The sequence below is a fragment of the Paraburkholderia sp. ZP32-5 genome, assembly GCF_021390495.1.
In the GTDB taxonomy this organism is placed as follows: domain Bacteria; phylum Pseudomonadota; class Gammaproteobacteria; order Burkholderiales; family Burkholderiaceae; genus Paraburkholderia.
The window spans coordinates 2,990,207-3,047,877 of the sequence record NZ_JAJEJP010000002.1; the positions used below are offsets into that span (position 1 = coordinate 2,990,207).

Below are 57,671 nucleotides of genomic sequence, written 5' to 3' on the forward strand. Positions count from 1 at the left end.
CACAGGAACTCCAGTGGTCGAAGATTACGCGGATAAGATGCCTTTCAGGTTCACGGGCGAACTCAAGCGATTCGTCGTGGTCCTGCAGCCGCAGAAGCTAAGCGAAGAGGAGCAACAACGCCTGCGCGACGGTCTGGCGAAAGCGATGATGTCGGTCCAGTAGCGATCGTTTCGGGACTGTTCCGGTGGGGCACATTGCCATGAGTTCACAGAGACAAGTTTCCAGGCGAGCCCAAGCTTCACGGCGAGATCCGTTCGCCGACATGGTTTTGGTCCCAGGCGGCGAATTCCGCATGGGTTCGGATCGTCACTACCCGGAGGAAGCGCCCGCGCACCGGGTCAGAGTCGACGGGTTCTGGATCGACCGTACGCCGGTAACGAACCGCCAGTTTCGCAAGTTCGTCGACGCGACGAATTATGTGACCTTCGCCGAGATCGCGCCGAGGGCCGAGGACTATCCGGGCGCGCTCCCACACATGCTGCAGGCCGGGTCGCTTGTCTTCTCATCCCCGAAGGGCCCCGTCGACCTCCACGATTGGACGCAATGGTGGCAGTTCAAATTCGGTGCCGATTGGAGAAGGCCCTACGGCCCGCGCAGTTCGATAAGTGGAAAGGACGACGATCCCGTGGTGCATGTCGCCTATTGCGACGCCGAGGCATATGCACGGTGGGCAGGCAAGGAATTGCCGACCGAGGCCGAGTGGGAATTTGCGGCGCGTGGCGGTCTCGATAGCGCGGAATACGCGTGGGGCGACGAGTTCACGCCCGCTGGAAAGCAGATGGCCAATACCTGGCAAGGCGCGTTTCCATATCAGAACCTGAAGCAGGACGGCTTCGAGCGTACTTCACCGGTGAGGTCCTTTCCGCCAAACGGTTATGGCATCTATGACATGATCGGCAATGTGTGGGAATGGACCGCGGATTTCTGGTCGACCCGCCACACAGCCGACGCGCCCAAGGCGTGCTGCATCCCCCGGAACCCACGCGGCGGCGCAGAGGGGGAAAGCTACGACCCTTGTCAGCCCGAGATTCCTATTCCCCGCAGAGTGCTGAAAGGCGGTTCGCACCTTTGCGCACCGAACTATTGCCGTCGCTACCGCCCGGCAGCACGCCATGCCGAATCGATCGACACGTCTACGAGCCATATCGGATTTCGCTGCGTAGTGCGTGTTGAGAGAGGTTGAGTTTCAGCGAGCGAGATGACGGCCAGGAGCGGCCATTTACACTAACGCAGCAAACGTCCGAAAGCCGAACGGAAACGGCCGCATATTCCAGATCCGAAGCTGCGTTCGGCGTTTCGGCGTCACGCTGAACGCTTCGCGATCCTTGAGGTCAATTCGTCCACCCGCGACAGAAACAGGCTGACAATCGGCGCCATATTGCGCGGACTGTAACCCACAGCCAGCTCTATGATCGGGACATCCCCTTCCAGCGGCCGGCTCACGACGGACCATGGCATCAGGTTCTGCACATAGGCCGGTATCAGCGTGACGGCGCGCATCGAAGCAATCAGCGACATCACCATCGCCGGATTGTCGACGCTTTGCACGATGTCCACTTCGACACCCGACCTGGCCAGATAAGCGTCGATCACCTGTCTCAGCACCTTGGCTTTGTCCGCCATCGCGATGAACGGCTCGTGCCGGAGATCCTCCGGGCGCACCGTTTTGCGCGCACTCAATGGATGGTCGCTCGGCATCAGCACGACGAGCGGCTCCCTGGTGACGACCTTGTACTCGAGACCGTATCCAGGCTCGGCTCGCATAAACGCCACGTCGAGCTTGCCGTGCGCCAGTGCGGCGGCCAGTTCCGTCGAATAGTCGCTGGAGACGGTAATTTCGATATTCGGTAGCTCCTCACGCAACAGGTGCATCGCGTCGGTCAACCATGTCATTTCCTGACCGGTCAGAAAGCCCAGCGCGAAGCGCGGTTTCGCAGGCTGCGCTGCGCGCCGTGCGGCCTCAATGGCGGCGTCCGCCTGAGCTATCGCGAGCCGCGCATGATCGATGAAGGCCTTGCCCGCGTCGGTCAGTTCGACGCCGCGCGCGCTGCGTACCAGCAGTTCCGCGCCAACCTGATCCTCCAGATCGCGAATTTGCCGGCTTAACGACGGTTGCGATGTATGCAGCCGCTTTTCAGCCGCCTCCGTCAGGCTGCCGGTCTCGGCTACCGCAATGAAATACCGCAAATGACGCAGTTCCATGGTTTCTCGCCCCATGCCTGTCAGGCATGCACCCAAGCTTTCAAAGTCTTTTTAATCGACCTAGGGAGTGCGTAGATTAACTCTTGTCATCACTTCCCTCGCAGCGAACGCCAATAAGTCATGCGTCACAGCGATACCCAACAGGAGTTTCTCATGAACAGCCCCGTCGTCCTCGTCACCGGCGCGCTGACCGGAATCGGTCGCGCCACCGCCATTGCTTTCGCCCGCTCCGGAGCGCGGCTCGTCGTCTCCGGCCGTCGCCCCGCAGAGGGAGCAGCCCTCGAGGCCGAGTTGCGCGGACTGGGCTCTGAAGCCTTCTTCGTTCAGGCCGACGTCCGCCGTGACGAAGAGGTCCGCAGTCTCGTCGATCAGGCCGTTTCCCGGTTCGGCAGGTTGGACATCGCGGTCAACAATGCCGGTACGGAAGGCACGCCTGGGCCGATAACCGACGTGTCCGCTGAAAGCTATGCCGCGACCTTCGACACCAACGTGTTAGGCGTGCTGTTGAGCCTCAAACACGAACTGCGCGTCATGACGGCACAACGATCCGGCAGCGTGATCAACATCTCGTCGACCTACGGCCACGAAGGTGCGGCCTATGCGTCCATTTACGCCGGCAGCAAGCACGCCGTCGAAGGGATCACCAAATCGACGGCGCTGGAAGTGGCCAGTACAGGCGTGCGCGTCAATGCGGTCGCGCCAGGACCGACCGACACCGGCATGCTCGACCGCTTTACCGGCACACCGGAACGGAAGGCAACGCTGGCGGGAAGTGTGCCGCTCGCGCGCATCGGCAAGCCGGCGGACATCGCCGCAGCGGTGCTCTATCTGGCGTCCGAAGGCGCGGCCTTCGTAACGGGGCAGATCGTCACGGTCGACGGCGGCAAGACCGCGGGCTGATCCACGCTTTCTTCCTTCCCATACCTTCGGATGTCAGGAGTATCGAACCATGAACACGCTATCGGGCAAGACCGCGCTGGTAACCGGCGCATCACGCGGCATCGGCCGCGCCAGTGCGCTTGCGCTGGCGAAGGCAGGTGCCCAGGTGCTGGTGCACTACGGCCGCGGCGCACAGGAGGCGGACGCCGTCGTCGCGGAGATAAGACAGGCGGGCGGCACATCCGAGAAGATTGCCGCTGACCTGCGCGCCGCCGATGGTCCACACCTGCTCGCCCAGCGGACGCGCGCGATCGTCGGCGGACGCCTCGACATCCTGGTTGCCAATGCCGGCATCGCCGGCGCGGCGACGATTGAAGAAACGACTGTCGAACATTTCGACAATCTGTTCGCGGTAAATGTGCGCGCACCGTTTTTCCTGGTTCAGCAACTGCTGCCCGTGATGCACAAGGGCAGCAGCATCGTGCTGCTTTCGTCGCTGGTCGCGCACGCGGCGCTCGGCACGCTGGCGGCGTATGCGGCCACCAAGGGCGCCATCGACACACTCGTCAAGCATTTTGGCGCTGAGCTTGGCGAGCGGGGCATCCGGGTCAATGCTGTTGCACCGGGTGTGGTGCCAACCGATATGTCCAGTTTCGCGAAGACCGACGCAGGACGAAACTTCGCGATGGGCATTCAGGCGCTCAAGCGCATGGCGCAACCAGACGACATCGGCGCGGCGGTGGCCTTCCTCGCATCCGACGAAGCGCGCTGGATCACCGGCGATACCTTGCATGTGGACGGCGGATCGAAGCTCTGATCGCAGCGTCGTATCCCAATCCAGAATGGAGAAAAAATCATGAAGCTTTATCACGCCAGCGGGTCACCCAATTCGCGCCGCGTTCGCATCCTGCTCGCAGAAAAGAAGCTCGACGTCCCGCTCATTCCTGTCGATCTCGGGACCAGGGAGCAGTTTTCGGATGCTTACCGATCCGTCAATGCGCGTGTCGTCGTACCGACTCTCGTGCTCGACGACGGCACGGCTATCGGCGAAACGCCGGTCATCATGCGCTACCTCGACGATGCATTTGCGCAGACACCTTTGTATGGAACCACAGCGCAGGAAAAGGCGATCGTCGCCATGTGGGAGCGACGCGCGGAAACGGAAGGATTTGCGGCGGTGATGGAAGGCGTGCGCAACGCCGCGGTGGGGCTAAAAGGTCGTGCCGTTTCCGGGCCGCATGCGTACGAACAGATTCCCGAACTGGTCGAACGCAGCAAGCGTCGCGTGGCAAATTTCTACGACGATCTCGAGGCGAGACTGTCTATTGTCCCGTTCGTTGCGGGCGAGCTCTATACCGCTGCCGACATCACGGCGCTGGTTGCGGTGGATTTTGCCATCCGCGCTTTTGCGATGTCGATTCCCGAGCAACATGTCGCTGTCAGCAGATGGTACGAACAGGTTTCTGCGCGCCCCAGCGCGGCAGCTTGATGAGTTCGTTGCTTCACTGTCTCAAGCGCGAGTAACGCGGACCTGAGGCGATCGCCGGCGCATCAGGCTCGTTCACAGTCGATTCGAATCACCGCAAAACGAAACCACGTTAAACCTTAAGAACGCCTTATAGAAAACGCTTCGTCAAATAAAAACCGCAGGTCACGTAACTGACTTCTTTTCGCCCCACATTGATCAGGCACGACCCGTAAGTTTCCCTGACGAACATAGGACGAAATATGAAGACGAACAGGAGATGGACGCGCAAGCAAAGCGCGCTGTGTGCAGCCGCCGTGCTGCTCGCTGGACTGCACGCGGTAGCGGCAAGCGCCGACGACGGCCACAATCACGATGGCGATCGCAACGGCGATCGCCATCGCGCATCGGTCAAGCACGTGCTGTTGATCAGCTTCGACGGTCTGCACGAGCAGGACGTCGCGCGTTGCATCGGTGCGAACACCTGCCCGAACCTTGCATTACTCGCCAAGTCCGGCACGACGTATTCCAACGCTCACACGCCGGGCCTGTCCGATTCGTTCCCTGGCCTTGCCGCACTCGTGACAGGCGGCTCACCGAAGTCCGCCGGTCTTTTCTACGACGTGTCCTACGATCGCACGCTCTATGCGCCGTCGGATAGCCACTGCACTGGAAAGACGGGCTGGAACGTCGTGTTCGATGAAACGACCGGTATCGACGCCGAAAACGGCGGCGCACTCACGCATCTCGACGGCGGCGGCGCGTTCAACCCGCAAGCGATTCCCCATGCGCTGGTCAACGGAGTCTGCACGCCCGTCTATCCGCACAACTACCTGAAGACCAATACGGTATTCGAAGTAATCAAGGCCAACGTCGAGGGCGCGCGCACCGCGTGGGCCGACAAACATGCGTGGGGCTACGACTGGCTCAACGGACCATCCGGAGCGGGTGTCGACGACCTGTCGCGTACCGAGATCAATTCGATCGATCCGGCGACCGGCACAAACTATCTCGACAGCTACACGCACACCGAAAAGTTCGACGACTATCATGTGCAATCGTTGATCGATGAGATCGACGGCAAAGATTCGACCGGCAAGTCGAGCGCCGCCGTTCCGACAGTGTTCGGCGCCAATTTCCAGACGCTGAGCGTTGCGCAGAAAGCCACTGTCGCGACCGGCGGCGGCTACGCCGACACGAGCTTCACGCCCGGTCCGCAAGTCGCCGGCGCCATCGCGTATCTCGACGCCTCATTGGGGCGCATCGTGTCGGAACTCAAGCAACGCGACCTGTATGGTTCGACGGCGATCATCGTCACTGCCAAGCATGGCCAGTCACCGACCGATCACTCGAAACTCGTGAAGAACGGCGACACGCTCACCAAACTGCTCGAGGCTAACAACTATCTCGACCCGAACGGTAAGTTCGGACAGGACAGCACGACAAGCGGCAATCTCAACGACGGTAGCGGGCTCGTCGGCACGGGGTTCGTGCAGACCGACGACGTCGGTCTGATCTGGCTGCGCGACCAGAGCCAGTTTTCCTCGGTCGTGAAGACCCTGAAAGCCAACCTGAGCTGCAGCGCGCCCGGCATCTGCGCGGATGGCCCGCAAGCTTATATCCTCCATGGCGCGCGACTCGCCAGCGAGTTCGGCGATCCGGCGCTCGGCCGCACGCCGGACATCATCGTGCAGCCGAACCCGGGCGTGATCTATACGTCGAGCACGTCCAAGGACGAAGAGCACGGCGGCAATGCGCCGGACGACAGCCATCTCGGCCTCGTGATGTATGTGCCGGATGCTCGCCACGCGGGACAGATCAACGACGAGCATGTGCTGACCACGCAAGTGGCCCCGACCATTCTGCGTCTGCTCGATCTCGAACCGCAGTTGCTGCAATCGGTATCGGCGGAAGGGACCCGTCCGCTGCCGGAATTCGACCGCGGGCAGTGAAGCGCTATGTGACCGCGACGTAAGAGTCGTGGCGCGCCGTGGCGAATCTGGGCCAGCCACGGTGCGCCTGCTCGACAGCGGGTCAACGCCGCCTCTGTATGAGTGCACTGTGCAAGAGTAAGAGCCGACTGTTTCATCAATCGAATGGCCGTGACTATGCTGCCGAGGAGCGCGCGACGCGAGCGGCTAGCAGCCGAAGTATGGCGATTTCTTGCAGACACGAGATGAGTGAATTCCGTCGATTCTTCATTCAACGACCGCTGTTGAATTGAAAGCTGTCGCCTCCAGCCGTTGCACCGAGCGGTTGAATCCGCCGTCGATTCGGTGTGTTCGCCGTCGCCCCCGAATGGACGGAGACAGCCGCTCAATTGCCTCGCGAGAACCACTTTCCGTAGATCTGTTCGTAGGTTCCGTCCTCATACATGCTGAGCAGCGCCTCATTGATGGGCTTGCGCAACGCGCTGCCATTGGCAACGGCGATGCCATACTTTTCCGGTCGAAAGATCGGGCCCACGACGGCCAGCGCGCCGTTGCCGCGTCGAGCTGCCCAGTACTGAAGGGTTGGCGCGTCGAACACGATCGCCTGCACGTCGCCTTGTATGAGCATACGGATACCCTCGTCGGCGCCGGTCACGCTGGCGAACGACAAGCCCCGTTGGGCCAGGTACTCCGCGGCTACGGTGCCTGGTACCGAGCCGATCGCTTTACCTGGTAGATCATCCGGGCCGCGGATGTTCGACTCGAGGCGGGCCACGGTCTGTGAGGACGTGACGGTCGCGGTGAGTTGTGCAATCAGGACGACGCCAATGAGCCACATCAGAGGTACCAGCACACGCTTCCATACACTCGCTGCTTCGCGCTCGCCGTGCTCACCCGTCGCGATGATGAGCATCGTGACCCAAAGGCCTTCGCCGATAGCCCGCCAGTAAGGTTTCCGGAAAGCTTCGTCGCGTCTGCGTTCGAGCAGCCACACCAGGTTGGCGAGCAAAAAAACGATGACGATGGTTATCGCTAGCAACTGGCCGATGGCGAGCCATGGAATCGCCCGAAGCGATGTCATGAACGTGTTTTCATTCGTCGCGCGCACCATGATTTGCAGCCCCGAATCGAAATAGGGCAATGTGAAGTCGACGATATTCTCGCCTTTGGGTGTCATCGTGATCGCCGCGATCGCGACGTCGGCATCGCCACGTTTGACTGCATCCAGCAACTCGGTCTGGGTCCTCAGTTTCGTCCACGATGACTGCACGCCGATGCGGCGCGCAATTTCGTTCCAGAGGTCAATGCTGAAACCTTCGGGCAATGCGGTTTGAGGCAGCACGAAAGGAGCGACCGGCGCGGTCGCGATTCGCAAGGTGGTGGCGGGAGGGATATCCGCTGGAGTCTGTGCCGCGGTTGTCGCCGTTAGCGCAAGGCAAGTCAGCGCGACGACCCACCGTGCCAGGACATTCATCGCGTGGCTCCTGGGTGCGTGAATAGCCTGGTCAGATACGAAAATCCGCCGCCATGTCCTCGTCGCTTCGCGCTTCCAGCTTGCCGGACCGGCACGCGCGCATAAACGCGTCATAGTCCTTGTGGTTCTGTTCGGCGTAGGCGAACGCGTAGTCGGTCAGCGCGTCGGCCATCCGGTCGCCACTGCCCAGATATGACGCGATTTCGATGGCTTTGCCGCTCGCCTTGGCGTGAGCGCGAGCGAGCGCCCAACTGCAGATGCGCGCGTAGCCCCGAAAGATCGTGCTGTTCATGCGCTCCACCTCGGCCGAGACCTTCATGTCGCGCAACTGGCGGAAATAGAAGTGCCGGCCTGCGGGGCCCGTTGTCCAGCCGAGGAAAGAGTCGCTCGCGGCCTGCAGCAGGCGCTGGCCGGCGACGACCCGTTCGCCCTGGTGCGCGGGCCCATCGGCATCGAAGAAGCGCGCAATCACTGACTGGCGTGCTTCCTTGACCTGCAGGAACAGCGGTTTGCCGTGACTATCGACGAACAGCATCACAAGACAGGAGGTGCCGACGCTGCCGACGCCCACCACCTTGAACGCGATATCGTGCAATTCGAACTGACCAATCAACTGACGGCGGTCGGATGAAACCGTCTGCAGATACGCGTCGAACGCGGTGGCAAGCTTGCCTTTCCATTCGTCCGTGTCCGACCACTTCTGGTCCTTGCCGAGCAGGGAGTTGGGGCCGCCAGGGTGGAACAGGGCGGGCGGCGCATCCTGTATGCGCCAGCGGCCTTCCTGCAGCACCGCCATCTTGCGGAGCATGCTTTCGTGCGTGCGGCCTGCTGCCTTTTCAAGCGTCTTGCTGATCAGTTGTCGACCTTCGGCCGTGGCGGCCGCTTCCATCATCCGCTCAAAGGTGACGATCTCGTGCCAGAGTTCGAGCGCGCTGCAATCGGCGTACTGGTGCATCCTGTCGCGGTACTCGTGCACCGCTGTCGAAACGACGTCCTTGATCGCCCCGCGCTCGATGCCCATGTGCTCGCCTGCTATCGCGAAGCTGGCCATCAACCGTTTGATGTCCCATTCCCAGGGGCCGGGCGCGACTTCGTCGAAATCGTTGAGGTCGAACACAAGTTGGCGCTCCGGCGTGGCGAAGCCGCCGAAGTTCATCAGATGCGCGTCGCCGCAGATTGGAAACGTGATTCCAGAGTGGCTCGTTTTGGCCAGATCGTGCGCCTGAAGAATCGCGCTGCCGCGAAAGAAGGTGAAAGGCGACACGGACATACGCCCGTAGCGCAGCGGCACGAGTGCTTCCACGCGCCCGGCGCTGTTTTCCTGCAGCAGTTTGACGGGATCGCGGTCGACGTTCCCAGGGGTTGCGTTTGCAGAGCGAGGCGCATGCTGACGGGCGAAACGTCCTGCGGCCTCGCGGTCAGCCCGCGTCAGCGTCTCCGGCATTTTGCGCACCTCTCTTTGTTTGTCGCGTGAGCGCGGGTCCGTGCTCGCAGGACTTGTGCGTCCTACTAGTCCGGAGTCCGGCCGTTGGCCATAGTCCAGTGTAGGTAGCTGCCGATTTCCGGGGTATTGGACCAAGGTCCTATACCCAACTAAATGGAAGCGACGCGCAGCAATTTTCAATCCCTGCCGTTATCTCGCGGCGTAGGACCAAAGGCCAATACCATTCCAGACATATGCCAAATAAGCTGACGGGCGAGTGACTCTGCTTTAAGAAAACCAATAACTCATCGAGTCATTCACACATTGCTGCGTCCCGAACCGGATCTTTCCGAAGTAGTCGTCGAGATAGTCCCCTGGCGATCGGTTCGAAGGCAAAGAGACGTAGCAAGCCTGCTCGCGCAACATGAATGGAGGTAGCCATGTCCGACCCGAAAGATCCGGCGGAAAGCGGAACCCGCAGAGCCTTCCTGAAAAACGTTGCCGTGGCTGGCGTGGCAACGGGGCTATCGGGCGTGGTCGGCGAGACATTGGCGCAAACAGGTGCGATGGCCAAATCAACCAGTCCGGCGTCGAAGCCCGCAACGCCCGCCACCATCGCGCTGAACAAACAGTACGCAGAGTTCCTTTCGTTCGCGGATGCCCAGGATTTCGAAGACGCCAAACGCGGACTGATCGCCACGCTTCCCGAACCGGTGATCATCAAGGGACAAGGCGATATTCCCGCGTGGAATCTGCAGCAGTTCGAGTTCGTCAGTAGTGGTCCGGAAAACAATGCGCCACCGACGGTCAATCCGAGTCTTTGGCGCAATGCCAAGCTCAACATGAATCACGGGTTGTTCAAGGTGGTGGATGGCATCTGGCAGGTTCGCGGCTACGACCTGTCCGTGATGAGCATCATTCGGGGCGACCAGGGTTATATCGTCGTGGACCCGTTCATCACGACCGAGGTGGCCTCGACGGTCTGGAAGCAGCTCGTTGTCCCGCACCTCGGCGATAAGCCCATCACTCACGTGATCTATACGCACAGTCACGTGGACCACTATGGCGGCGTGCGCGGACTCGCCAGTGACGACGACCTGAAATCCGGCAAGGTGAAAATCGTGGCGCCAACCGGCTTTACGGAAGCCGCCGTCGGCGAAAACGTCATTGCCGGCAATGCGATGGGGCGCCGCGCCAGCTACATGTACGGTTCGCTGCTGCCTCGCAGTCCCGAAGGGATTGTCGACGGCGGTTTGGGCAAGACCACTTCAGTGGGCACCATCACGCATGCCGTACCGTCCATTTTTGCCGAAAAGACCGGGCAGAAAATGACACTCGACGGCGTCGAGATGGTGGTGCTGATGGCGCCGGAATCGGAGGCACCGTCGGAGTACATGTTCTACCTGCCGAAGTTCAAGGCGTTCTGCGCCGCGGAAGACGCTACCCACACGCTTCACAATCTGTACACGCTGCGAGGCGCCAAGGTCCGCGACGCGCTGCTCTGGTCGAAATACCTGCAGTCGTCGCTCGAGATGTTCGGCGACGACGTGCAGGTCGTGTTCGCCTCGCACTATTGGCCGACGTGGGGCAACGATCGCGTCGTCGCGTTCCTTGGTGCGCAACGCGACATGTATCGCTACATGCATGATCAGGTTCTGCGCATGGCCAACAAGGGCATGACGCCACTTGAAATCGGCGAAGCGATCCGTCTGCCCGATAGCCTGGCGAAGCATTGGTTCTGCCGAAGCTACTACGGCACCGTCTACCACGACGCCGTTGCGCAATACAACCTGCGCCTCGGGTTTTTCGACGGCGTTCCCGCGAACCTGCACCGCTTGCAGCCAACCGATGCAGGCAAGCGATACGTCGAGTTCATGGGCGGCTCGGCCGCGGTTCTCAGCAAGGCGCATGCGTACTACAGCAAAGGCGAGTACCGATGGGTGGCTGAAGTCGTGAATCACGTCGTCTTTGCCGAGCCACAAAACATGGCGGCCAAGCAGTTGCTGGCGGACACCTATGAGCAGTTGGGTTATCAGTCGGAATCGGCGTCGTGGCGAAATTTCTATCTGACCGGTGCAATGGAATTGCGCAATGGCATCCGGCAGCTACCTGCGCCTCAGCGAGGGCAAGATTCTTACAGGCGTAGGATGTACAGGTTTTATTACGGTTCAACTGGCTTTCGAGGAGTAACTGTTCGAAGACCGCGGCCATTTCCGGCCGTCTCATTCGAGTTACCTGTTTCGATCAAACCATCTTGATAGCAAGCCATGATTCGATGCACTGTGACTGACCGCTTTGGAGAGATGCGAAAGACCGCAACGGGTCGCGAGTACACACCGCCGCCTGACCGCTTCCAGGAAGCAGAATTCCACTAGCCGCTTTTCGGCAATCAACTTGAAGAGCGGTCAGGCGTAGCCAACCCATTAACTATTTGACTGCTGCCAAGGCCAAGTCCACCTTGACAAAACCTGCCTCTTTGAGATCCGTACGCAACCTGGGGAGCAACCTGAGGATGCTGGCAGTCGCTTCCTGAGCTCTGACTTTGTCGTTATGCGCCTCCTTTTCGATCTCCTGCCACACCGAACCCCGTACCCGGGCCAACATGGCCTCTTCAAATGCATCGAATATGGTGAGATTAGGCACGCGGGACGCAGAACTCAACACCCGGCTGAAACGGTTCATCTGCACCGCCGCCGCTCGCGACTGCTCGATCAATTGGATAGTAGTTTTCAGGGTGGCGACGATTGCATCTGCTTCTGCGCCAGTCCCGCACTCATCGATTTCAATATTTATCACGCGCGGATCACTATCACTTCCATCGAGAACGGCCCGGTACGGCTCCCCAAGATGCTTAATGCAGCGGGTCCAAATGAAGATCGCTTTAGTTTTGGTCGGGTTGCTTCGGTATTCACGCAGCAGATAGAGGAACAGCATGTGCGTGAAGCCATTGTGCCCAAACTTGGCTGCAAGAGAAAGATTGATCCCCTGATCTGCTATTGTTGCAGCGGCCGCATATTCGCGGCGCGTTTTTTTCGCGAATGGCATATGAGAACCTGCTATTAGGTTTGAAAAATTGGCCCATGCATTTACGCCATCAATGGTTTGCATCCGTAGCGATCAAACCCATTGCTTTCCAAGGTCGCCGTATTGCATCCAAACACTTTTCAATGATGTGATTTCCGGACATCGATCCGACGAAACGGTTTGACCAATAACTTCGCCGAGGGCGTAAGCGTGGACGTGGAGCACTGCGTGGAACGATGCGATTCTATGAATAGGCGGCACGCCGGTCTGTAGCGCAAATGCGCTACAGACCGGCGAAAGTGGCGACTTGTCAGTTGGGTCGTCTTTGAACGATTCTGCAGATGGCCGTCAAAACCGGCGGATCGTTTTCTGGTCGAAGCCTGGGATTGGTGGCCCTGCCTACGCCATCGCCCCCTGCCTATCAAACGCCGCCTTCAACACCTCAGCCGAAAACGGCACGCGCCGGAAGCGAATACCAGTAGCGTCGAACAATGCATTCGACAGCGCCGCTGCCATCGGCCTGCTGGCAGGCTCACCCGCGCCTGAAGAAGGATGGTCCGGATGGTTGTTGACCATCACGATTTCCACCGCATCGGGCACATCCGCGATCTCGGCGATCGGGTACGTGAGCCAGTCCACGCTAGTGACCCGATGGCTGTCGAAGCGCACGCTCTCATACTTGGCGCGGCTCATGCCCATCATCAGGTTCGCTTCGATCGTGCCGGTCAGATTGCGCGGGTTGATCACATAGCCGCAGTCGTGTGCCACCACGAAGCGAGTGACATGGAACTGTCCGGTATCGCGATACACCTCTATTTCGGCAACCAGTGCCACCGTGGTCTTGCCGCGCGGCGCATAGGCAATGCCCCGCCCCATCACCACATTGCCGGACTGCGCGGGCCTCGGAGACGGACGCGACTGCCAGCCGGCTTTTTCAGCGGCAGCGCGAATCACGCCTTTGTCGCGTTCGTCCGTGAGGTAGCGCAGGCGAAATTCCACCGGGTCGGCTTTCGCAGCCGCGGCAAGTTCGTCGATAAAGCATTCGCTGGCAAAGCAGGTTGCCATGCCGTCCGGATCGCGCAGGTGAGCCGTGCGCAGCCCTGTGCTAAGCGAGCGTTCCCAATCGAGCAGGTCGCTGCGCCGGCGTTTGTTGTCGAACTGATAATGCTCGTCGGCTAACTGAAACGCCTGCGCACCCGTGTTGCGAAAGCCGCCGATCAACTGCGCGGACAAGGTGTCGCCGGCCACTTCGGTACCGGCGGGACGAATCAGGCTCGAATACCCGCGCGCCAGATATGAAAACGCGACGACCTTTCCGTCGCGGTCGAGCGCACCCTGCATACGGAAACTGGTTGGGGAACTCTTCGGGTCCCAGCCTACCGCATCGGCGCGCATATATTGCACGCGCACGGGTTGGCCCACGGCCTTCGAGAGCAGCATCGCGTCCATCGCCGCGTCATCGGCATCGTTCATTCCATAGGAGCCGGGGCCGGGCATCCATGTGACGCGTACCTTCTCCAGCGGCATATTCGCCATTTGCGCCAGCGCGTGGCGCAGCGGGTAGGGCTTCTGACCCGCAGCCCAGATCACGGCTCGCTCGGCGTTGACGTCGGCAACCGCGCATCCCGGTCCCATGCTCGCATGCGAATGAAACGGAAAGTCGTAATCGGCGGCAAGCTTCGTGTGCGCGCCAGCCATTGCCGCATCGACGTCCCCCACGTTCTGCGCGGTTTTGGACACCACGGCAGCTTCGTTGCGCAAGCGCGCATACAACGCGTCGTAGTCGGAATCGAATGCAGCGGCGGGCTCGGTCCACTTGATCTGCAAATCGCGGGAAACGCTGATGGCCTGCTCTTCGCGTTCACATACCACGCCCACGAAGTTGCCCTGTGTCACGATCGCGACGAGGCCCGGAAAGGATTGGCCACGTGGCACCTCAACCAGTTGTGCGCCGGCTTGCGGCGGCCGGATCACACGCCCGTGCAGCATGCCGGGTAGCTTCAGGTCGACCAGGTAGTGATATTCGCCGCGTGCCTTGGCCGGAATATCCATGCGCGGCACCGGTTGCCCGACGACGCTGTAGGTTGTGGGATCCTTGAGCGGCACATGTTCGTCGACCGTCACATGAAACTGTTCACCGCCGACCAGCTCGCCATAGCTGATATGTCTGGCCGCGTCGGACTTCGACTGTACGACGCCGTCGCGCACCGTCAATTGCGCTTCGTCCGTCTGCAGATGTTGCGCAGCCATGCGCACCAGCGCTTGCCGCGCCCGTGCGCCTGCGCGACGCAAGGCCTTGCCGCCATCTTCGATACCGTTGCTGCCGCCGGTGCCGCGCTGATCGACCGTGGTGGCGGTATCGCCCATATTCACGGTGACGCGCGACAGCGGTACATCCAGCTCCTCAGCGACGATTTGCGCGAACGCGGTGCTGATGCCCATGCCCGCCTCGATCTTGCCGACGCTGGCAATCACGTCGCCATCCTGTGTGACGGCGATCCACGAGTCGAGCTGGTTGGGCGGCAGAGTGGCAGGCCAGGGAGCGCTCTGCGGTTCGAGCACCGCATCGGGCGGCACCCCATGTGCGACGACATTCGCTCGCTCCGGCGCCGTCGTTGCGCCGGCGAGCGTTGGCCACGCGAACGACACGATCAACGCGCCGCCCGTGCCGAGGAACTGTCGCCGCGAAACCTTCAATGCAATCTTGGGCATGTCGATCTCCAGGTCCAGGTGGGCATTACGCCATGGCCTTGGCCGCACGTTTGACGGCACGCAAGATCGCGATATGGGTTCCGCAACGGCATTTGAGTCCGGTTAGGCCCGCGCGAATTTCGGCATCGGACGCATGCGGATTCTGCTTGAGGAACGCCGCGCTGTTCATGATCCAGCTATTCATGCAGTACCCGCACTGCGCCGCCTGTTCTTCGATGAACGCGTGCTGTACCGGGTGCAAGCCATCGACACGCTGTTCCGCGGGAATGGTTTGTGCAAGGCCTTGCAACGTGGTGATCTGATGGCCTGCCGCCGCGACGACTGGCACCACGCATGAGCGCACAGCCGCTCCGTCCAGATGCACGGTGCATGCGCCGCATTGCGCGAGGCCGCAGCCGAATCGCGGCCCGGTGAGATTCAATTCATTGCGCAATACATAGAGCAGCGGCGTATCCGGCGTGGCTTGTACAACGTGTGCTTTACCATCCACCGCGATCGTCAGAGCGGATGCGGCACCGGTCGATCCGGCAGCAGTAGCGGAAGATACAGTGTTCGATGAATGCGAGTAATGCGGCGAGGGTGCGCTTTGCGGCGAATGCGCTGGCATATGCAGCTCCTTGAATCGTTCTATTTATGACAAGGTACTTTCGCTTTGCTAACAGCGGGCTGAACATGGGCAGCGAACGAGGTGTCTCGAACCCTCGTAAGCCCCTTGAACGACATTTGCTGAGCCGCAAGTATGCGCTCAAGCCTGTCGACAGTGTCAACACGCGTTACGTGTGAAGCTCAGGCAATCGCGAAGCGGCAGGTGAGACACCGGGACGGATTGTCTTTGTCGCTGAACCGGAAGAACTTTCATCCTGTCCTGTCGGGTTTCACCCCTCAAGACTTCCGGCGCGTTGCCGATATCAAAAGTCGACGCGGCGGTTTGGGCAACACCGATCACTACCTGAGTCGGTGCCGCATCAACGTGTCGCAAGGTAAGGCTATGTCGGATTTGAGTAACAGATCACAGGAATACGCGGACGGCGCGGTGGTCAGCTTCGCTGTCGTCGGGCGCGATGCTCACGGCGAGTTCGTCATCAGTGCCTGCAACGACCCGTTCATCCAGATGGCGGGTGGGATGGCTGCCGATTGGAACACGTTCCCCATCCCGTTCGACGCTCTGATTCCGAAACAGGTGGGACTCGAGTTGCGCGAAAAGCTACGGGCATGCTTCACGTCAGGAGCGGCGCAGGAACTGCAACAGTCTTTCGCCCTTCATGACGGTGTACACACGTGGCGCCTCTCGCTTAAACCTCTCAGACATACGAGCAGTGGAACGGCCGTGCACGAAGTCATCGTGACAGGTTTCGATACCGCCTCGGCAATGCGGCTGATACATGAACTTGAAGTGAGCGCTTCCCGTTTTCGGGCGGTGGTCGACTCGGCTTACGACGCGATCGTCACGATCAACGAACAGCACAACATCACGTTCTTCAATCGCGCGGCGGAGAACCTGTTCGGCTACAAGTCGGCCGAGGTGCTGGGACAGCGGATCGAAATTCTGTTGCCGGAAAGGTTTCGCGCGAATCATTCCCGGAACGTCAAGCAGTTCGCAGACTCCGTACAGATGAGCCTGCGGTCGACCACACCGCCCCGCATGGACGAAAGCAACAGCGTGTACGGACTGCATCGGGACGGCACGGTCATCCCTGTCGAAATCGCAATTTCAAAAATAAAAGTGAACGGCGTCATCGAATTCACGGCAGTTGTTCGCGATATCCGCGAGCGCGCCGAGCTCATCGAACTGCTGAAAAAGCAGGCCGTGACCGATGCTCTGACCGGCCTGGCGAATCGCCGCGAGTTTCTGGATTTTGTCGAAAAGGTGCTCGGCACCGACGACCTCCTGTCTGTGTTTATCCTGGACATCGACTACTTCAAGAAGATCAACGACACCTACGGCCACGATATCGGCGACGAAGTGCTGCGGGTGCTGGCGAAGGTCGGTGTGTCGATTCCGCACGAGTCCGGGTTGTTCGCGCGCTGGGGAGGGGAGGAATTCGTCGCGGCATTGCCGGGCGCGGACGCCGCGGTCGTGTGCCGGATCGCGGAGACGCTGCGACGCCGCTTCGAGGAACAGGATTTCGAGCACGCGTGGCGCGTGAAGCCGATCTCATTTACCGTCAGTATCGGTGTGGTCACGCGGGAAGCGGGAGAGCGTGATGTCCACGCGTTGATGCGGCGCGCAGACCGGGCGCTCTATGTGGCGAAAGAGTCGGGCCGTAACCGCGTCGAGGTCGGGTAGGCGTTGCGTTGTGCCTGCACACGAAAGGCGAGACCGTTTCCCATGGCAGTCGGCTTCCTGCCCTGAGTAAGCGGACTACCGTGAACAGGGGATGCGAGGATCGGGCATTCGTTCTAGGCTCTGCCTTTATCGATTTTCGTTGGGGTTGCCCGCATGCCTGCCGATATCAACTTCCGTGACAAGTTGAACCGCCTTCATGCTTTTTCAAGGATGAAGCTGGGCATCGGAATCCCCACCGAGCTGAAAGGCCGGGGCTACCGTTGGATCGATATCGAATCGGCGTACCAGGACTTCGTCGCCAACCAGCGGGAATTCCGTGTGGCGGACTACGCTGCATTCCGGGCTATCCTCGATTTGTGGAGTCCGCAGCGCGTCGCGTGGCAGGGTAGTCAGGGCGTGGCACGTCCGACGGCCGCGACGACGCCGGGCTTCGGGCGAAGCGCCAGCATCTCGTCCCATCGAGCGGCGTCGGGAAGGGCGCCGCTTGGAACCTGGCAAGGCGGCCATCCAAGCGAAGCGCTGCAGCCGACGGCGATGAATGTGCCGGAGACGAGGAACACGCGGCCCGTAGTTGCCCACGAATGGACGACCCATCTGGCTGCCGGTACGCAGATCGATCTTCAGGTAAGGAATATGTTCGTCGAAAGACCCGAGGTGGAGGCGATGTTCATTCGCCGCGCCAGCGACCTGCCGCACCTTGAACGTATCGAAGTGGGATCGGGCAGGCTTTGGACGGTGGTCTGGTCGAGTACTTAGGGCGACGGCGGCCATCCTTCGCGCGCTGCACAGTCTGGATGTGCGATTCGCAAAAGGCGCCGATCGGGCCAGGAGAGAAATTTGACCGCGAGGAGCTTAATTCCTGGCGAAGTAGTGTTCATTAACATCGGTCGGCGTATTTGCGCCACCGTCGTCCCACTGGACCACGAACACCCCCTTCGGGTAAGCGTCACTCGGTCCCATCAAGAAGGCTGTCCCCGTGTAGATTTGGCCTGCATAGGGGCACGCGATCGAGTTGGGATTCAGTGTGGATGTCGCCGTTGCGAACTGGATGTTCGTGACATCCACAGTATTCATTTGCGGCGTCAGGTTGCCACTCCAGGTGCAGTAGAGGCCGTAGGTGCCACTAAACGACGTACCGGCAATCACGATCTGTTCTGACCGCGCGGCGCCATAGGTTCCAGCTAGCGATGCAACTGTCGGCGCGATCAGAATGCTGTTGAGCGTAAGTGTCGAATCCGACGCGGTCGCGCTCGGTGCCTGGACCTGTAGCGAGTAGGTCTTGCCGTCGCTATTCAGGCTCAGAGCCGCGTTGCCTTTTACAAACGTGCCGGACGACGGTACCCAGCCGTTGCCCGTGGCGCTGTTGGCATTACCGGTCAACGGCACGGTTCCGAGGCCGAACGTCAATGGCTGATCGGTGCCATTTCCAAAGGCACGCAGATAGCCGGCGTGATTGACCGTTACGACCACGGCGTTAGCCGCCGTTTCCGATGACATAAGAACGTTATCTATGATCGCGGGACCCGGCGTGGTGCTGCTTTGGCTTCCACCACCGCCGTCGCTTCCACCTCCCGCTCCGCAGCTCGCGAGAATCACACATGATGTGGCGGCAACCATGCGGAGATAATGTTTGTGGTTCATTTCTGCTTGGTCTGGAGTCGTGGCGTTGGTCAAACGCGCGTTATCGTCGGCTGGATCCTGGTCCGCCCTGCACTATCTATTTATAAATGCGACTGCAAATTCCGCAGATCGGCACGGACAACTCGCGAGGGCCGTTCCTCAGCGCGCGAATTTAGCTTGTGCGGATGACACTCCAGTGACTGACGCCTTCAAACAGGTGCAAGGGTATGACGTGCGTCCGCTTTCGTAGGCTCCGACCGGCGGCTTGGGGTAGATTTGTTTCGTTCGCCGTTGGCCTGAGTACGGCCAGCAGGAGTCATTCGTCGCGACGATGAATCAGTTACTCGAACGCCGCCTCTGCGGTCGTCAACCGGGATACGCTCCATGACCGGCCTCAACACCCTCGCAGATCACGTCCAGAAACTCGTCGTAGAACATGAAGCGGTAGTGGCTGCAGTTTCCAAGGTGCCGAGAGCTGAATCGCAGAAGCCAGGCGGACTTGCCAAAATCGACTGCTGCGAACCTCGTTTCCCCCTCCCACGGATTGAACTCGCGCGTATAGGGCTCAACCTCTTCTGGCGTGAACATGAATACCTGCGGCTTCAAAAACCGCAGATGCCGAAAGTTTTCCGGTGTGTATGGGTCTTCGGGCAAAAAATAGTCTACGGCGACGATAGCTCGACCGCTGGCTCCGCGGTAGTGGACCTTCATGAGTTCTGGCCCACGACCTTCATGATGGAAATCGCTCAATAGTATCGGGTTCATCGTTCGTAATTACTCTTTGCCGAAAGGGTAGATTTTGCCAGCAACTCGAATGGCTAAAAAATGCCTTGCGCATGAAATGTGCGCCCGACGCGATCGCTAAGACGTTCGGTGAGATATGGCCATTGTCGGTCGTTGGACTAACCCATGAAGATTGGCGACAATCGGGCGAACTCCTGACCCGTTTTCTGCGCTCTGCGATGCACGAGAAACAATCAACCAGAAGACTACGTATCCTCTGCAAAGTGGCAGGCATGTGCCTCGCGCTATACGCAGATATTGCATCCGCAAACGGCCTTCAATCCGCCTGCTATGCGGACAGTAGTTGTCTTGTAAGCGAGTCCGTGCGAAACGCCAGCTCAATCAAGCAGGACGATTCGCTGAATTTCATCAATAACCTGGTACGCACTGGCCAATTCGATTACGCCCGTGCGATGACAGCCAAACTGGACCGGACCAGGGCGCAGGGATTTCAATGGGAGCAGGCCAACATTGACATCGTAATCGGTGAGATCGCGGCTCAATCATGGGCGGCACCAAACGAGGTCGCGGATCTGGCGCCTTTGGAGAAACTGGTAGCGGCAGATCCGGCAGGTGGCCGCAGGCTGACCGACTACCTGTCCCTCACGGCGGATCGGATCATCTATCGTTCACCGAAGACAGCAGTGGAAGTCGGACTCGCTGATCTGTTCGAGCGAAGGATACTGATCAGGGGAAGTAACGCTACGCTGACTGAGATTCTGAATTCGCGATTGCCGCGTGCAATCGAACAGTTGCCCGAGAATAAGCAAGGGGACGGTTGGAACGATCTTGCCCGGATCTGGCTGGCACTGGGAGACAAGGACGCCGCAAGGAAGGCACTCGAACGGGCTGAGCGGACCGGCATGGTCGATTACCAGGGCGTGCAGCTGATAGGTGACATGACTACTCGAACCTGGCTTGCGCTGGGCGAACCCTCCCGAGCCCTGCAGGAGGCTGAACGTGCGAGCTCCAGGTCGACGGCCGCTACCTTCAAGCTCGCTATCGCCCGCGCATACTTGCGCGCGGGGCATATCCGCGACGCGCTTGACATCACCACTTCCGCGCTAGCCGATGTACGCAAGCAGCCGGACTGGCCTTGGGCTTCGAACCTGTTGCGAGATGCCGTCGACCTCAGGGTGGAGGCGGGTGATGTGCAGGGCGCGCGTGCCGTTGCGGAGGAAATCGAGGCAGGCAAGCGAGATATCATTCGGGCCAGCCATTTCCTGGATGCCGCCCAGGCCTTCAACGACGTCGGAGATTACGCTCGAGCCACTGCTTTGTTGAAGCCTGCACTTGCTTCGGTTCCCGCCTCCAATCAGATCGTCGCAGTCGGGGCAACCTTGGGGCCAATCACCGGGGCGAGCCTTGGGTTAGGTGAAAGCTTGCGGTCGGCTATCGCCATCGAGCTTTATCGCAGCGGAAATACCAGCGATTTCGAAAACGTACTGACCCAACTCGGCCCTTGGTACAAGCGACATACCTGGATCGAAGTGTGTGAGGCGCCGAGACCGGGGGGCAAACCTCCACCGGACGACGAAACCTGCATTAAGAATACCGACGGCGCTACGCTTCCTGGTATGGCGGTCAATGCGATCAACCAGCAACGAACCACAGATGCAGCCCGCTACCTATCACGCATAGTCGCAATCGTCGGCGATGGGAATTCTTTCGAAGCGGTGAGGCTGGCTCTCGATGCCGCGCGCCTCGCAGTCGTCCTTGAGCGAAAAGAGATTGTCAACGCAGCGCTCGTCGCGGCAGCGCATGCAGCTGATCGCCTGACCGATCCTGGCGATCGAGCACGTGAATTGCTGGGAGTCGCGGCGCTACGGCACGAGTTGGGCTGCTGCCAGTAAGCTTTGTGTGAGTGCAAGGAGATCGCAGCGGGGGCGCGGAGGGCACCTCTCGTCGAGATAGCAAGGAGACTCAGGACCCGAGTCGTCCGGGCAGTGGGGCACTCGTAGCGTGCGATGGGATGTCCGCTTCTGGCCGAAGTGAGCGTCACTTCATGGTCGAACTGGGCCGGACATATCGGACCGGGTTCGGCCAAGACGGAACATTCGCCTGAACCCTGGCCGGGGCATTCAGATGTCGCTTCCATGCCTGAATTGGCCACTCAGTTCGTGACTGGAACGCCGTTCGAACGAACGCTCGTATCATAACGAAAGCGGCAAAGAATTGATCTCGCAAAGAATGCCCAAGGGAATGCATGAGAAAAACCTATAGAGCGATAAATCGGGTTGTTCTCGCAAATCGGAAGAATCTTGCGATGGACGGTCGGCATCAGATGCGAGTAACGTTGTTTCGGCCTTCCGGCATTTATCCGAAAGTGAGGATAAGTACGCGCCACAGCGCGTTCTGGGCCGACGAAAATCTGACGTTCATGGTAGCTCGCTGTACAGAGTGGCCGGATCATTTGCCGTACAGTGATGTCATGTGGCTCGATCCAGAAGAGATTCGCCTGCTTGGATCACTGATGATGACGGAACGTTTCGACGGCGGGCAACGGTGTACATTTCGCCTTCTTCCTCGCTGTCATGCATATATTGATGGCGGCATTGACCTGGAGAAGGCTGGCACCCTCGTCCAGATCAAGAAATCACTGTTTGAAACGCGGGGCCATGTGGATTGGCGAGGGCTACAAGATGCCTGGGCTGCGATCGGAGAGACCAAATTTCAGTGTTTTCCAAGCGATTGGCTGCAAATGGAGCTTCAGCCTCCCTTCTGGAACAGAATTTCCCTCCGCAATTTGGTGCTTCTTCGCGGAATTTATGCGCTTATCAAGGCAGATATGCTCGCACTCGAATACGAGTTTCGAGAGGAAGCTACGATCAACACTTTCATAGCATTGGACGCATCCTTCGAACTTGTACTGCGGCATTTGAAACAATCTGGAGTTCCTTCGCCGAGTTCTCGTGATGCGGGTACTTGGCTTTATCGAACTTTCGATGAACCATTAGGTTTAAGCTACGGCGAAAATGCGCGCTACTTCGAGGAATTCTACAACCAACGGATTCAGACGCTGCACCCGGGTAGTCGTTTGGGCGACATGCCATTTGCGCCGCTCGCGTGGGACGACTACAGCCATTTGCGAAGTGTGCTGCCTGGCATACTCGGCTTTCTCTTAACAGGTCAGCATACCCCCGAGTTTTTGGAGCTTTTCCAAGAAGCTAACAGGCGCGCAGGACAATCCTCAGTCCGATAGCCATCCCGGCGGTACAACTAGACTTTCCAATGGATGTTTTGACGCCAGAAGTGGCCTTTAAAGTGTTGCGGGCTATTTGACAGTTATTCGATGCGTCGCCAATAGATTGAGACGGCCGCTCCGTTTCGCAAGCGGTCCTTCGATCACCGCAAGCCGGCGTCGCATCCCTGCTCACAGTCCGGGGTAGCGGTGTGTGCCGGGTGACGCCAAGGCCCCGCCATTTTCGATGAATGTGTCGAGGGCCGCTGACGACGACAGAAGATTACGAGTCAATCTCTGAGGCACTACGGGAAATGGACGCGTTTGGTGACTTGCTCGGTCGAAAACGAGTTGCGTATACTCACAAGCGCTGCGGAAAATGGGACCTGTTCAATATTCAACATGCATATCGATCCGAAAGCACACAAAAAAGGCATTGTCATTGCGTCAGCGCTGATGGCGATCAATGGAGTTGTCCGTTATTGGCCGCAACATCAATCGTTATTCAATTTCGTACTTTCGACGTGCGTCATGGCGATTCTTGGCGGTCTGCTCTGGGGAAGCGTCGGAGCATGGATTTATACCAAATTCTGGCTGCCGCCAAGAAAATGAAGTGGATGTTTAAGATATGAGCGCGTGTCCTCCTCAAATCATCGATAGACCCGGTAAGCTTTATCCCCTGACACCGAATACAGCGTAGGCGTAATGCTGCGGAAGGCAAAAGTGCGGCGCGTCACATTAGCGGGTTTGGCAATATTGTGTGCATGTCGAGCGGGACGCGTGTGTCGCAATACCTGATCTAATCGCACACGAGGAATGTCATGTTTAAGAAGCTACGGGAGTCGTTCACGACTCCGCCGGTGACCCTGCATCCTCACGCGTTCGTTGAGGCATCAATTGCCATCGATCGTTTTTGGACAAGTAATCGTGATATCACAAAGGACTTCAATCAAAACTATATCGATCACTATAGAAATGAGTGGGCCGTGGTCATCTTGCAAATTTTGCAGCAGAAAAGTGCATTGGAAATGATCAGAAATAGATTGATTCCACTGATGTTCGAATTTGGGCGGTTACAGGTACTGGTGATGGATGCACCACCGCTTAACGATCAGAGTGGCTTCAGAGGTTGGCTGGGCATTACTGGCGAACTGAAGCAAAACCTAGCGCTTTTGGCCGAGAGTGAGGAGGGCCTTAGGCAATGGCTTTGCAGTGTCCGACCACACATGACGTTGACCGAAAAGTGGAATTGTGTACTGTTTCGATATAGAACACTGTGGGCCGAGATAGAAATCCTAAATGCTGTGCGCAAGCCACTTGGTGACGTTCACCCGGATATTGGTGCTGACTGGTATTGGCCGCTACTTTGTGTGAATTGCGCATATCACGAGCTGAATTTCCGCGCAAACGGTGGATTACCGATGTCATTGAATCCTGATGCGAATGCGGCGCTTGAGACAATGCGCATCTTCCTTGAATTGAAAGACTTCGTCGTGTCAGGCTCAAAGTTCCCTGACTTGGAATGGGAGCGGAAACACAATGTGAAGCTTCCGCGCAGAATGACTAGTTGAACTTAAACGCTGGTTTTGGGCACAGTGGATTGCCGCACGCGTTTGTGCTCGCCCAATCGATGCGGACACCGCGACGGAAAGGCCATTGCACCTTTGAAAGCCGCCGTCGGGCCGTGCGGTACAGGACGGCCGAGTTGAGTCGTGTCGGGACGACGGCATCAGGCAGAGATCGGCAGAAGAGTCTCTCGTTGCTTCGATCAATTGGACATTCGAGCGACCACTTCGCATCCGTCAACGGCCGTTTGAGGCCTGTGATCCACGTTGAATCGTCGGCCAATCCGTCATTGAGGTGACGACTCGATGAGGCTGATACGTTAAGCTGTCGCGCCGATCGCGGAACATCACCGTGCTCTGCACTAAGCGTTGTTCAAGGAGGATATTTGGACCTAACCTTGTTTAAAGCACTTGTTGATTCATGCCCCACCCCGTCGGCACCGGATCTGGCGAAGCTGAAAGCTAACGAATCTCTTGCAGAAATACGGGGCTGTTTTCGAGTCGAAGACAGCGACAAAGCGCGCATGGATGTCCGTGGATTCATTGCTGACCTCGGATTTCGCTTCATGTGCGACCAATCCTCTCCGGATCCCTACCGCGATGTCGCACTTGCGCTCCAGGACGCGCTCAAAGAGCGTGGGAACTCGGTAGAGCCGACGAGCAATTGGACCTACGCGGTCCAACTCGCCTTCACGCACGCAGCTAGATTCCGCACGGGCCTATCCGCCGACCAACAGTGGATTGCGGATACACGGATAACTTCCCTCTCCAAGGCGATTCGCGGTTTGAGGGGGCTTGGTTATCAGATCGACCTGCCGGCCAGCGGTGGCGTAAATGTCCCGGATTCGGAGGTGCAACGATTGGCGGACGAGATAGCCGGTTTGTCCGCCTCTTTGGGGCGCGCGTTGGCATTCAGTGCAGCCGGCGCAATGGGACCCCACTACAGTAAGATGACGGGTCGATTCAGACTCGGGCGCGCCGGGAAGACAACACAGATCGATGCACCACCGGAAAGGCCGCTTGCCTATCTTTACCAATTGGGCCTTCGCTATTTCGCGCATCAGCCGACTGCCTCCAAACCAAAAGAAACACTTGCCCGACTCGTCGACCTCGTGACATGGGCAACGGCATTGCTTGACTTGTCCGTAAGTAGCTTCGAGTTGATATTCGCACGACCGTCGGACATCGTAGGCATCATGCAGAAGTCGGCGGTCTACGATTCCGTCTTTCTGGTGGCTCAAGCGAAGCCGTCGCATGCCCGCGAATACATTCAATGGATTATGTCTCAGGAGCCGCTCGCCAAGCTGGAAGACAAGCGTGGGAGAACGGCTGATCAGATTCTTGCGGTCGCCCAGAGAATGTTACGTGCTTGTGAGCGAGTTGCGCCGCATGACTTCTCCATATTTGCCGTGCAAGATGCAGCGTTCGCTTCGAATCTCGATCTCAAACCGGCAGCAGAATTGCTATGCGAGGTATTCTGTCACCCACAAGATGTCAACCGAAAACTCGCATATCCACCGAGTGATAACGACATAGACGCGGCTTTCCGGCCTCTCGTCGCCGACGGCCAAGCTTTCGTGATGCAGCCACCACCCATGGCGTCGAGAGCCATTGCGAACGCAGCACTCGACTGGTGCAAGAACAACTGGCCGAACAAGCGGTTTGACGACGAAGCGATGGGACCACTGTTCGAGCGATTTGTGCGTGCCAAGATGGAAGAGCGCGGCGTCACCGTGCTGCACGGCGAGTACAAAGCCGGGCAGTCGAGTGGCGAATGCGATGCAGTTGTGGAAACGACGACGCTAATTTGCTTCTTCGAATTGAAGAGCAAGATGTTTACTAGGGCAGCACGCGCGGGCAATGATGTCACCGCTTTAGGAGACCTTGCTCAGGCTCTGGTCCGGCCACAAGCTCAGGCCATGGAGAGGCACGCTGTTCTTCAAGAACACGGTGCGATATCGCTGGAAGGCGATTCATCGAAATCAACGATTGAGCTGAACGGTCGAGAAGTTCTCAAAGTTTCGATAACGCGCGGCGAGCTTGGAAGTCTGCACGATCGACCGTTCCTGCAGCACTTCTTGCGAGCAGGATGCGTTGCAACATTTAATACTTTGGATCCAAAGCAGCAGAGCAAGCTAAATGACTTACATGTGTGGTTCGAAAAATTGAGAAGAGCCGCGACGCGGGCAGGTGACGGTGATTTCTATGAGAAAACGCCTTTTTCCAAATCGTGGAGCATCTCAATCTATCAGCTACTCCTTCTGCTTGAACGCACAGCGAGCAACGAAACCTTCGGTCAGGAGTTCTTGCGGACGAGGCTGATGATTACGCCGACGCGGGACTTCTACACCGAATATGAGTACAAACTCCAACTGGACCAGTTGAAGGAAGCGAATCAGTGACCGTCACTGTAGTGAAGAGGCGCCCCCCCTCGCGACGATCAGGCAACTAAATGTCCCAGTGGTGGGCAAGATAGTGACCGCGTATGTGACATTGATGCGCTGCACAGATCTGATATCTCGACCGACCGAAAAGGGTGACGGATTCAACCGGTCGATGCAACACCTAGAATCTGCGTGAGCAGCGGAGGAGTTGCAAATGAAACAGCGACCGAGAATTTATTACTCCGAGACCCAGAAAGCGCTGATGTGGGACCGATGGCGCAAGGGCGATACGATTCATCAGATTGCCAAACTGTTTGATCGGGGCCATTCTTCGATTCAGCGAATACTATCGGAGAACGGTGGCATCCAGCCGCCGCAAAGGCACCGTGCGCCACAGGCATTGACGCTCGCGGAGCGCGAGGAGATTTCCCGTTCACTGGTGTCCGGATTGTCGATCCGGTCAATAGCAGCCAGGCTGGGACGCGCCCCTTCCACTATAAGTCGTGAGTTGCAGCGCAACGGGGGCAGCCAGGGCTATCGGGCAAGCCAGGCGGATGCGATCGCGTGGCAGCGGGCACGACGGCCGAAGGTTTGCAAACTTATGCGAAACCAGACGCTGGCGCGAGTTGTCGCTGCAAAGCTGAAGTTGCAGTGGTCCCCTGAGCAGATTGCCGGTTGGCTCAGGCATGCTTATGCGGTCAACAAGGACTATCTGGTGTCGCACGAGACAATCTACCGGAGCCTCTATATTCAAGCTCGTGGTGCCCTGAAAAAAGAACTGCTTGAGCACTTGCGACGCTTTCGAACCATGCGCCGATCCCGTCATCACACACTGAAAACTGAGGGTCGCACGAACATTCGCGACGCCGTGTCGATCAGTGAACGCCCCGCGACGGCGGAGGATCGCGCAATACCTGGGCACTGGGAAGGTGACTTGCTGTATGGCAACGCGACGAGCCAGATTGCAACTCTCGTCGAACGTCAAAGTCGATTCGTGATGCTGGTAAAAGTGCCCAGCAAGGATTCTGCGGCTGTGGTCGACGCGCTGATACGACACGCCAGCAAACTCCCGAGAGAACTCTATAGATCGCTGACGTGGGACAGGGGATCGGAAATGGCGGAGCACCACCGCTTTAGCGTTGCAACCGACATTGAGGTCTATTTCTGCGACCCACATCATCCCTGGCAACGCGGTTCGAACGAAAATACGAATGGGCTTCTGAGGCAATACTTCCCCAAGGGTACTGATCTGTCTGCTTACTCACAGGCCGGACTGGATGCCGTCGCCAGGCGGCTCAACGAACGTCCCCGAAAAACACTAGACTTCGATACGCCGGCTGAGCGATTTAACCAAATCGTTGCATCGACCGGTTGAATCCGCCGTTGACTCCAGTCTTCCGACTTCCCTGCGAGCGGCCACCTATCAGCCCGTTATCGGCTAGAGCACCAACGATTGCGACAACGGCGACTCACCCACCTACCAACTTGCGCATCAATTCAGCCCAGTGTCCGAGGTGCTCTTCGCCCACCGCACCCTTATCCAATCGGCCAAAATCTCAACATTTGGCCCAATAAGTCAAATGTGAGATAACCGCTGCCGTATAATTACTAAGTCGTCGGGAGACACCCAGCGACTAGGTTTGACAGCCTAATTGTTACGTCCGCACACCCGCCAAGGCGGGAGTGCGTTTACCTCTGCACGTCTATATTCAATGGGCGGGCCTTGGTAGGGGAGCCGCAAGGCTCGCCGGCTTGACGTAACACCGGTCTGTCAACCCTACTTCGTGCCCGCTCACCCCTTTCCCCAAAAGCGAGTGACCAGGCGATCCAGGAAGCAACAGGGAGAAGATCGCACCATGACCAGGTCCGTCAAAAATCAACCGGCTTCGCGTCCCGCCGTCGACGCACTCCAGTACGAAAAGCTTGCCCTTTCCGCATTCGACTTATGCGACCGACAGGTAAGCCAACTGGAGACTTTGATCACCCTCGCATCGTCGATATGTAATAACCGTGCGATAACACGCGACGAAAGACGCCAGCGTCAGACGTTGCTCGAATTACTTCTAGACACCGCAGAGCAATATCAACAGGAACTCGAATGCGAGCGCGAGCTTTTTCAGGTGATCGCTCTCGACGCAAAGGGCGTCCCACACAGCCGCATCACCGCGCGCCATGCAGCGAAGCTGCTTGCCGAGGCATCGCAACGCGCGAGAGCACAGCAAACGGAAGTGCCTGTCTCCAGCGCAAAAGCCACTGACACGGTGACCTCGAACACCGTGCAGTAACCGCTCGACGCGTCTTAGTCGGCGATCAAAACAGTCAAGCATAACCACTTCCGGAGCCATGGTCGGCCTAGCCGGCCATCCCGGTATCGACGGTCAACGCCTCGACGGCAGCCCGTCAACCCAACGCATCTTTGCCGCATGCGAATGACCGTCCAGTCATCGTCGCAACTCTATCTCGGCTTTTACTCATAGAGCGTGTGCGGTTGATCGATAAAGGCAATCTGACATGGCAACTGAAGCGGCCACAACACTGCTTCTCCCCTTCAGCTTCTTCGAATGCTGCAATCTATTCTCCGTCACAGCAATTATTAGGACATCCGGGCGATAGCTCAATCTCGACACGTCTGATCGTTTCAGGCAATTCGACATAGTGAACTAAGGGACGATAGATTGCGCCGTGAATATCGTACTCAACCTGAGTAAGGCCAAATTGCATCAACATGGCCTTCGCTTTGTCAGCGCGTTGCAGCGCCAATTTTCCGGGTTCTCTTTCGTTTGCTTCAGCCAATCCTCTGACCGACAACACCTCTTGAATAGGATACTTCAGGCGCATATCGATAGCCCAGTTAGCCATCTTCAGAGTTTGATCGCTAGATATCTGGGTCGAATTCTTCTCGAAATACAGATCGATATTTTGACCAGGAAGGTTCCGAGCCGTGTCGCATGCTTGCGCGCTGACGGATAGAGATAGCACCCCGATCGTTAGGGCGATCAATTTAATACCCATAGACGAACATCACTTAACCGCCTTGCTGTTAGGCATCACGCGCGGGTCACTACAAAGCCGCTCGCATCCGCCGTCACATATCGGGACAAGCGTTACCGCAATCTGATCGAGTGTTTCAACACCCTTGTCATCGATATCTGGTTCCTTGATGATTCTCGTATCAAGCCAAATATTCCCCTCCTTCACACCAAGTTGGACCAGGTAGCTCTTGAGGATGGCTGCGCGAGCTACCGCTATAGCCTTCGCATCTCGCTCTTTTATATAACCTCCCGCGTAGACGATGCCTCTAATTTCGACATCCGGCCATTGCTTCGCAGCAAGCATCATATCGGCGATCTTCAGGCGATCAGAATTTTGAGTTTCCGTTGAGTTGAGAGGCAAGCTACTCGTCATATCCTCGGAGACAGTACAGGCGCTGGCGTTGCCCACGCTCGCAACAAAGCAAAGCGCCATGAGATGGCGTGCCGTTCGGCGGCGGAAATTTTTAATAGGTCACCCGGCAAAGCAGACATTCTTCCTTACCCGTCATAAACGCCTCCCTGTATTTGTGAGTTGGCAGCGGTCACTCGTCTACGAGCGACAACGTATTGCGCGCACTGCCCGTCGCAACAAAGCAGAACCCGCACTAACCCATCAACCTACCGCCCAACAAGACCCAGTGAAATAGGCAATGGCTGAAAGTACTCAACCGCGCCCCAGAAAAAGCGTCGATGAACGAAAAAAAAGCCGCTCCCACAAAAAACGGGAACGGCCTTTTCCTACTGCAACACTGCTTACAAAACTCGGCGCCCGACTAACTCAGTCCAAAGCGCCCGGCAGGAATATCACTCCGCCGCATAAGTCCTCTGCGTCTGCTCCCCCAACCCTTCAATCCCAAGACGCACCGTCTGCCCCGGCTTCAGATACACCGCATTAGGCTTAACACCCATCCCAACCCCAGGCGGCGTACCAGTCGAGATCACATCACCCGGTTGCAGGCTCATGCACTGCGACACATACGACACCAGCTTCGCGACGCCGAACACCATCGTCTTCGTGCTGCCGTTCTGATAGCGATGCCCATCCACCTCAAGCCACATGCTCAGGTTCTGCGGATCGGCAACCTCATCACGCGTAACGACCCAAGGGCCGATCGGGCCGAACGTATCGAAGCCCTTGCCCTTGTCCCACGTGCCGCCGCGCTCGATCTGCCACTCACGCTCCGACACGTCGTTGATCACGCAATAGCCAGCCACATAGTCGAGCGCATTAGCTTCGTCGACATACTTCGCCGCTTTGCCGATCACCACGCCGAGTTCGACTTCCCAGTCGGTCTTCTTCGAGCCGCGCGGAATTTCGATGTCGTCGTTCGGGCCTGAAATCGCGCTCGTCCACTTGTTGAAGATCACCGGTTCGGCCGGCACCGGCAGGTTCGATTCCGCCGCGTGATCCGCGTAGTTCAGCCCGATGCAGATGAACTTGCCGATCCTGGCCACACACGGTCCGATACGCGGATTGCCCTCGACGACCGGCAGCGACGCCGGATCGAGTGCACGCAGTTTCGCGAGGCTTTCATCGCTCAGCACGGCGCCATCGATATCACCCACCACCTTCGACAGATCGCGAATCTTGCCTTGCGCGTCGAGCAGGCCCGGCTTTTCCTGGCCTTTCGGCCCATAACGAAGCAGTTTCATCGTTGCTCTTTCCTTGAGTTCAGTTGTGTTCGGTTTGTCGATCGGATCGGTCAGGATCAGATCAGTTCGACCAGCCGCCGTCGATCACATGCGCCTGGCCCGTCGTGAACGACGACTCGTCGGACGCCAGATACAGCGCGAGCGCGGCGATCTCGTCCGGCTTGCCGATGCGGCCCATCGGTTGACGCGCGACGAACGCGGCCTGCACCGCGTCGAGCGTCGCGCCTTGCGCCTGAGCCTGCGCGGCGATTCGCTGTTCGAGCGACGGAGACGACACCGTGCCCGGGCAAATCGCGTTACAGCGTACACCACGCGTGACGAAATCCGCGGCAACGGCCTTGGTCAGTCCGATGACCGCGGCTTTCGACGTGCCGTACGCAAAGCGGTTCGGCACGCCCTTCACGCTCGACGCCGCCGACGACATATTGATGATCGAACCGCCGCCCTTCTCCAGCATGCCCGGCAGGAACGCGCGGATCATCCGGTACATCGCCTTCGCGTTCAGGTCGAACGCGAAATCCCAGTCTTCCTCGCTGCATTCGAGGATGTTGCCCGCGTGCACGAAGCCCGCGCAGTTGAACAGCACGTCGACGGTGCCGACTTCGGCGGCCAGCGCCTTGATCGCCGCACCGTCCAGCACGTCCAGCTTGCGCGCCTCGACCGGCTTGCCGGCCAGTCCGTCGATGCGGATGTCAGTGGCAATCACGCGCGCGCCTTCGCGCGCGAACAGTTCGGCGGTGGCGAGACCGATGCCTTGTCCCGCCGCGGTGATCAAGGCCGTTTTGCCGGCCAGTCTTTGTGTCATCTACGACTCCAGTTGAATGGGCTGCTAACGTTGCAGAGTTATTGCAGAGTTGCCAATTGGCCAGAAACAAATCAAAGCCGGTAAAACGCGGCGGCGTTATCGCCGAATACCGCATCGCGCTCGGCGTCGTTCAACGAGCCGAGCAGCGTGCTCGCCACCGAATGCCACAGCAGATAGTCGCCGTTCAGTTCGAGCACGGGCCAGTCGCTGCCCCACATCAGCCGCGCGGGACCGAACGCATTCAATAGATGCTCGACGTACGGCCGCAGCGTGTCTTCGGTCCAGCCAGGCGCCGCCTCGGTCGCGAGGCCCGACAGCTTGCAATGCACCTGCGGCAGCGCGGCGAGCCGCCTGATCGCATCGGCCCACACCTGATAGCCCGCGTGGCCGTAACGGATCTGCGGCTTCGCGCCATGATCGACGACGATGCGCAGCACCGGAAAGCGCCGCGCGAAGATTTCGACGTACTCGACGTGGCGCGCGTAGATCAGCGCATCGAACGCGAGGTCGTGGGCGATCAACGCGTCGATTGCCGGCGCAAGTTCGGGGTTGGCGATCCAGCCGTCATCGGGGATGTCCTGCAGCATCGGTCGCACGCCCTTGAATTTCGGCTCGCGCGCGAGCGTCTCGATCAACTCGGGCGCGGTCGGCAGCAGTAGCGGCACCCAGCCGACCACGCCCGCAATCGATGGCTCGTGCCGCGCGATGTCGAGCAGATAGCGGGTTTCGTCGAGCGTCGGCGCCGCCTGCACGACCACGGTCCGCTCGATGCCCGCCTGCTCGCGCAGCGGCTGCAGATCGGCGGGGCCGAACGGCCGGTAGAGGATGGTCAGCTCGGGCGTCAGCCACTCGTAATCGCCTCGCGCGGGGTCCCAATAGTGCTGGTGAGCGTCGATCGCCATGGTCGGATCAATCCTCGGGAGCGGGCGCGCGAACGTCGAGCAGGCCGGCTTCGCGCAACGCGGACCACAGCGCGGCGGGAATCGGCAACTCGAACGACGCGACGTTCTCGCGCAATTCGTCGGCACTGCGCGCGCCGGTCAGCACGGTGGCGACCGCCGGATGCGCATACGGAAACTGCAACGCGGCGGCGGCGAGCGGCACGCCATGTTCGCGGCATACCGACTCCAGACGCGCAACGCGCTCGATCACCTCGGCCGGCGCCGCGCCGTAGTTGAACTTCAGATCGCCCGCGACACCACGCGCCAGAATGCCCGAATTGAACGCGCCGCCTAACAGGATGCTGACGCCGCGCGCCTCGCAGGCGGGCAGCAGGTCGTCGAGGGTGCTCTGCTCGAGCAGCGTATAACGGCCGGCGAGTAACGCGCAATCGATATCGAACTCGGCCAGCGCGTCGAGAATGACCGCGCCTTCATTGACGCCGAGACCGACCGCCTTGATCGCGCCGCTCGAACGCAACCGTTCCAGCGCGCGAAAGCCGCCGCCTTCGGTCAGTTGCCGCCAGTAGTGCGGATGCTGGTCGCCATGCGTAACACGGCCGATGTCATGCACGAGCAGGATGTCGATATCGACGATGCCGAGGCGCTGCTGGCTGTCCTCGAACGAACGCAGAATGCCGTCGTGCGTGTAGTCGTAGATCGCTTCGAACGGCAGCGGATTCTGCCAGCCTTCGCGGTCGTCGAACGGCGACGTGCGCGGCACGAAGCGGCGGCCGACCTTGGTGGACAGCACGTAGTCGCCGCGCGGATAGTGGCGCAGCGCGGCACCGAGCCGATGCTCGGCTTTCGTGCAGCCGTAGTGTGGCGCGGTGTCGAAGTAGCGCACGCCCGCGTCCCATGCGGCGGCGATCGTCGCGTGGGCCTCCTCGTCGGACAGGTCGCGGTACAGGCCGCCGAGCGGCGCGGTGCCGAGACTCAATCCGCTCACCTCCAGCGCGCCGCGGCCGATGCGGCGCCGCTGCCCGATCTTCGATCCGGTCGATGCCGTCATTGAGGGCGTCTCCATGTTTTCTCGTGTTTTTACCATGCGCGGGCGGGATTTGCTTTCGGCATGGCTCGTGGGATGGTCTGGTGCGCGCTGCGGCCGTGCGATTAAGTCACGCGCACGGCCCCGCGTTGCTCACTGCTGCGCGAGCGTCGCAACCCTCTGCCCCGCGGCTACGTTCGACGGCAAGCACGCAGGTCCGACGGGCTCGAAGGTTTTGTAAGTCAGGATGAACTCCTGATGCCCGAGCGATTCCGACTTCGACGCCGCGCCCAACGACACGGCAACGGTCCGCTCGAACACCTCGCGGCCCACTTCATCGAGCGTGCCGCGCCCTTCGAGAATGCGCCCCGCGTCGACATCCATATCGCCCGACAGGTTGCGGTAAGTCGCCGGATTCGCGCACACCTTGATGACCGGCGAAATCGCCGAGCCGACCACTGAGCCGCGCCCCGTCGTGAACAGCACCACATGCGCGCCGCACGCGATCAGCTCGCCGATCTCCGCGTTATCGCTGATATTCGGAAAGCCGAAACGCGGTTCGCCGTCGGGCACCACGTCGAGCAGATAGAGGCCGCCGGTCGGCGGAATATCGCCCGGCTTGATGATGCCGACGATCGGCGACGCGCCGCTTTTCGCATATGCGCCGAGCGACTTTTCCTCCTGCGTCGTCAGGCCGCCATCCGCATTGCCGACCGCGAAACTGCCGTGGCCGAGAATCGAGTAATAGCGCGCTGCCTTCGCGACGCACGCGACGATTTCATCGCCGAGTTCCGGCCGCGCCGCGCGCGACTTCATATGGAACTCGCAGCCCACCAGTTCGCCGGTTTCCTCGAAGATGCACGCCGCGCCCGCGTCGATCAGATGATCGAACGCGCGGCCCACGGCCGGGTTTGCGGTGATGCCGCTGGTGCCGTCCGAACCGCCGCAGATCGTCGCGACCACCAGTTCGCTCAGCGCCATCGGCACCTTGCGTTGCGCGGCGAGTTGTTCACGCGCGCCGCGCACCCAGTCGACGCCGTATTGAATCGTGCTGCGCGTGCCGCCCTTTTCCTGGATCGTCAGCACCTCGACCGGGCGGCCGCTCGCGCGCACCACGTCCACCAGATAGTGCTTGTTCATGCTTTCGCAGCCGAGCGATACGAACAGCACCGCGCCGACATTCGGATGCGTGGTCAGACGCTCCAGCATCTTCTCCGCGTACTCGTTCGGATAGCAGCCGGGAAAGCCGATCAGATGCACCGGCGGTTCGCGCTCGGCGGTGGGGTCGTCGAATGCATCGAGCGGTTCGCGAAACTGCGTGACGATTTCGCGCGCCACGTGATGCGCGCATTCGACCAGATAGGCGACCGCGACCACGTTGCGGATGCCCCTGCGGCCGTCGCTGCGCAGATAGCCTTGCAGCATCGGCTGCTGCATCGCGCTGGCGATGGCGCTTGTTGCGGAGATGTCAGTCATGATCGTGTCGGTGATGAACGAACTCGTGGCCCGCGTCGTGCGTGTAAGTGGGCAGGTAGTCGCTCGCGAGGTTGTGCGTATGCAGATGCTCGCCGCGTGCCACCGCTGCGGTGACGTGGCCGATCGACGCGCCGTAGCGCAGCACCTTGTCGTCCCGCGCCAAGTCCCGGCGCGCCACCTTGTGACCGAGTTCGATGGTCTTCGCGAGCGTCACGCGCTCGCCTTCGATGTCGACCTGCATGCCCGCCGCGAGCCGCGCCGCCGCGATCAGGCAGTTATCGGCGGGGCTCAGCAGGATCAGGCGCGGGTCGGTCGGCAATGAATGCAAGGGATGCATTGAATGGCTCGTCAAAGAAGTTCTCCGTCGTGCGTGCGCAGCATCAGTTCTGGCCTTCGCCGCTGGCAAGCCGCGCCACCATCAGCGAGCCGAGAATGATTGCGCCGTAAATCGCCTGAATCCAGAACGACGGCACCTGGGCGAGCGTCAGCAGGTTCTGCACGACGCCGAGCAGCAGCACGCCGGACAGCGCGCCGAGCATCGTGCCCTTGCCGCCATCGAGCGAAATGCCGCCGATCACCGCCGCCGCGAACACCGTGAAGATCATGCCGTTGCCCTGGTTCGCGTTGATCGCGCCGACATAGCCGGTCACGATCAGGCCGCCAAGCGAAGCGAGCATGCTACCGAGCACGAACACGCCCCACGTGATGCGCTCGACGCGAATGCCCGCCGCGCGCGCCGCTTCCGGATTGCCGCCGATCGCATACAGCGCGCGGCCCAGGCGGTGATAACGCAGCATGAACGCGGCGATTGCGAAGGCCACGGCGGCGAGCCATACCGACAACGGCAAGCCGAACACGATCGTCGTCGCGAGCGTGAAGAACGACGGCGGCATATCGAACAGCGTGCCGCCTTTGGTCGCGCCGACCAGCATGCCGCGCAGCACGATCAGCATCGCCAGCGTGACGATGAATGCATTCAGCCGCAAACGTACGACCAGAAAGCCGTTGATCAGGCCGATCACCGCGCCGACCACGACGATCGCGAGCAGCCCCGCCGCCGCCGGCCATTGCGTGCCGAAGCCCGCGGACGCGGCCGGCATCACCAGCATCGCACCCACGGCCGGCGCGATACCAACCGTCGATTCGAGCGACAGGTCGAACTTGCCAGTCAGCACGATCAACGATTCCGCGAGCACGACGAGCGCGAGCGCCGCCGACGCACCAAGCACGCTGATCAGATTCGCGCGCGTCAGAAAGCTCGGGCTCACGAATGCGCCGATCACGATCAGCAACGCGAGCGCGGGGACGAGTGCGAGGTCGCGAAGCCGCGCGAGTTCGAAGCGAGCACGTTTGCCACGCGTCGCCGTCGCGGCAACGTTCGACGCGCCCTGTTGCGACTGGGCCACCGCCGCGCCGAACGCGGGGGTGGGCACACTATTCTTCATGGAGACTGACTCCTTCAACGGATGCGATCAGATCGTGGTCCTGCCAACCGGCGGGAAATTCGGCCGCGACGCGGCCACGGAACATCACGAGCACGCGGTCGCAGGTGCGCAGATCGTCGAGCTCGCCGGACACGACCAGCACGGCCTTGCCCTCTTCGCGCACGCGATCCACGACGGACAGCAATGCTTCTTTGGATTTCACGTCGACGCCGGCAGTGGGGTCGATCAGCACCAGCACGTTGGGATCGGTGGCAAGCGCACGCGCCATCACCACCTTCTGCTGATTGCCGCCCGATAGCCCCGACACCACATGCTCGGGGCCCTGCGCAACGATGCCGAGCGCGTCGATCATCCGGCGGCCGAATGCGTTCTTCTTCGCGGGCGGCGCGATGCCGAACTTGCCGAGCAGGCGCGCGATCGTCATCGACGCGTTTTCCGCGACCGATTGCGTCAGCACGAGCCCTTCGTGATGCCGGTCCTTCGGCACGCAACCGATGCCGTGCGCAAGCGCGGCGGGCACGTCCCCCGGCGGCAGCGTCTTGCCGTCGACGCGGATCGCGCCGCGCTTCGCCGCGCGCAAACCGGCGATCGCCTCGGCGACGCTGGTGCGGCCGCTGCTCGTCGCGCCGGTCAGGCCAACTACCTCGCCGCGCCTGACGGTGAACGACACGTCTTCGTAATCGGCGCCGGCCAGCGCGTCGACTTGCAGCGCGACCGGCGTGTCAGAGGGCAATGCAGCGCGCGACGCCGCATCGTTCACCGCAAGGCCGCCGCGTTCTCCGGTCATCGCTTCGATCAACTGCTCGCGCGGCAACGCCGATACCGGCGCGCTGACGATATGCCGCGCGTCGCGCAGCACCGTGACGGCCTGGCAGATCTCGTACACCTCCTGCAGATGGTGCGAGATAAACAGGAACGTCACGCCTTCACGCTGCAATTCACGGATGCGCGTGAATAGCCGCTTGATTTCATCGCCGTCGAGTTGCGCGGTCGGCTCGTCGAGGATGATGAAACGCGCGCCATACGACAGCGCCCGCGCGATCTCCACCAGTTGACGCGCTTCGACCGTCAGATCGCCGGCGCGCGCATCCTCGCGCACGTCGATCTTCCAGTGATCGAGCAACGCACGCGCGTCGCGGCGCATCGCGTGCCAATCGATGATGCCGCCGCGCATCGGCTGCCGGTTGATGAACAGGTTCTCGGCGACGCTCAGCTCGCGGATGATCGTCGAGTGTTGATACACGCACGCGACGCGCTCGCGCCATGCATCGCGATCCGCGATCGGCGGCGCGGCTTCGCCGCCGAAACGCACCTCGCCGGTATCGGGCTTGCGCAGGCCGGTGAGAATCGACACCAGCGTCGATTTCCCCGCGCCGTTGCGCCCGACCAGCGCATGCGACTCGCCGGGCATCACGCGCAGGCTCACGTCCATGAGCGCCGCGTGCGAGCCGTAACGCTTGCCGACGTCGAGCGCTTCGACGACCGGCGCGAGCGCCTGCGAACCGGCCGCAGGGAGTCCCCGCGGGGCCGCCGCGGGGGTCCCTGCCGCAGGGAGTCCCCGCGGGGCCGCCGCGGGGGTCCCTTGCGGGGAGATGGGAGCAGAAGACATCTGGCTCATTGAAGCGCTCACTTGACCGTGTTGCCCCACAGCGCCTTGTCGTCGACGTTTGCCTTCGTCACGAGCGGCGCGGGCAACTGGTCTTCGAGCAGGCCCGGTGCGAGCTGGATGATGTTGCTGCCGTGGTCGGTCGGGCCCGGCTTGAAGGTCTGTCCGGCGAGCGCGGCCTTGATGTAGAACAGCCCGTATTTCGCGTACGAATCGGCGGGCTGCGACACGGTTGCGTCGATCTCGCCACGACGGATCGCGTCGAATTCCTGCGGAATTCCGTCGTTGCTGACGATCACGACGTGCTTCGCGTCGCCGGCCGGAAACAGCATCTGCTTGCGGCGCAGCGTTTGCAGCGTCGGCGACAGATAGACGCCGCCTGCCTGCATGTAGATCGCCTTCACGTCCGGGTTCGCGGTCAGCAGGCTGTCGAGCGCGGTGGCCGCGACATCGCCCTTCCACGCCGCCGGGATTTCGAGCAGCGACAGATTCGGATAGCCCTTCAGGCAGGCGCGAAACGCTTCCGAGCGATCACGCCCGTTCACCGATGCGAGGTCGCCCATGATCTGCACGACCTTGCCCGACTTCACGTGCTCGCCGATGTATTGGCACGCCTTCTCGCCGTACGCGCGATTGTCGGCGCGCACCACCATCGCGACCTTGCCCTGGGTCGGCGCGACGTCCACCGCGACGACCGGCACGTTCTTCGCGGCCGCGGCGTCGAGCGCGCGGCTGATCGCGGCCGAATCGAGCGGGCCGACCACGATGCCCTTCGAGCCGAGGTTCAGCAGGTTGTTCATGTCGGTGATCTGCTGCGCGGGGTCTCCATTCGAATTGACCGGCGCGAGGATGTCGAGGCTCATGTCCTTCGCGTACTTCGGCAGGTAGTTGTTGTACGACTGCCAGAACGGCGACGTGAGCAGCGGCAGATCGAGGCCGATCTTGCCGGCCTCGGCGGCCTGCGCGGCGCCGCTGACGGCGACGCCAGCAACGCCCGCGACACAAGCGGCGGCGGCCAGCACGGAAAGTGAGCGACGGAACAGACGGCGGCCCGCGCGGGGCTGTTGAGCGAACGACATGGGTTTGTCTCCTGCCAGGTGTTGTGATGGAACTGCGTGAGCCGGTCGTCGCCGGCGCTTCGTCTTGCGCTTTCTCTATCTCGATATTGGCGTAGCGTTCATTCACCAATGAACATATTATTCATATACGAACTTATCGAAGTCAAGGAAAGGACGCGGCCGACGGCGTCCGGATTTTCCCTGGACGGGTCGGGTCTCCCGCCGGAATCGCTACGCACTTACACTCGCGCGCCAGATAATGAGAAATGCTCACGGAACCTCGCTAACGATCACGATGGACACAGAAGACAAAGACGACGACCGTTACCGCGCGCCCGCGCTCGACAAAGGCCTCGACATCCTCGAACTGCTGGCCGAGCAGAAGGAAGGTCTGACGCGCGCCGAAATCACCAAACTGCTCGGCCGCAACGCGAGCGAGATGTACCGGATGCTCGAACGCCTCGTCGCGCGGCAGTACGTGGTGCGCTCGGCGGCCGGCGACCGCTACTCGCTGAGCCTGAAGCTGTATGCGCTCGCGCATCGTCATCCGCCGATGAACCGGCTGATCGCCGAGGCATTGCCGCTGATGCAGCGTTTCGCCGACCTCGCCGAGCAGTCGTGCCATCTGGTCGTCTACGATCGCGGCAATCTGCTGGTGATCGCGCAGGTCGACGGGCCGGGCACGTGGGGGATGTCGGTGCGGCTCGGCTCGCGGGTCGGTCTGATCGACACCGGTTCGGGGCGCGTGATGCTCGCGTTCCAGAGCGCCGAGCAGCGTCAGCAGATGCTCGCGGAACACACCAAGGTGAAGGGCGAAGTAACGATCGATCGCGACGCGCTCGATCAGGCTTTCGAGCGGATTCGCGCGGCCGGCTTCTCGCAGAAGGACAGCCAGCAGACCTTCGGCGTGACCGACGTGACGTTCCCGATTCTCGGGCCTGCCGGCCAGGCGATCGCGGTGCTTACGTGCCCGTATCTGCGGCGGATCGACGAATACGTCGCGCCGACGCTCGAAGCGGCCACCGGCTTGCTGCGCGATACGGTGCAGGCGCTGTCGATGTTTCGGGAGCAGGCGGCGTAGCGCGTGTGCGGTCTCTCTCGTGTGCTCGCAAAACGCTGGATACGGGCAGTGGTTTGGCGCGTTATAGCGCGCCCGCTCACATGGTTTAGAATGGCGGCCCTTTCAAACTGACGCCGCACGAATCGCTCGTGCGCGCGCATCGATTGAGCAATGGCCAAACTTCTGACCGATTCCGAATTCCTGCGTTTTTCCGAACTCCAGCAGAAGCAGTCGAGCTTCACGATCACCTCCGCAGAGGCCGACGAACTGCGCGACATCGTCGCTCACGCGCAGAAGCGCCGCGACGATCGCGCGGCGGCGATGCAAAGCATCGAAACCTTCATCCAGCAATTCGACATCACGCCAGACGAGCTGTTTTCGCCCGAGCAGATCGGCGAAGCGGCGCGCACCTATGGCCTGATTCCGGCCGCGCGCAAGGAACGCGTATTGCCGCCGTCGCTGACGTTCAACGGCAAGCCGTATCAATGGACCACGCGTGCGTTGCCCGATGAAATCCGCGTACCGCTGTTCGACGCGTTCAAGGGCGGCGAATCGGTGAAGTCGTTTATCGCGACGCAGAAGGATGCCGCTCGTTGCGCGGCGACGATCGCGCGTCTCGAACGCGAGACTGGCGCGGTGTATGCCGACGCGTGGCTCGATGAACTCGCGGTGACGCGCGCGCAGGTGGATGAGGCGGCGGGGAAGCTGGCTGCTTGAGCTAGTGGCCAAGCTTGATGTCGGCTGCCATCAGAAATAAAAAAGTCCGACTACTCATCGAAAAGATAGGCCCGGCATGACCGGGCACTTTCCACCATCGCGGCCAGGCGCGCGACGTCCGTCTTTTGGACCACCCCAGACGAATTTGCTACGCAGCGTGCGCGATCGCACACACGTTGCGTTCGAATCGGGCATTCTCGACTCTCGGCATCGCCGTGTCGTTCGCCGTGCGCATCACCGGAATGGAACACAGCCGTGTGCAATTCTTTTCACCACTGCGCCGGCCCATTAGCACCGCTCTCTCCGCAATAGAACTCGCCAGATCACGCGCACGAATCAACAGCCGCTCCAAGCCACGTGCCCAACGTCAGGGAAAACAATGAACGACGCGAGTACGGCATACGAAATCGTCACAGAAGAAGCGAGCTTTCGCGCGCTTCAGCCCGAATGGGATGATTTGTGGGCGCGCTCGCGCGGATGGTATTACCAGTCGTTCGGTTATTGCTGGCTCGCCTGGGAACACATCGCGAGACCGCTTGGCAGAAAGCTGCATATCATCGTGCAACGCGAAGCGGGCAGCGTCGTGCTGATCTTTCCGCTGATCACTCACAGACGGGCCCTTTGGACTTATCTGATGCCGTTGTCGTCCGAATCCGCGGATCTGACGAGCATTCTGGTCGAAGACGATGCACGCACCGCGGCGCTTGTCGAGGGCGCGTGGGACGCGGCACGCCAGCGTTGCGGCGCGGATTTCATCCAGATGCCCTATGTTCCCGACTCGACGGACCTGCACCGGCTCGCGCTGAAGCAACGTCACTTCGTGGTGCGTGAACATACGCCGCGCTATTTCGCGAAGATGAGCGAAGAATCGCAACGTTACGACTGGAAGGCGTTTTGCGATTCGCTCGGCACCTTCTATAGGAAAAAGCCGGGCAAACTCGAACAGCGCCTTGCGACAGCGGGAAGGGTTGCCATCGATGTGCTCGACTGGACCGATCGAGCACGAATTGCAACGGCAGTCGACACGATGCTCGCGTGGAAGCGCGACTGGGCAGTGCGCGCGGGCAAACAGGGGCCATGGCTCGATTCGGAGCACTACCGCAATTTTCTCGTTGCGTGGTTGAGCACGGAAGGCAACGCGGTCAGAAGCCGTGCAACCGTTATCGCCGTCGATGACGTGCCCGTCGCCGTCGTGGTGGTCTGCTCCGACGCTCGCGCGGTGACAGGGACCATGTCGAGCTTCGATACTGCGTTCGGAAAATGGTCGCTCGGTTTGCTGACCGTCGAACTCACCGCGAAGTGGGCATTCGAGCTTCGCCTCGATTTTGAATGCGGACCAGGCGCCGAGGAATTCAAGTCCTACTGGTCACGCGGCAACCAAAGCTATTGCTGTACGACGCTGGCGATCAATTCATCGTGGGGTCTCGCGGCCTTTCATGTGCGCCGCTTGCTGCGCAATGTCGTGAAGCGCGCAAGCGCGTCGGGCAAAGATGTCGAATCGCCGCAGGTTGATCCCACTGGACTGCCGGAGAACAGTCCAGGCCGATAGCGGCTCCGCGTAGAAAGGTCTCGGGCCTTCAATCGCGTAGAGCAGAGTCAAGCCTCCTTACTCGCAAGCGCGCCATTTGCATTGACTGTCCGATATGTCAGCGCAATCCCCAGAACGGTCAACACCGCGGCCGCCAGTGAAAAGGCCTGCACGGATTCCTGAACCGGCAATCCTGCCATCCTCGTCAGATACAACGTCGCCCAAAGTCCCACGCAGGACGTGAATTGAAACAGGAAATGCGTGCGCTGCACTCTGGCGGCAAGGAAAATCTGCGCAAGCGGCAGGAAGATGATTTGCAGGGTGAACCACGGCAAGAGACGGAAGAAGAGCTCGATAGTCTCATGCCAACTCGACCCGAAGGTCAGTCTCACCAGCGGTGCGAACAGCAAACCGCCGCCCAACGCGTAAAGTGCGCCAAGCGCTGTCAATGTACGTGCATAGGTGGCATAGACCCGTCGCAACTCCATCCCCGTGCCATCTTCCGATATCGCGGCAAGCGCGTCCCGCCTGAAAACGCCTCCCAGGCTTTGGCCGATCAATGAGACGGGGAAAAATCCCAGACGATAAGCCACCGCGAAATAACCGGCACTTTCTACGCCATACCATTTCGGAATGACGACCGCCAGCGCGCAGCCAACGAGCGATTCACACACTGTCGACGGAAGAATGTAGATGGCAAAGCGCCGGTTTTCGACGAAGAAGCGCCTCGAAATCCGGAAAGGAAATCCCTCTTTTCTCGCACTTCTGACGATGCTGATCGCCATCACCAGGGCGACGCTCGCACTGATCCCCGTGTACCAGACGAAAGGTTCCGAGCCGTCGGGCTGTGCGCGAAAATGATCGAAAACCAGATAGCCAATGAACATCAGGTTGATCGCCGTTCGGGGGATCGCGAGTTTTCCGTAGCTGCGCAAGCTGTTGTAGTACAGCGACGCCGCTATCTGAATGAACGATGCCAGCGAGAACAGCGCAATGACGTAGTAGTCCGGATCGCCGAGCAGATAAATGACCGGCAGCGCGGCCAGAATGACCACGACCGCCATCACGCTTGAGTGGATAAACGCACTGAAGGAAGCCGATGGCTGGTCGTCGGCGCAGGCGAGCTCGAAGCGAAAAGCGAGAATCGAACTGGTAAAGGAGCCTATCGCAAGCCAATAGTTGAACCGTCCGAGCGCACCCTGCCCGTGCCAATGGCCGAGCAGGTACACGCAGACAAACATCGCAAGCTGAGCCGTCACGACTCCGCATAGCGAGACCACGGAATCTCGTGGATTGATCACGGTTGCCGACTTTTGGCGAAACATTCGAAATGGCCTCTAGAATCTGCACCAGCAGCGCACATAAACACCTATCCGATCTTTCAGGAACGCGAGCACCCACATGCCGGTCCGTCGATGCACGGATATGAGCCGACAGTGCCTGTCATTGTGTGCGCGCGCCGAAAACACTCCTTACCTGCTGCAGATATTCGAAACCCCACTTCTCCGTCGGCTCGATGTAAGAACCTTCTCCAAACTCGTTCCAGCAGCAAATGACCACGGTACGACGTGTTGCGCCTGGATAGCGATCGAGTAGCGATCTCGCACTCTCCAGATGTTCCTTGAATTCGCGCGGCGTGCCGTACGACTGGTCATGCATCCTGTCCGGACTGCCACCCCATGGACGTTTATCCCAGCCGGACGTGACCGGTACGAAATAAGGCAACCGCGAATGCGAGAGAATCCAGTTCCAACTCTGACGGTAGCCATCGGTCAACTCACGATACGAATGCGAAAGCGGAATGTCTGCCGAGTAGTGACCCGAGAGCCCCATGTGATAGTTGTATGCACTGACGGCGTCGTAGCCGGATGCCGGCAGATCATGCTGAATAGGCCCGGCGACTGCCTGGCTCGTGCCGACGAAATAGATTCCCGGCAGACCTGCGTTGACCGCCTTTCGGCGTGCCCGCTCCAATAACTGTTCGACGTCGGTGCCGAACGAAGCGGCCTTACGCTCGAGGCCGTCAGGAGAAAAAATGAAAACGGCGGGTATGCCATCGACGCGATAGTACGATTGCTGGGAAAAGTAATGACGGATCCAATAGTCAACGATCGCATCGAACTGCTGTAGCGAGGATGGCGTATCGGTATGGTTCGCCCAAAGTATCGAAAATTTGACGGTAGAGCGAGCCGGCGACTGCAAATAGGCGTCTATCGCATGCGTCAGAGCCGGACCGCCGTCGTTGATCCAGTACCAGTCGTAAATGACAAAGTCGATACCGTACTCGTGCATCCATTGAAGCTGACGTGTCGCTACGTCGATCTTCCCTTCGTCGTACCAGCCCAGAACCGGCTTGCGACCGCCGTATTCGCGTATCGCACCCCAGGGCGGCTCCTGGATCAGCGGAGGCGCAAACCTCCAGCCCGGATAGTAGTAAACACCGACGCTGTAGTTCTTCGTTTCCGCGCCGGGCGCGGATACCACGAACGCGATCGCAAACAGCAAGGCGGCCAATGCGCGAAAGAATGTCGGTGCGATTTTCATCGCGCACTCGCTACGTGATCGCCTTCGTCAATCTCAACCCCGGCCGGCGCAATGTCGGCTGATGACTTGCCGCCCCTGGCGTACCCGGCCACGGCCACTTCATCGGAGAACAGCAGCACGAAGAAGATCACCGGCAAATACTTATAGAAGCCGTTCACAAAGGCGGCCGCGACAATATAAAAACCCAGCATCGAAAGCAATCTGGATGACGAGGCGACCTGCAACGACCTTTTTATCGCCAGCAGGTGTGGAATGACATACGCGATGAAAACCCAGATGCCGTAGGAGTAAAAGGCACTCAAAAAGTCGTTATGGAACCAGATGTACAGACCGATCTCGCGCGCGTTGAAATCGAATGAACTCGAAAAGTTACGGCCGACGAAGAAGTCGAGCGCGTTGAACGACGATATTGCCGAGAACCAGCTGTTCCAGATGATCACGCGACTCAATCGGTCAAAGTTGTCGTGCATCGTCTCGAAGAACGATACATATTGATACAGGAAACTTCCGAACAGAGCATTCAGAATCTCCGACATGTAGGCAAAAAGCAGTGCCGTGAGGATAGCGATGCTGGCGATGATCGCCATCTCCCGGACACGGAGCCGGATGTTCGCGACGAGATAGGCGGCGCCCATCACGATCACCGGGGTTCTCGACCCCGTGTACAGCGTGAACGCGAGAAATAGGGCAGCAAATATCAGGTGCCGTGTCTTCCGGCTATACGTGGCCACATAGGTCCACCAGAGGCTGCTGAAGGCGAGCATGTAAGACGCGACGTGAGGCAGCCGATACAAGCCCTGGTTGTAGACTCTGAGAAACTCGACGTCGGTCGATCCCGACGTGAACACGTCGACATCTTCACCGAAGCCGCTCGCGTTGATGCCTATCAGTGCCGGCAGGAAGAGCAGCGCGAAGACGTAGGTCGCATGACTGATCGCGGACGGACTGACGCGCGCATTCCGGGCATAAAAGAAGGCCGAAAAGAACTGTGCGAGGAACAGGATGTCGGAGACATCTTCGATCGATGTCCTGAACCGCGCGAAGTTGACCAGCGCCGATGCCATCAGAACCAGCAGGGACGCGATAAACCAGAGCCGGTCCATCTGGTCGCGCGTGAAACGGGACATCAGGAGTATCGATACGGGGATCGACGCGACGTACACCGGAAGCGCGGCAAAATAATTGACCGCGTTATCCAACGCAAACGCACCGACGATAAAGTAGACCGGAAGATCATCAGATTCGCGGCGCATTTCGAGCGACCTCCCGTGCGGGATTGCCGACCACTATTGCGCATTGAGCCACATTGCGGGTGACCACCGCTCCGGCGCCGACCGTCGCGTCATCGCCGATGCTGATATCCCCTATCACGATCGCGCCCGCACCGAATTCGACGCGCTGCCCGACGATCGGCGGCGCGCTCTCGCCGTCTTTTCCGAGCTTGTTTCCTATCGTTACTCCGTGCCGGATGGTGCAGCCGTCGCCAATCGTCACACGGTCGTTGATCACGATACCGACGCAGTGATAGAGCACCACACGTCGACCCATCGTGACCTGGCACGGGATATCGATCCCCATCACCCAGTCTACGATGAGCCGGTACAGCAACCTGTACGGCGCCGTCAGCGCCCGCGTAAAGTGCCGCCGATCGTTATACGATGCATGCGCGAGCCTGAAAAGCGCGAGTACGAACCGGGACTTGTAATGACGATTGCAACGCCAGTCCTCCATGATCACGGACAGCAGCGATCCGCGCCGCGAACGCTCCGTGCGAGCAGGAAAGCCGCCATTCGACGGACGTTCATTACCGAAGCGCCGGTCATGGATTGGCTCGTTCATATTCATCTTCCCGGCCGGTAAGCAACGTGTCTGGCAATTTTTCTCACGAGCTTCTGCGGATAGCACAGCGCCGAGAGCCCGGCCCATACGTATTTCGACACCACCGATCGCGAATCCAGATAATTCCGGTAGCACTTGATGAACCAGTAATAGGTACGCACCTTCCAGCGCGGCGTATGTCCACCGAAAATACTGTCGCGCAGCTGGTAGGTGCGCAGAATCGTCGAATAGCGCAACCGCGCGGATGCACTGGTGTCATGTATCCGGTAACGGATCAGTGGTTCGGTAAAATTGCCGAAGCTGGCTCCCCGCTTAAGGAATCTCGCGAAAATGTCGTAGTCCTCGGCGGGAACATTTTCCTGCTTGTACGGTTCGCTCCTGAAGAACGCGGTGCGACCCATCACCGTGGCGTGCAGCACGCCGTTCTCGCCTTTGACGATCGTCTTCTCGATGTCGGAGTGATCCGACGGGAAGTTCGTCGAACCGATGGAAGCACCTGTCGAGCTGTGGAAGATCAGCGCGTTACCTCCAACTACGTCCAGCCCGTGCCGGGTGATGTAGTCGTATTGGCGTTCTATGCGTGTCGGCAAAAGGATATCGTCAGGATCCATCCTCATGACATAGCTCGCGACGCTGTTTGCTACACCCGCATTCAACGCATTCGCGAAGCCGACGTTTTTCGGCAACGCAATGATCTTCATACATTTCACGTCTTCCGCCGCCCGTTGCGCAATAACCAGCGAATCATCGGTGGAGCCGTCATCGACGAAAATGATCTCTCGCGGTAATACGGTCGAGCAAAGGATCGAACGGAAGAATTCGTCGAGATAGCGGCCATTGTTGAAATTGGCCACGACCATGCTCACATCCACCGTGGGTTTCGTCTGCGTAGGGGACTGCTGTACCGTATTCACGTGGAATTTCCCTATATGTTCTGACCATCTGCCATCTTCACCGTATTGCGCAGCCGGATTCTTCTAATGCGCATATGCAACCAGTTGCACTGCGGAGCTGCCGCGTTGATGTCCTTTGCCAGTACGCGTGAGCTGATGAAGTACGGAATCGCCTTTTCCACGCCGGAAACCGACGGCCAAAGAAACTCTCTGAGTTTTTGGGTTTGGACCGTGCACCCGTGTTGTTCCAGCATTTCGCTCGCTATCCCGACGTGCGCATCCCGCTGACGGTCGATTCGCAACGTGCTGACCTGCTGGCCGTGCACTCTGTAGCGCAGTAGCGGCCGTGGAATGTTGGCGAACTTCCCGAAGCGCGCCAGTTCGGTCCATAGCCGGTAGTCTTCGACATATTCGGAGTCGGCGCGGTATACAAGGCCCTCCTGTTTGATCACTTGCGCGCGCATCATCACCGTTGGATGCGCGAAGCAGCTTTCGATCATCAACAGGGCCTTGCAGTCCTCGTCGGTGCGCGGTGTGGGTACATACTGTGCCGCATCGCCGAACTTGACGAAGTCGGTTCCACAAGCCACCAGCCGCGGCTCTGCTTCCATCCTCGCCACTTGCATCCCGAGCCTCAACGGATGGGCGATGTCGTCGGCGTCCATTCGCGCGAGATACTTTCCATTCGCATGGTTCATCGCGTTGTTCAACGCCGCCACGATTCCACTCTTCTCCTGCCACAGAACATGGATGCGCCGGTCAAACAGCCGCAGACAGGTAGCGATCGCGCTGGTCTGATCATTCGATCCATCATCCACAATCAACAGTTCGAAGTTTCGATATTGCTGCTGCAAAATGGAGTGCACTGCCTCCGCGAGGAATTTGGCGCCGTTATGCACAGGCATCAACACGGATATCATCGGTTCTTGCATGTGGCGATTGCGGATGTGGAGTCGGCTCATGACCGGCGATCGTCGTGAATGATCCTTGAGCCCACTGACTACCTGCCGAGCCGGGGAGGATCTTCGTACGTATAAGCAGCGTATCGATAGCTCCCGTAAATCGAACCGAATCCGTATCGACCCAGATTCGGATTGACGCCGTTGAAAAGAACGCCGTCCGGCGTCACACCATTCTGCGATAGCCGCTTGATCGACTCCTTCAGTTCGCCGGCTTTCGTCACGCCAGCCTTGGCGACAATGAATACCGTGCCGGCCGCGGGCGCCAATACCGTCGCGTCGGTCACCGTGAGCACCGGCGCGGAATCCATCAACACAATGTCGTATCCGGCCGACAACTCGTTGACGAGTTCGGATAAGCGATCGTCCATTAATAACTCGGACGGGTTCCGCTGGATCGAACCTCTCGCAATGAAGTCGAGATTGGGAGCCACCTGTCTGACCGCGGCTTCGGGGGCGGCCACGCCCGTGATCAGATCAGTGAAGCCAATCGCAATGGGGCCGTCGAAATAGCGGTGCAAACGTCCCTCGCGAATATCGCAGTCTATGAGCAGGACTCGCTTGCCCGTTGCAGCCAGAAGCGCCGCGAGATTGGCCGATACAAACGACTTTCCAACGCCCGGCGTCGGGCCGGTCACGAGCACTATCTTGTTCGTTGCTTCGAAGAGTGTGAACTTCAACGCGGTGCGCAAACCACGCAGGCTTTCCACGGCCGGATCATGCGGCGCTTCCAACGCAAGCATGCGGGCACGGGCATGACGATCGGCTGTTTTTCGCGCGATGGCCGCCTGAATTTTGCTGAAAGGAATCGTCGCGTACACACGCAAGCCAATACTCTGTTCGATCTGCGACGCTGAACTGAAGCCACCAAACAGGACACTGCGAGCATAAGCGGCGACGGTGGCCGCTATCAGTCCAAATACCAGAGACGCAGCGATCACCAGCGCTTTCTTCGGTTTGACCGGCTCGTCCGGTAATGCCGGCGTGTCGACCAGTCTGACATTACCCACCTTGCCTGCTTTGACCAGCAGCAGTTGCTGAGCGTTGGTCAGGAGCGACGTGTATAGATCTGTATTGACCTTGACATCCAGCATGACTCTGGCCAGTTGTTGCTGCAGGTCGGGCAATAACTTGAGTTTCGTGTTTAATTGATCCGCCTGCTTCTGCAACACGCCAATCTGTTGGTCGACTGTCGAAACTTCCCTGGAATCGGGACCCCAGTGAGCCGACAGCTCCTGCTTCTTCTGCTGGAACTGAATCAATCGCGTTCTGGTATCGGCCGCCTGTCCGAGAATAATCCTCGCTTCTTCGTCGAGATCGAATGTACCGTTCTGGTCGCGCAGTCTCGTCAGGCTTTGTTCGGACGTTTGAAGCTGCTGCTTGAGTACCGGCAGCTGGGCCTCGAGAAATTTGAGCGACAAAGCCGCGTCTTCGGATTTTCGATCGACATTCTGCTTCACGTATTCCTTGCCTATCTGTGTCATCAGATCGCGCAGGTATGCCGCATCCTTGCCTTGAAGTGTGGCGATGACGACGCCCGACTGCTTGATTTTTTCCTGAATATTCAGCCCGGCCTGGATGTCGCGAATCGTCATCGGTCGCGAGCGTCGCTTTAATACGAACGCGGCGCCCGGTTTTCCCGTGGCTGATTGAACGAGAAGCGAGATGTCGCCATTCTGTCCGTGAAACACCTCCCTGGTTCCGATGCTGCCCTGTACCGGCGATTCGAGCCCCGGACCGGACAACGCATAGCGGCCTTCGCTCCGAAGCGTCAACGTAAAGTTCTTGTCTTCGCTTCGAGCCGGCACATCGAATAGCGGAACGTCAATTGCCTCGGTGCCCCACGTATAACCGCCGCGCCCGAACAACCCCGGACTCGAGGGTCCGGATGCCTGCTGGGCGATCAGACGGCCAAGCACGGGAAAGCGTTTTGGCGCGGCGACGATATACGCATGCACCGCATCGACCGCGCGAGCGACGACGAGGCGTGATCCGAGTATCTGGGCTTCGGCCGCGGCAGTCGACTTCACACTGAATAGCGCCGACACGTCGGCAAGCAGGCTCCTGCCCGCCGACGCCTCGGGACTGTCCTCGACCTGGACCATGATGTCGGCCTCATAGACCGGGGTCGCGAGGAAAGCATATAGCGCCCCCGCCAAAGCAAACATGAGCGTGACGAGAACCATCATCCGGCGCTGCTCGACGATGATATCGACGAGCCGGACCAGTCCATACTCTTCGGACTCGTGCGTGCGATCTAACTGTCGAGGACTGCGGGCATTCATAGTTGGGTACTCGGTCCGGATTTCGTTGACATCGCTGACACACCTGGATTGGCCGTCGAGACTACCGACGATTGACGACTTCCTTATCAACGAAGATCGCCTCGACTTCGAGATTCGCCGCATGAGACAACGTACCCGTCGTCACTAGGGGTCCCCCCGCGGTCGCCGCCGGTTCGCGAACGGCGTTGAGCTGCGACGGCGTGGTCGACGGCAGCATCGGCGCGACTTTCTGCTTGCGCCCGCTTTGCAGATTGCGCTCGAGTAGCGCCTCGTACTGCGCGAGTACGCTGTCCCAGCGAAAAGCACTGTCGAAACGCCGCCCACTTGCCTGGCGCATTGCGTGCACGGTGGCGGCATCGGCAAGCAACGCCGAGATGTGCAGATCGCAGTCTGATTCAGTCGAGAAGAAACGCGCTTCGGGCCCTGCTACCCAACGGTTGAATTCGTTGTCGTGCGCAATGACCGCGCAACTTGCGCCCAGCGCTTCGACGAGTGACGGATTGGTGCCGCCGACCTGATGCCCGTGCAGATAGAAAAGCGCGTGGCATCTCAGCGCATTCACGGCGGTCTGGTCGTAGATGGCACCGGGAAACAACACCTCCGGCCCCGCGGCGTCAATGACCTGGCGATGGTACTGGTTGTTCTGGAAATCGTATTTGCCCAGTACCACGAGTTTGGCCCCCCGAGGGCGGCGTGAGAAAGCGGTCACGATCTCGAGTACCGAATTCTCGGGTTCGGGGCGCGCAATGACGAGCGCATAGGATGTCTTGTCCAGGCTCAGTTCTTTGGGCAGATCGCCGCTCAGTTCGTCGATACGATCGGCGCCGTACGGAATCATCGTGATTTTGCGATGATTCACACGCGTGCCAAGGTGAGCAGCAATGGACGGGTGATCGGCGATCAGATGGTTGCCTGTCCAACAGCCAATGCGCTCGTTCATATACAGCCACGCGCGCTCATGCCAACGCCATTTCGTGCGGCGCCATTCGAGGCCATCCATGTTGATCAGGTTCGTCATGCCGCGCCAACGTAGATAGGTACAGAAGATCGCAGTGTTGTATCCCAACGTCAGCACGAGCGAGCCCTCGCTTTCAGCGGCACTTCGAACCGACTTCCAGTCGAATTCCACGGTTCCTATTGCACCATCTCGTTTGATGGGTACGAAGATCCGTCTTATTCCACACCAGTTGTCCTCGGTGAGTTGTGCGCCGCCGACCGAGCCCTGGCAATAGACAGTCACAGCCCAACCACGTCTTGTCAGATGAAGCGCAAGCCGTTCGGCGAATGTCTCGAAACCGCCGTGTTGCGCCGGAATGCCCCGTGTTCCCATGATCAACAGCTGCTTGGTTTGCATGTCGATTGCCCTTAACGTTCCGAAGTCATGCTGCCGCGTCGTTTGGGTGCTATACGGCCTAAGCCTATGGCAGCCCGTATGGAGATTTCGGTCACTGTTGTGATTGATTCCGCCAAATGTCGAACGGGTTTTCAGTCCGGCTTCCCGGCGCGTCGAACGGCGAATGCAGTACTTGTGATCTCTATCTGCAGCGCTTGTCGGAATGGGCCAAATAATTGACGTAAGCGGATGCGCACGCTTAATTAGGATCGGTCGAAATGTGAGAGGAATCGACCGTCATGAAAAGAGACAGTACTCCCGTCGTCATCGTGCCTGATGCCCTCAAGTCGAATGCGCTCAAACCGCCGATCGACAGACGTCTGAAGTCGTCACTGCGTCCGGATCCCCTGGTGGGGCTAGTAGAAAGATCGCTATTTCATGAACCATGGTGGCTGGATGCCACGGCAGGCGAAGACTGGCACATGGCCATCGTCAAATCGGGCGATGAGGTCGTCGGCGAAATGCCGTACACGTTGACCCAAAAAGGCCTATGGCGAGTGTCGTATCTGCCGCCTATCACCCGCACCCTCGGGCCGGTGATCAAGCGCCAGTCCGCGCATGCCGGCAACGCCGAATGGGTCCATCGTCTGGATGTCACGCGAGAATTGATCTCGCAGTTGCCCCGGTGCGCGCACTTTCAACAGCTTGCGGACCCCCTCGTATCGGAAGCCGAGGCAGCCGCATTCGCACTGGCCGGTTTCAAGGTGTCAGTGCAATTCACGCTCAAATTGCCGGCGGGCCTGGACGAAGAAACGGTTTGGAGCAGGCTTCACCGAAACACCCGCAATCATGTCCGGCGCGCGTCGGAGCGATTCGTCGTACAGCAGATCACAGACGTCGATGCGTTCGTCAGCTTCTACGATTCGAACCTTTCTGAGCGCGAACTCGACAACGTCTATGGCTCCGCTATCATGCGACGGCTACTGGCCGAGGTCCTGAAACGGGAAGCCGGCACGCTACTCGGTTCCTTCGATAGCGCCGGTTCGCTGACTGCCGCGACCGCGCTCGTGTGGGACCGGGCCAACCTCTATTACATTCTGGCGACGCGCAATGCCTCCGCGCACAGCGGTGCAGTCGCGCTGCTGATCTGGCAAGCGATGAAGATCGCCCGCGAACGCAACGTCGAGTTCGACTTCGACGGCGTTTCGACAGCGGGGATTCTGCAATTCCTTTCGGGCTTCGGCGGCCAACTGGTGCGGCGGTACCAGTTCGAATACATGCGGGTCGACTTCGCACTCATACGCGGCGCGCGTGCGCGCACACGAGAGGTTATGAACGTGGCACGCAAGCGTGATGCCGGGAAGAGCGCGCGGGACGAATAGCAAACACCAGACATGGACTCGCTTTCACGGCCCCTCATTCATCGCGGAGTGACAGGACTGATTCGCCGGCTCCAGATCGCGGAAAGCGATGCCAATCTTCTCGTGACGCAGATTGCCGAGCCGGTAGTCCGTTGGTGTAATCGACAGATGTCTTTTAAACAGCTTGGCGAGTTGCCCGCCACTGCCGATCCCGCAACGGCGCGCAATCTTGTCCACCGGGAGTTGCGATTCGACCAGCATGCGGCAACTCAGTCTGAGTCGCGCGTTCTGAAGATAGTCCGACGGTGTCATGCCGATTTCAGCCTTGAAGCGACGCAGGAAGTTCCGTTCACTCATGGCGGCCACATCGGCTGCCAGGCCGATCGAAATCGGACGATCGACGTTTGCGTCCAGCCAGCGGGCCGATGCCAGGATCTTGTCGCTAACGCGTAGAGGCGGCGGCACGGGTGCGCGAACGGGATCTGACGAATGCTTCGTCATTAGCATGCCGAGATCTTCCTCGACGACCCGAAGCACCGTCCGAATGGGACTCGTTGAATCTTTCCACTGCGCCTGCTCGTGAACGTGAGATGCGCCGTGCGGCTCGGTGGACTGCAAGTCATTTCGGCCCGTTAAGCCGGCGGCATCCAGAATCAGTTTGCCCTCCGAGATTGGATATACGATGGCGCTGGTTGCAGAGCGTCGGCGAACCCAGCCGGATAGCCGGTCGTCGCACGCTGCCCGCATCGCGCCCGCGCCTCCGGCAATGAATAGCAGAACCGTTGAATCCGCGGCACTGTCGAAACCTGCTTTTTCAGTCCAGACATTCACGGCGGACGAACTGGCTATTCTTCCGCCTGAAGAGGATAGAAGTGAGACGACATAGCGCGGTTGTCCACTTGCTTGCGCCTGTATCGAATCGTTGGCTTTTTGAAAGATTTCGAGAATAGCCGCGATCGCCGGTAATGAGAAACCGTCGAATAGAACGATTTCCACTCCCGTAATATCTCTTACTGCGGAAATGTGAACTTCGGCGCACTCGTTGGGTTGTGTCGAATTCATTGCCACTCTCCAGACAGCAAAGCATGGTCGGCTACACGCGGTCCGGTACTTTTCATGGCCCCCTTGAACAGACACCACTAGAATATTAATTACCGACTCTTCCGATGGTCGGTATTTCATTCCTCCATACGCTAAACGATTAAATTCGGGTTGTCGAGCCTGCTTTGATTCGCGAAAAAGAAAGTTTCGATCCCGCTATTGGACAGTGGCGCCCCCTGCTTCAATGGTTTTAATTTGTGCTTGTACCCGGCGATATTGAAGAGGTCCTGTTTTCGCGGCTCTCCATGACGTTTAGACAAAACGGCATCAAATCAGCTTCGCAATACGAGTGGTCGTGCATAGTACTTTTGCCGGGTAAATCCCAGGCTGCACGAATAGATGGTTTCGAGAGAAAAGCGACCTTAGGCCGCCGATCGGGGCAGCATCCGCCACGCGTTATCACGGCCGCGACGAAAAATCACCTTGTGGCTTCGCGATGCTTTTCCAACTAATGACGTCCTGTCTTTCTTCGGTGCCGTAGCCGATTTCGCCAGGTTCATATGGCACGCAGCCGGACCAATCGCGCGCGAGCATCGGTGAAGCATCGAATAAATGCGCGCAGACGGGGTAGATATAGACCACCCTCAGCGTCTCTATCGACCCCTCGGCCAATGCGCGCTCCAGATGGTCGAGCAGCCTCGACATCACGCTCGAGCCGAACGGATTGAAGAGAAAGACGACGAGTTTGCGGTGGGTGAACTCGAGTTCAAGCGCATCCGCCGCAAACGCTTGCATTGGCGTGCGTTCAGGATGCGCACGCGCGACGATCTTTGCATTGCTGTTTGCGACGTCCACGAGGCGTGCGGCGAGATCATAGCCAAGCACCGCGTCGAAAGGGAACTCGGTCGCGACAATCATTGGACGCCCTTTGCCGCAGCCTACATCGATGAACGTATGCCCGCGTACGTCGCCGAGTTGCGCAAGCACGCGCCGCACGATGCTCGGCTGTGAACCCATGTACGGCAGATTACCGCTCTCCGCGCCGAAGCCATCAAGCGGCTCGGGTGGAAAGAGGCCGCCGGTATCCGTACCGAGTTCGCGATCGATCGGATGCTTGCGGTAGCAACCGGTATAAACCACTCGCAACACCGGCACGCGCTCGCCGAAGCGCCGAACGCTGGGAATGAAAAGAACCGACTGCAGGCTATCGGGAAGTAATGCTACGAGCGCGATCAACGGCCATTTGATGCGGCGTTTCACACGCTTCCCGAGTGTCGCGGAAGCAGGTGTGCTCATCTGAATTCGACCTTAAAAGATAGCCATAAGAAGTAGCGGTGGGCGAAAAGCGCGATCTTCGGAAGAGCCCGTACTGATAGCTTTCAGGATCCTGAATTCGCGTGCTCTGCCCACAACTGTTTCGAATTGACAGTACTTTTTATGCTTACCCGTTAAGCCAATGAAGACAAAAGATGAGCTTCATGCGCCACATTCGGCGCTTGTGCGCGCACGGCGTCGCCGCAAACTCGCAATACGCGATCTCGCCGCGGCACCCGGCCGCGTTTAACGCGCCGGCTGTTGCTGGCCTGTCGTCGGCCCGCTCTTCGCGTCCGTTCCGGCCGTCTCGTCGAGCGCCATTCGAAACCCAACCACGCCAGGATCGTCGGTCCGCGTGATCGTGAAACCGCTGGACTTCGCGAGCGCGATCATCGCGCCATTCTCGCGCAATGCCTCACCGATCAGCCAGTGAATACCGCGCACTCGCGCGTATGCAATGATCCGCTGCATCAGCAACTGGCCAAGGCGCCGGCCTTTCTGATCCGAGCGCACGGCCACCGCGAATTCAGCCGTTTCGTTGTCGGGATCGGCTACCGCGCGCACGACGCCGAGCGTCTGCGTGACACCTTGCTCGTTGACGATAGTCGCGATCAGCGCCATTTCGCGGTCGTAGTCGATCTGTGTCATGCGCGCAAGTTGCGAGTGATCGAACGCGCCGATCGCGCCGAAGAAACGCAGTCGCAAATCCTCGGGCGTCATCGCGTGCACGAAATCGCGATGCGCGAGTTCGTCTTCAGGACGGATAGGCCGCACCGTTACGCGCGTCCCGTGCCAGTCGAGTGTCTCTTCGAAGCGGCGCGGATAAGGCACGATCGCAAGGCGGCTGCGCTGCGCGCCGAGATCG

At 59.5% G+C, this 57,671-nt stretch carries 50 protein-coding genes (2 of these 50 running past the window's edge); 21 read left to right on the forward strand and 29 right to left on the reverse strand.

The annotated features are described in order from the left end of the window. Both L0U82_RS32080 and L0U82_RS32085 read left to right on the forward strand, forming a co-directional pair. On the forward strand, positions 1 to 163 hold the end of the coding sequence (locus L0U82_RS32080) for an arylsulfatase (RefSeq protein ID WP_233837270.1). The gene continues 2,354 nt to the left of window position 1, outside the view; only the last 163 of its 2,517 coding nucleotides appear in the window; its start codon lies beyond the left edge, outside the window; the stop codon is at positions 161 to 163. Between the two features lie 37 nt (positions 164 to 200). After that, a complete protein-coding gene (locus tag L0U82_RS32085; RefSeq protein WP_442793689.1) occupies positions 201 to 1,184 on the forward strand; it encodes a formylglycine-generating enzyme family protein in 984 nt (327 codons plus the stop codon). A 119-nt stretch (positions 1,185 to 1,303) separates the two neighbouring features. Here the strand turns inward: L0U82_RS32085 and L0U82_RS32090 are convergent, their stop codons facing one another. Beyond that, positions 1,304 to 2,203 carry a LysR family transcriptional regulator gene (locus L0U82_RS32090; RefSeq protein WP_233837581.1) on the reverse strand — a complete coding sequence of 300 codons (900 nt, stop codon included), beginning with the start codon at positions 2,201 to 2,203 and terminating at the stop codon, positions 1,304 to 1,306. Positions 2,204 to 2,356: 153 nt separating this feature from the next. On the opposite strand from L0U82_RS32090, the gene L0U82_RS32095 reads away from it, so the two are divergent. The 4 genes from L0U82_RS32095 (at position 2,357) to L0U82_RS32110 (ending at position 6,499) form a co-directional block, all read left to right on the forward strand. Then, on the forward strand, positions 2,357 to 3,103 hold the full coding sequence (locus L0U82_RS32095) for an SDR family NAD(P)-dependent oxidoreductase (protein WP_233837272.1): 747 nt from the start codon (positions 2,357 to 2,359) through the stop codon (positions 3,101 to 3,103). A gap of 49 nt (positions 3,104 to 3,152) precedes the next feature. After that, positions 3,153 to 3,899 (forward strand): SDR family NAD(P)-dependent oxidoreductase, encoded by a 747-nt coding sequence (locus L0U82_RS32100; RefSeq protein ID WP_233837273.1) that lies wholly within the window; start codon positions 3,153 to 3,155, stop codon positions 3,897 to 3,899. Between the two features lie 39 nt (positions 3,900 to 3,938). Beyond that, positions 3,939 to 4,571 carry a glutathione S-transferase family protein gene (locus L0U82_RS32105; protein WP_233837274.1) on the forward strand — a complete coding sequence of 211 codons (633 nt, stop codon included), beginning with the start codon at positions 3,939 to 3,941 and terminating at the stop codon, positions 4,569 to 4,571. 239 nt (positions 4,572 to 4,810) lie between these two features. Continuing rightward, positions 4,811 to 6,499, forward strand: coding sequence for an alkaline phosphatase family protein (locus tag L0U82_RS32110; RefSeq protein WP_233837275.1), 1,689 nt, complete (start codon positions 4,811 to 4,813; stop codon positions 6,497 to 6,499). Between the two features lie 364 nt (positions 6,500 to 6,863). Here L0U82_RS32110 and L0U82_RS32115 read toward each other — a convergent pair whose 3' ends face one another. After that, positions 6,864 to 7,952, reverse strand: coding sequence for a transporter substrate-binding domain-containing protein (locus L0U82_RS32115; protein WP_233837276.1), 1,089 nt, complete (start codon positions 7,950 to 7,952; stop codon positions 6,864 to 6,866). 31 nt (positions 7,953 to 7,983) lie between these two features. Next, the gene (locus L0U82_RS32120; RefSeq protein ID WP_233837277.1) at positions 7,984 to 9,396 is read right to left on the reverse strand and encodes a DUF2252 domain-containing protein; all 1,413 of its coding nucleotides are present in this window, start codon (positions 9,394 to 9,396) and stop codon (positions 7,984 to 7,986) included. 419 nt (positions 9,397 to 9,815) lie between these two features. On the opposite strand from L0U82_RS32120, the gene L0U82_RS32125 reads away from it, so the two are divergent. After that, positions 9,816 to 11,633 (forward strand): alkyl/aryl-sulfatase, encoded by a 1,818-nt coding sequence (locus tag L0U82_RS32125; RefSeq protein ID WP_233837279.1) that lies wholly within the window; start codon positions 9,816 to 9,818, stop codon positions 11,631 to 11,633. A gap of 169 nt (positions 11,634 to 11,802) precedes the next feature. Here L0U82_RS32125 and L0U82_RS32130 read toward each other — a convergent pair whose 3' ends face one another. The 3 genes from L0U82_RS32130 to L0U82_RS32140 all read right to left on the reverse strand — a co-directional run bounded on the left by L0U82_RS32130 (position 11,803) and on the right by L0U82_RS32140 (position 15,718). After that, the gene (locus L0U82_RS32130) at positions 11,803 to 12,483 is read right to left on the reverse strand and encodes a hypothetical protein (RefSeq protein WP_233837281.1); all 681 of its coding nucleotides are present in this window, start codon (positions 12,481 to 12,483) and stop codon (positions 11,803 to 11,805) included. A gap of 315 nt (positions 12,484 to 12,798) precedes the next feature. Beyond that, complete coding sequence (locus tag L0U82_RS32135; protein ID WP_233837283.1) at positions 12,799 to 15,111, reverse strand: xanthine dehydrogenase family protein molybdopterin-binding subunit; 2,313 nt, start codon at positions 15,109 to 15,111, stop codon at positions 12,799 to 12,801. 25 nt (positions 15,112 to 15,136) lie between these two features. Beyond that, a complete protein-coding gene (locus tag L0U82_RS32140) occupies positions 15,137 to 15,718 on the reverse strand; it encodes a (2Fe-2S)-binding protein (protein WP_233837284.1) in 582 nt (193 codons plus the stop codon). A 381-nt stretch (positions 15,719 to 16,099) separates the two neighbouring features. Here L0U82_RS32140 and L0U82_RS32145 point away from each other — a divergent pair, with 381 nt between their 5' ends. Beyond that, the gene (locus tag L0U82_RS32145; protein WP_233837583.1) at positions 16,100 to 17,398 is read left to right on the forward strand and encodes a sensor domain-containing diguanylate cyclase; all 1,299 of its coding nucleotides are present in this window, start codon (positions 16,100 to 16,102) and stop codon (positions 17,396 to 17,398) included. Positions 17,399 to 17,551: 153 nt separating this feature from the next. Then, positions 17,552 to 18,154, forward strand: a complete 603-nt coding sequence (locus L0U82_RS32150; protein WP_233837285.1) for a hypothetical protein — start codon at positions 17,552 to 17,554, stop codon at positions 18,152 to 18,154. Positions 18,155 to 18,250: 96 nt separating this feature from the next. On the opposite strand, the gene L0U82_RS32155 is transcribed toward L0U82_RS32150, so the two are convergent. After that, positions 18,251 to 19,039, reverse strand: coding sequence for a hypothetical protein (locus tag L0U82_RS32155; protein ID WP_233837286.1), 789 nt, complete (start codon positions 19,037 to 19,039; stop codon positions 18,251 to 18,253). 363 nt (positions 19,040 to 19,402) lie between these two features. On the opposite strand from L0U82_RS32155, the gene L0U82_RS32160 reads away from it, so the two are divergent. The 8 genes from L0U82_RS32160 to L0U82_RS32195 all read left to right on the forward strand — a co-directional run bounded on the left by L0U82_RS32160 (position 19,403) and on the right by L0U82_RS32195 (position 29,216). Continuing rightward, a complete protein-coding gene (locus L0U82_RS32160) occupies positions 19,403 to 19,771 on the forward strand; it encodes a hypothetical protein (protein ID WP_233837287.1) in 369 nt (122 codons plus the stop codon). Positions 19,772 to 20,124: 353 nt separating this feature from the next. Beyond that, positions 20,125 to 21,654: a tetratricopeptide repeat protein gene (locus L0U82_RS32165; protein ID WP_233837288.1), complete on the forward strand. Its 1,530-nt coding sequence runs from the start codon at positions 20,125 to 20,127 to the stop codon at positions 21,652 to 21,654. Positions 21,655 to 22,007: 353 nt separating this feature from the next. Beyond that, complete coding sequence (locus L0U82_RS32170; protein WP_233837289.1) at positions 22,008 to 23,003, forward strand: hypothetical protein; 996 nt, start codon at positions 22,008 to 22,010, stop codon at positions 23,001 to 23,003. A 381-nt stretch (positions 23,004 to 23,384) separates the two neighbouring features. Beyond that, positions 23,385 to 23,594 carry a hypothetical protein gene (locus L0U82_RS32175; RefSeq protein WP_233837290.1) on the forward strand — a complete coding sequence of 70 codons (210 nt, stop codon included), beginning with the start codon at positions 23,385 to 23,387 and terminating at the stop codon, positions 23,592 to 23,594. 209 nt (positions 23,595 to 23,803) lie between these two features. Next, positions 23,804 to 24,553 (forward strand): hypothetical protein, encoded by a 750-nt coding sequence (locus tag L0U82_RS32180; protein ID WP_233837292.1) that lies wholly within the window; start codon positions 23,804 to 23,806, stop codon positions 24,551 to 24,553. 380 nt (positions 24,554 to 24,933) lie between these two features. Next, positions 24,934 to 26,949 (forward strand): hypothetical protein, encoded by a 2,016-nt coding sequence (locus tag L0U82_RS32185; protein ID WP_233837294.1) that lies wholly within the window; start codon positions 24,934 to 24,936, stop codon positions 26,947 to 26,949. A 196-nt stretch (positions 26,950 to 27,145) separates the two neighbouring features. Then, positions 27,146 to 28,306, forward strand: coding sequence for an IS30 family transposase (locus L0U82_RS32190; RefSeq protein WP_233828879.1), 1,161 nt, complete (start codon positions 27,146 to 27,148; stop codon positions 28,304 to 28,306). A gap of 481 nt (positions 28,307 to 28,787) precedes the next feature. Continuing rightward, positions 28,788 to 29,216: a hypothetical protein gene (locus L0U82_RS32195; RefSeq protein WP_233837296.1), complete on the forward strand. Its 429-nt coding sequence runs from the start codon at positions 28,788 to 28,790 to the stop codon at positions 29,214 to 29,216. 286 nt (positions 29,217 to 29,502) lie between these two features. Here the strand turns inward: L0U82_RS32195 and L0U82_RS32200 are convergent, their stop codons facing one another. The 11 genes from L0U82_RS32200 to L0U82_RS32250 form a co-directional block, all read right to left on the reverse strand. Beyond that, on the reverse strand, positions 29,503 to 29,943 hold the full coding sequence (locus L0U82_RS32200) for a hypothetical protein (protein ID WP_233837298.1): 441 nt from the start codon (positions 29,941 to 29,943) through the stop codon (positions 29,503 to 29,505). A 9-nt stretch (positions 29,944 to 29,952) separates the two neighbouring features. Then, the gene (locus tag L0U82_RS32205; protein ID WP_233837300.1) at positions 29,953 to 30,396 is read right to left on the reverse strand and encodes a hypothetical protein; all 444 of its coding nucleotides are present in this window, start codon (positions 30,394 to 30,396) and stop codon (positions 29,953 to 29,955) included. 371 nt (positions 30,397 to 30,767) lie between these two features. Then, the gene (locus tag L0U82_RS32210; protein WP_233837302.1) at positions 30,768 to 31,616 is read right to left on the reverse strand and encodes an ureidoglycolate lyase; all 849 of its coding nucleotides are present in this window, start codon (positions 31,614 to 31,616) and stop codon (positions 30,768 to 30,770) included. A gap of 61 nt (positions 31,617 to 31,677) precedes the next feature. Beyond that, positions 31,678 to 32,421, reverse strand: coding sequence for an SDR family oxidoreductase (locus tag L0U82_RS32215; RefSeq protein ID WP_233837304.1), 744 nt, complete (start codon positions 32,419 to 32,421; stop codon positions 31,678 to 31,680). A 71-nt stretch (positions 32,422 to 32,492) separates the two neighbouring features. Beyond that, a complete protein-coding gene (locus tag L0U82_RS32220; RefSeq protein ID WP_233837306.1) occupies positions 32,493 to 33,323 on the reverse strand; it encodes an amidohydrolase family protein in 831 nt (276 codons plus the stop codon). Positions 33,324 to 33,330: 7 nt separating this feature from the next. Further along, positions 33,331 to 34,371, reverse strand: coding sequence for an aldo/keto reductase (locus L0U82_RS32225; protein ID WP_233837585.1), 1,041 nt, complete (start codon positions 34,369 to 34,371; stop codon positions 33,331 to 33,333). Between the two features lie 129 nt (positions 34,372 to 34,500). After that, positions 34,501 to 35,823, reverse strand: coding sequence for a UxaA family hydrolase (locus tag L0U82_RS32230; RefSeq protein WP_233837308.1), 1,323 nt, complete (start codon positions 35,821 to 35,823; stop codon positions 34,501 to 34,503). After that, a complete protein-coding gene (locus tag L0U82_RS32235; protein WP_233837310.1) occupies positions 35,816 to 36,160 on the reverse strand; it encodes a UxaA family hydrolase in 345 nt (114 codons plus the stop codon). The genes L0U82_RS32230 and L0U82_RS32235 overlap by 8 nt, the downstream gene beginning before the upstream one ends. 43 nt (positions 36,161 to 36,203) lie before the next feature. Then, positions 36,204 to 37,268 (reverse strand): ABC transporter permease, encoded by a 1,065-nt coding sequence (locus tag L0U82_RS32240; RefSeq protein ID WP_233837312.1) that lies wholly within the window; start codon positions 37,266 to 37,268, stop codon positions 36,204 to 36,206. Then, on the reverse strand, positions 37,258 to 38,877 hold the full coding sequence (locus tag L0U82_RS32245; RefSeq protein ID WP_233837313.1) for a sugar ABC transporter ATP-binding protein: 1,620 nt from the start codon (positions 38,875 to 38,877) through the stop codon (positions 37,258 to 37,260). The genes L0U82_RS32240 and L0U82_RS32245 overlap by 11 nt, the downstream gene beginning before the upstream one ends. Before the next feature lie 17 nt (positions 38,878 to 38,894). Next, a complete protein-coding gene (locus tag L0U82_RS32250; RefSeq protein WP_233837314.1) occupies positions 38,895 to 39,953 on the reverse strand; it encodes a sugar ABC transporter substrate-binding protein in 1,059 nt (352 codons plus the stop codon). A gap of 274 nt (positions 39,954 to 40,227) precedes the next feature. On the opposite strand from L0U82_RS32250, the gene L0U82_RS32255 reads away from it, so the two are divergent. The 3 genes from L0U82_RS32255 (at position 40,228) to L0U82_RS32265 (ending at position 43,258) form a co-directional block, all read left to right on the forward strand. After that, positions 40,228 to 41,013 (forward strand): IclR family transcriptional regulator, encoded by a 786-nt coding sequence (locus L0U82_RS32255; protein ID WP_233837315.1) that lies wholly within the window; start codon positions 40,228 to 40,230, stop codon positions 41,011 to 41,013. Between the two features lie 150 nt (positions 41,014 to 41,163). Beyond that, positions 41,164 to 41,709: a hypothetical protein gene (locus L0U82_RS32260; protein ID WP_233837316.1), complete on the forward strand. Its 546-nt coding sequence runs from the start codon at positions 41,164 to 41,166 to the stop codon at positions 41,707 to 41,709. A 379-nt stretch (positions 41,710 to 42,088) separates the two neighbouring features. Continuing rightward, positions 42,089 to 43,258 carry a GNAT family N-acetyltransferase gene (locus tag L0U82_RS32265; RefSeq protein WP_233837317.1) on the forward strand — a complete coding sequence of 390 codons (1,170 nt, stop codon included), beginning with the start codon at positions 42,089 to 42,091 and terminating at the stop codon, positions 43,256 to 43,258. Positions 43,259 to 43,305: 47 nt separating this feature from the next. Here the strand turns inward: L0U82_RS32265 and L0U82_RS32270 are convergent, their stop codons facing one another. The 8 genes from L0U82_RS32270 to L0U82_RS32305 form a co-directional block, all read right to left on the reverse strand. Next, positions 43,306 to 44,562 carry an oligosaccharide flippase family protein gene (locus L0U82_RS32270; RefSeq protein ID WP_233837318.1) on the reverse strand — a complete coding sequence of 419 codons (1,257 nt, stop codon included), beginning with the start codon at positions 44,560 to 44,562 and terminating at the stop codon, positions 43,306 to 43,308. A 118-nt stretch (positions 44,563 to 44,680) separates the two neighbouring features. Beyond that, positions 44,681 to 45,781, reverse strand: coding sequence for a glycoside hydrolase family 99-like domain-containing protein (locus L0U82_RS32275; RefSeq protein ID WP_233837319.1), 1,101 nt, complete (start codon positions 45,779 to 45,781; stop codon positions 44,681 to 44,683). Continuing rightward, positions 45,778 to 47,034, reverse strand: coding sequence for an O-antigen ligase family protein (locus L0U82_RS32280; RefSeq protein ID WP_233837320.1), 1,257 nt, complete (start codon positions 47,032 to 47,034; stop codon positions 45,778 to 45,780). The genes L0U82_RS32275 and L0U82_RS32280 overlap by 4 nt, the downstream gene beginning before the upstream one ends. Further along, positions 47,018 to 47,707 carry a serine O-acetyltransferase gene (locus L0U82_RS32285; protein ID WP_233837321.1) on the reverse strand — a complete coding sequence of 230 codons (690 nt, stop codon included), beginning with the start codon at positions 47,705 to 47,707 and terminating at the stop codon, positions 47,018 to 47,020. The genes L0U82_RS32280 and L0U82_RS32285 overlap by 17 nt, the downstream gene beginning before the upstream one ends. Next, positions 47,623 to 48,534, reverse strand: a complete 912-nt coding sequence (locus L0U82_RS32290; protein ID WP_233837322.1) for a glycosyltransferase — start codon at positions 48,532 to 48,534, stop codon at positions 47,623 to 47,625. Before L0U82_RS32290 ends, L0U82_RS32285 begins: the two co-directional genes overlap by 85 nt. 11 nt (positions 48,535 to 48,545) lie before the next feature. Then, positions 48,546 to 49,475, reverse strand: coding sequence for a glycosyltransferase family 2 protein (locus L0U82_RS32295; protein ID WP_233837323.1), 930 nt, complete (start codon positions 49,473 to 49,475; stop codon positions 48,546 to 48,548). Between the two features lie 38 nt (positions 49,476 to 49,513). Next, on the reverse strand, positions 49,514 to 51,757 hold the full coding sequence (locus tag L0U82_RS32300) for a polysaccharide biosynthesis tyrosine autokinase (RefSeq protein WP_233837324.1): 2,244 nt from the start codon (positions 51,755 to 51,757) through the stop codon (positions 49,514 to 49,516). A 61-nt stretch (positions 51,758 to 51,818) separates the two neighbouring features. Further along, positions 51,819 to 53,111, reverse strand: a complete 1,293-nt coding sequence (locus tag L0U82_RS32305) for a DUF1972 domain-containing protein (RefSeq protein ID WP_233837326.1) — start codon at positions 53,109 to 53,111, stop codon at positions 51,819 to 51,821. A 278-nt stretch (positions 53,112 to 53,389) separates the two neighbouring features. Here L0U82_RS32305 and L0U82_RS32310 point away from each other — a divergent pair, with 278 nt between their 5' ends. Further along, entirely contained in the window at positions 53,390 to 54,472 is a 1,083-nt protein-coding gene (locus L0U82_RS32310; protein ID WP_233837327.1) for a GNAT family N-acetyltransferase, read from the forward strand. A 24-nt stretch (positions 54,473 to 54,496) separates the two neighbouring features. Here the strand turns inward: L0U82_RS32310 and L0U82_RS32315 are convergent, their stop codons facing one another. From L0U82_RS32315 to L0U82_RS32325, 3 genes are all read right to left on the reverse strand, one after another. Continuing rightward, positions 54,497 to 55,513 carry a GlxA family transcriptional regulator gene (locus L0U82_RS32315; RefSeq protein WP_233837328.1) on the reverse strand — a complete coding sequence of 339 codons (1,017 nt, stop codon included), beginning with the start codon at positions 55,511 to 55,513 and terminating at the stop codon, positions 54,497 to 54,499. 438 nt (positions 55,514 to 55,951) lie between these two features. Next, complete coding sequence (locus L0U82_RS32320) at positions 55,952 to 56,479, reverse strand: class I SAM-dependent methyltransferase (RefSeq protein ID WP_233837329.1); 528 nt, start codon at positions 56,477 to 56,479, stop codon at positions 55,952 to 55,954. Between the two features lie 573 nt (positions 56,480 to 57,052). After that, a protein-coding gene (locus L0U82_RS32325; protein ID WP_233837330.1) for a bifunctional acetate--CoA ligase family protein/GNAT family N-acetyltransferase crosses the window boundary here: on the reverse strand, positions 57,053 to 57,671 show its 3' end. The gene runs 1,958 nt beyond the window's last position; 619 of the gene's 2,577 nt are visible here — the last part of the coding sequence; its start codon lies off the right edge, out of view — the gene reads right to left on this strand; the stop codon is at positions 57,053 to 57,055.

Excerpts from the sequence above, each read along its gene's own strand:
- L0U82_RS32085 (WP_442793689.1), top strand. The coding sequence starts at position 201 with ATGAGTTCACAGAGACAAGTTTCCAGGCGAGCCCAAGCTTCACGGCGA.
- L0U82_RS32090 (WP_233837581.1), bottom strand. The coding sequence starts at position 2,203 with ATGGAACTGCGTCATTTGCGGTATTTCATTGCGGTAGCCGAGACCGGC.
- L0U82_RS32095 (WP_233837272.1), top strand. The coding sequence starts at position 2,357 with ATGAACAGCCCCGTCGTCCTCGTCACCGGCGCGCTGACCGGAATCGGT.
- L0U82_RS32100 (WP_233837273.1), top strand. The coding sequence starts at position 3,153 with ATGAACACGCTATCGGGCAAGACCGCGCTGGTAACCGGCGCATCACGC.
- L0U82_RS32105 (WP_233837274.1), top strand. The coding sequence starts at position 3,939 with ATGAAGCTTTATCACGCCAGCGGGTCACCCAATTCGCGCCGCGTTCGC.
- L0U82_RS32110 (WP_233837275.1), top strand. The coding sequence starts at position 4,811 with ATGAAGACGAACAGGAGATGGACGCGCAAGCAAAGCGCGCTGTGTGCA.
- L0U82_RS32115 (WP_233837276.1), bottom strand. The coding sequence starts at position 7,952 with ATGAATGTCCTGGCACGGTGGGTCGTCGCGCTGACTTGCCTTGCGCTA.
- L0U82_RS32120 (WP_233837277.1), bottom strand. The coding sequence starts at position 9,396 with ATGCCGGAGACGCTGACGCGGGCTGACCGCGAGGCCGCAGGACGTTTC.
- L0U82_RS32125 (WP_233837279.1), top strand. The coding sequence starts at position 9,816 with ATGTCCGACCCGAAAGATCCGGCGGAAAGCGGAACCCGCAGAGCCTTC.
- L0U82_RS32130 (WP_233837281.1), bottom strand. The coding sequence starts at position 12,483 with ATGCAAACCATTGATGGCGTAAATGCATGGGCCAATTTTTCAAACCTA.
- L0U82_RS32135 (WP_233837283.1), bottom strand. The coding sequence starts at position 15,111 with ATGCCCAAGATTGCATTGAAGGTTTCGCGGCGACAGTTCCTCGGCACG.
- L0U82_RS32140 (WP_233837284.1), bottom strand. The coding sequence starts at position 15,718 with ATGCCAGCGCATTCGCCGCAAAGCGCACCCTCGCCGCATTACTCGCAT.
- L0U82_RS32145 (WP_233837583.1), top strand. The coding sequence starts at position 16,100 with ATGTCGGATTTGAGTAACAGATCACAGGAATACGCGGACGGCGCGGTG.
- L0U82_RS32150 (WP_233837285.1), top strand. The coding sequence starts at position 17,552 with ATGCCTGCCGATATCAACTTCCGTGACAAGTTGAACCGCCTTCATGCT.
- L0U82_RS32155 (WP_233837286.1), bottom strand. The coding sequence starts at position 19,039 with ATGAACCACAAACATTATCTCCGCATGGTTGCCGCCACATCATGTGTG.
- L0U82_RS32160 (WP_233837287.1), top strand. The coding sequence starts at position 19,403 with ATGACCGGCCTCAACACCCTCGCAGATCACGTCCAGAAACTCGTCGTA.
- L0U82_RS32170 (WP_233837289.1), top strand. The coding sequence starts at position 22,008 with ATGAGAAAAACCTATAGAGCGATAAATCGGGTTGTTCTCGCAAATCGG.
- L0U82_RS32175 (WP_233837290.1), top strand. The coding sequence starts at position 23,385 with ATGCATATCGATCCGAAAGCACACAAAAAAGGCATTGTCATTGCGTCA.
- L0U82_RS32180 (WP_233837292.1), top strand. The coding sequence starts at position 23,804 with ATGTTTAAGAAGCTACGGGAGTCGTTCACGACTCCGCCGGTGACCCTG.
- L0U82_RS32190 (WP_233828879.1), top strand. The coding sequence starts at position 27,146 with ATGAAACAGCGACCGAGAATTTATTACTCCGAGACCCAGAAAGCGCTG.
- L0U82_RS32195 (WP_233837296.1), top strand. The coding sequence starts at position 28,788 with ATGACCAGGTCCGTCAAAAATCAACCGGCTTCGCGTCCCGCCGTCGAC.
- L0U82_RS32200 (WP_233837298.1), bottom strand. The coding sequence starts at position 29,943 with ATGGGTATTAAATTGATCGCCCTAACGATCGGGGTGCTATCTCTATCC.
- L0U82_RS32205 (WP_233837300.1), bottom strand. The coding sequence starts at position 30,396 with ATGGCGCTTTGCTTTGTTGCGAGCGTGGGCAACGCCAGCGCCTGTACT.
- L0U82_RS32210 (WP_233837302.1), bottom strand. The coding sequence starts at position 31,616 with ATGAAACTGCTTCGTTATGGGCCGAAAGGCCAGGAAAAGCCGGGCCTG.
- L0U82_RS32215 (WP_233837304.1), bottom strand. The coding sequence starts at position 32,421 with ATGACACAAAGACTGGCCGGCAAAACGGCCTTGATCACCGCGGCGGGA.
- L0U82_RS32220 (WP_233837306.1), bottom strand. The coding sequence starts at position 33,323 with ATGGCGATCGACGCTCACCAGCACTATTGGGACCCCGCGCGAGGCGAT.
- L0U82_RS32225 (WP_233837585.1), bottom strand. The coding sequence starts at position 34,371 with ATGACGGCATCGACCGGATCGAAGATCGGGCAGCGGCGCCGCATCGGC.
- L0U82_RS32230 (WP_233837308.1), bottom strand. The coding sequence starts at position 35,823 with ATGACTGACATCTCCGCAACAAGCGCCATCGCCAGCGCGATGCAGCAG.
- L0U82_RS32235 (WP_233837310.1), bottom strand. The coding sequence starts at position 36,160 with ATGCATCCCTTGCATTCATTGCCGACCGACCCGCGCCTGATCCTGCTG.
- L0U82_RS32240 (WP_233837312.1), bottom strand. The coding sequence starts at position 37,268 with ATGAAGAATAGTGTGCCCACCCCCGCGTTCGGCGCGGCGGTGGCCCAG.
- L0U82_RS32245 (WP_233837313.1), bottom strand. The coding sequence starts at position 38,877 with ATGTCTTCTGCTCCCATCTCCCCGCAAGGGACCCCCGCGGCGGCCCCG.
- L0U82_RS32250 (WP_233837314.1), bottom strand. The coding sequence starts at position 39,953 with ATGTCGTTCGCTCAACAGCCCCGCGCGGGCCGCCGTCTGTTCCGTCGC.
- L0U82_RS32255 (WP_233837315.1), top strand. The coding sequence starts at position 40,228 with ATGGACACAGAAGACAAAGACGACGACCGTTACCGCGCGCCCGCGCTC.
- L0U82_RS32260 (WP_233837316.1), top strand. The coding sequence starts at position 41,164 with ATGGCCAAACTTCTGACCGATTCCGAATTCCTGCGTTTTTCCGAACTC.
- L0U82_RS32265 (WP_233837317.1), top strand. The coding sequence starts at position 42,089 with ATGAACGACGCGAGTACGGCATACGAAATCGTCACAGAAGAAGCGAGC.
- L0U82_RS32270 (WP_233837318.1), bottom strand. The coding sequence starts at position 44,562 with ATGTTTCGCCAAAAGTCGGCAACCGTGATCAATCCACGAGATTCCGTG.
- L0U82_RS32275 (WP_233837319.1), bottom strand. The coding sequence starts at position 45,781 with ATGAAAATCGCACCGACATTCTTTCGCGCATTGGCCGCCTTGCTGTTT.
- L0U82_RS32280 (WP_233837320.1), bottom strand. The coding sequence starts at position 47,034 with ATGCGCCGCGAATCTGATGATCTTCCGGTCTACTTTATCGTCGGTGCG.
- L0U82_RS32285 (WP_233837321.1), bottom strand. The coding sequence starts at position 47,707 with ATGGGCCGGGCTCTCGGCGCTGTGCTATCCGCAGAAGCTCGTGAGAAA.
- L0U82_RS32295 (WP_233837323.1), bottom strand. The coding sequence starts at position 49,475 with ATGAGCCGACTCCACATCCGCAATCGCCACATGCAAGAACCGATGATA.
- L0U82_RS32300 (WP_233837324.1), bottom strand. The coding sequence starts at position 51,757 with ATGAATGCCCGCAGTCCTCGACAGTTAGATCGCACGCACGAGTCCGAA.
- L0U82_RS32305 (WP_233837326.1), bottom strand. The coding sequence starts at position 53,111 with ATGCAAACCAAGCAGCTGTTGATCATGGGAACACGGGGCATTCCGGCG.
- L0U82_RS32310 (WP_233837327.1), top strand. The coding sequence starts at position 53,390 with ATGAAAAGAGACAGTACTCCCGTCGTCATCGTGCCTGATGCCCTCAAG.
- L0U82_RS32315 (WP_233837328.1), bottom strand. The coding sequence starts at position 55,513 with ATGAATTCGACACAACCCAACGAGTGCGCCGAAGTTCACATTTCCGCA.